The sequence below is a fragment of the Luteibacter rhizovicinus genome (assembly GCF_004342265.1).
Lineage (GTDB): Bacteria > Pseudomonadota > Gammaproteobacteria > Xanthomonadales > Rhodanobacteraceae > Luteibacter > Luteibacter rhizovicinus_B.
Window position 1 is genome coordinate 172,547 of the sequence record NZ_SMCS01000006.1, and the last position, 56,214, is coordinate 228,760.

General features: G+C 64.2%; 57 protein-coding genes (2 of these 57 only partly in view). 32 read left to right on the top strand and 25 right to left on the bottom strand.

What is annotated here, in order from left to right; genetic code table 11:
• Positions 1-794, bottom strand: the 5' portion of a protein-coding gene (locus EC912_RS15110) for a dimethyl sulfoxide reductase anchor subunit (protein WP_207906862.1). The gene continues 142 nt to the left of window position 1, outside the view; the window shows 794 of its 936 coding nt (coding positions 1-794); the start codon lies at positions 792-794; its stop codon lies off the left edge, out of view.
• Positions 795-1,002: 208 nt separating this feature from the next.
• Here EC912_RS15110 and EC912_RS15115 point away from each other — a divergent pair, with 208 nt between their 5' ends.
• Positions 1,003-1,983 (top strand): helix-turn-helix transcriptional regulator, encoded by a 981-nt coding sequence (locus EC912_RS15115; RefSeq protein ID WP_132145522.1) that lies wholly within the window; start codon positions 1,003-1,005, stop codon positions 1,981-1,983.
• Positions 1,984-1,993: 10 nt separating this feature from the next.
• Complete coding sequence (locus tag EC912_RS15120; protein WP_132145524.1) at positions 1,994-2,947, top strand: patatin-like phospholipase family protein; 954 nt, start codon at positions 1,994-1,996, stop codon at positions 2,945-2,947.
• A gap of 55 nt (positions 2,948-3,002) precedes the next feature.
• Here the strand turns inward: EC912_RS15120 and EC912_RS15125 are convergent, their stop codons facing one another.
• The 9 genes from EC912_RS15125 to EC912_RS15165 form a co-directional block, all read right to left on the bottom strand.
• Positions 3,003-3,719 (bottom strand): glycosyltransferase, encoded by a 717-nt coding sequence (locus EC912_RS15125; RefSeq protein ID WP_132145526.1) that lies wholly within the window; start codon positions 3,717-3,719, stop codon positions 3,003-3,005.
• 82 nt (positions 3,720-3,801) lie between these two features.
• Positions 3,802-4,533, bottom strand: coding sequence for a DUF3379 family protein (locus EC912_RS15130; RefSeq protein ID WP_132145528.1), 732 nt, complete (start codon positions 4,531-4,533; stop codon positions 3,802-3,804).
• Positions 4,530-5,063 (bottom strand): sigma-70 family RNA polymerase sigma factor, encoded by a 534-nt coding sequence (locus EC912_RS15135; RefSeq protein WP_132145530.1) that lies wholly within the window; start codon positions 5,061-5,063, stop codon positions 4,530-4,532. Before EC912_RS15135 ends, EC912_RS15130 begins: the two co-directional genes overlap by 4 nt.
• A gap of 29 nt (positions 5,064-5,092) precedes the next feature.
• A complete protein-coding gene (locus EC912_RS15140) occupies positions 5,093-5,956 on the bottom strand; it encodes a ParB/RepB/Spo0J family partition protein (RefSeq protein ID WP_132145532.1) in 864 nt (287 codons plus the stop codon).
• A gap of 8 nt (positions 5,957-5,964) precedes the next feature.
• Positions 5,965-6,804 carry a ParA family protein gene (locus EC912_RS15145; RefSeq protein WP_132145534.1) on the bottom strand — a complete coding sequence of 280 codons (840 nt, stop codon included), beginning with the start codon at positions 6,802-6,804 and terminating at the stop codon, positions 5,965-5,967.
• Positions 6,805-6,874: 70 nt separating this feature from the next.
• Positions 6,875-7,507, bottom strand: coding sequence for a 16S rRNA (guanine(527)-N(7))-methyltransferase RsmG (rsmG, locus tag EC912_RS15150; protein ID WP_132145536.1), 633 nt, complete (start codon positions 7,505-7,507; stop codon positions 6,875-6,877).
• Positions 7,508-7,574: 67 nt separating this feature from the next.
• Entirely contained in the window at positions 7,575-8,009 is a 435-nt protein-coding gene (locus tag EC912_RS15155) for a hypothetical protein (protein ID WP_132145538.1), read from the bottom strand.
• A gap of 453 nt (positions 8,010-8,462) precedes the next feature.
• A complete protein-coding gene (locus EC912_RS15160) occupies positions 8,463-9,395 on the bottom strand; it encodes an ExeA family protein (RefSeq protein ID WP_207906863.1) in 933 nt (310 codons plus the stop codon).
• Positions 9,392-9,751, bottom strand: coding sequence for a hypothetical protein (locus tag EC912_RS15165; protein WP_132145540.1), 360 nt, complete (start codon positions 9,749-9,751; stop codon positions 9,392-9,394). The genes EC912_RS15160 and EC912_RS15165 overlap by 4 nt, the downstream gene beginning before the upstream one ends.
• Positions 9,752-9,992: 241 nt before the next feature.
• Between EC912_RS15165 and EC912_RS15170 the strand changes: the two genes are divergently transcribed.
• Complete coding sequence (locus tag EC912_RS15170; protein WP_132145542.1) at positions 9,993-10,610, top strand: ECF-type sigma factor; 618 nt, start codon at positions 9,993-9,995, stop codon at positions 10,608-10,610.
• Here the strand turns inward: EC912_RS15170 and EC912_RS15175 are convergent.
• Positions 10,597-13,476, bottom strand: a complete 2,880-nt coding sequence (locus tag EC912_RS15175; RefSeq protein WP_132145544.1) for a serine/threonine-protein kinase — start codon at positions 13,474-13,476, stop codon at positions 10,597-10,599. The two genes, EC912_RS15170 and EC912_RS15175, sit on opposite strands and share 14 nt — an antisense overlap.
• Positions 13,477-13,599: 123 nt before the next feature.
• Here EC912_RS15175 and EC912_RS15180 point away from each other — a divergent pair, with 123 nt between their 5' ends.
• The 10 genes from EC912_RS15180 to EC912_RS15225 all read left to right on the top strand — a co-directional run bounded on the left by EC912_RS15180 (position 13,600) and on the right by EC912_RS15225 (position 27,674).
• Positions 13,600-13,875 (top strand): hypothetical protein, encoded by a 276-nt coding sequence (locus EC912_RS15180; protein WP_132145546.1) that lies wholly within the window; start codon positions 13,600-13,602, stop codon positions 13,873-13,875.
• Positions 13,875-14,138, top strand: a complete 264-nt coding sequence (locus tag EC912_RS15185; RefSeq protein ID WP_132145548.1) for a hypothetical protein — start codon at positions 13,875-13,877, stop codon at positions 14,136-14,138. The genes EC912_RS15180 and EC912_RS15185 overlap by 1 nt, the downstream gene beginning before the upstream one ends.
• Positions 14,139-15,731 carry a PepSY-associated TM helix domain-containing protein gene (locus tag EC912_RS15190; RefSeq protein ID WP_132145550.1) on the top strand — a complete coding sequence of 531 codons (1,593 nt, stop codon included), beginning with the start codon at positions 14,139-14,141 and terminating at the stop codon, positions 15,729-15,731.
• Between the two features lie 253 nt (positions 15,732-15,984).
• A complete protein-coding gene (locus EC912_RS15195; RefSeq protein WP_279389039.1) occupies positions 15,985-17,007 on the top strand; it encodes a LacI family DNA-binding transcriptional regulator in 1,023 nt (340 codons plus the stop codon).
• A gap of 236 nt (positions 17,008-17,243) precedes the next feature.
• Complete coding sequence (locus EC912_RS15200; RefSeq protein WP_132145554.1) at positions 17,244-20,285, top strand: TonB-dependent receptor; 3,042 nt, start codon at positions 17,244-17,246, stop codon at positions 20,283-20,285.
• A gap of 197 nt (positions 20,286-20,482) precedes the next feature.
• The gene (locus EC912_RS15205; RefSeq protein WP_132145556.1) at positions 20,483-21,964 is read left to right on the top strand and encodes a glucoamylase family protein; all 1,482 of its coding nucleotides are present in this window, start codon (positions 20,483-20,485) and stop codon (positions 21,962-21,964) included.
• A complete protein-coding gene (locus EC912_RS15210; protein ID WP_132145558.1) occupies positions 21,961-23,253 on the top strand; it encodes a sugar ABC transporter substrate-binding protein in 1,293 nt (430 codons plus the stop codon). Before EC912_RS15205 ends, EC912_RS15210 begins: the two co-directional genes overlap by 4 nt.
• A 53-nt stretch (positions 23,254-23,306) precedes the next feature.
• A complete protein-coding gene (locus tag EC912_RS15215) occupies positions 23,307-24,128 on the top strand; it encodes a carbohydrate ABC transporter permease (protein WP_132145760.1) in 822 nt (273 codons plus the stop codon).
• On the top strand, positions 24,125-24,946 hold the full coding sequence (locus EC912_RS15220; protein ID WP_132145560.1) for a carbohydrate ABC transporter permease: 822 nt from the start codon (positions 24,125-24,127) through the stop codon (positions 24,944-24,946). The genes EC912_RS15215 and EC912_RS15220 overlap by 4 nt, the downstream gene beginning before the upstream one ends.
• 4 nt (positions 24,947-24,950) lie before the next feature.
• Positions 24,951-27,674, top strand: a complete 2,724-nt coding sequence (locus EC912_RS15225) for a discoidin domain-containing protein (RefSeq protein ID WP_132145562.1) — start codon at positions 24,951-24,953, stop codon at positions 27,672-27,674.
• A 68-nt stretch (positions 27,675-27,742) separates the two neighbouring features.
• Here EC912_RS15225 and EC912_RS15230 read toward each other — a convergent pair whose 3' ends face one another.
• The 6 genes from EC912_RS15230 to EC912_RS15255 form a co-directional block, all read right to left on the bottom strand.
• Positions 27,743-28,093 (bottom strand): hypothetical protein, encoded by a 351-nt coding sequence (locus EC912_RS15230; protein WP_132145564.1) that lies wholly within the window; start codon positions 28,091-28,093, stop codon positions 27,743-27,745.
• A gap of 100 nt (positions 28,094-28,193) precedes the next feature.
• Positions 28,194-28,877: an HAD family hydrolase gene (locus EC912_RS15235; RefSeq protein WP_132145566.1), complete on the bottom strand. Its 684-nt coding sequence runs from the start codon at positions 28,875-28,877 to the stop codon at positions 28,194-28,196.
• Positions 28,878-28,912: 35 nt separating this feature from the next.
• Entirely contained in the window at positions 28,913-29,743 is an 831-nt protein-coding gene (locus EC912_RS15240; protein WP_132145568.1) for a pirin family protein, read from the bottom strand.
• A gap of 159 nt (positions 29,744-29,902) precedes the next feature.
• Positions 29,903-30,577 carry a YecA family protein gene (locus tag EC912_RS15245; protein WP_132145570.1) on the bottom strand — a complete coding sequence of 225 codons (675 nt, stop codon included), beginning with the start codon at positions 30,575-30,577 and terminating at the stop codon, positions 29,903-29,905.
• Positions 30,577-31,344: an exodeoxyribonuclease III gene (gene xth, locus EC912_RS15250; RefSeq protein WP_132145572.1), complete on the bottom strand. Its 768-nt coding sequence runs from the start codon at positions 31,342-31,344 to the stop codon at positions 30,577-30,579. The genes EC912_RS15245 and xth overlap by 1 nt, the downstream gene beginning before the upstream one ends.
• 72 nt (positions 31,345-31,416) lie before the next feature.
• The gene (locus tag EC912_RS15255; RefSeq protein WP_132145574.1) at positions 31,417-33,456 is read right to left on the bottom strand and encodes a M3 family metallopeptidase; all 2,040 of its coding nucleotides are present in this window, start codon (positions 33,454-33,456) and stop codon (positions 31,417-31,419) included.
• Positions 33,457-33,563: 107 nt separating this feature from the next.
• Between EC912_RS15255 and EC912_RS15260 the strand changes: the two genes are divergently transcribed.
• A complete protein-coding gene (locus EC912_RS15260) occupies positions 33,564-35,276 on the top strand; it encodes a patatin-like phospholipase family protein (protein WP_132145576.1) in 1,713 nt (570 codons plus the stop codon).
• An 8-nt stretch (positions 35,277-35,284) separates the two neighbouring features.
• Here the strand turns inward: EC912_RS15260 and EC912_RS15265 are convergent, their stop codons facing one another.
• The 4 genes from EC912_RS15265 to EC912_RS15280 all read right to left on the bottom strand — a co-directional run bounded on the left by EC912_RS15265 (position 35,285) and on the right by EC912_RS15280 (position 37,489).
• On the bottom strand, positions 35,285-35,785 hold the full coding sequence (locus EC912_RS15265) for a gamma carbonic anhydrase family protein (protein ID WP_428993107.1): 501 nt from the start codon (positions 35,783-35,785) through the stop codon (positions 35,285-35,287).
• 26 nt (positions 35,786-35,811) lie between these two features.
• Positions 35,812-36,111 carry a hypothetical protein gene (locus EC912_RS15270; protein WP_132145580.1) on the bottom strand — a complete coding sequence of 100 codons (300 nt, stop codon included), beginning with the start codon at positions 36,109-36,111 and terminating at the stop codon, positions 35,812-35,814.
• 94 nt (positions 36,112-36,205) lie between these two features.
• Positions 36,206-36,505, bottom strand: a complete 300-nt coding sequence (locus tag EC912_RS15275) for a hypothetical protein (RefSeq protein WP_132145582.1) — start codon at positions 36,503-36,505, stop codon at positions 36,206-36,208.
• A 45-nt stretch (positions 36,506-36,550) separates the two neighbouring features.
• Positions 36,551-37,489, bottom strand: a complete 939-nt coding sequence (locus tag EC912_RS15280; protein WP_132145584.1) for an energy transducer TonB — start codon at positions 37,487-37,489, stop codon at positions 36,551-36,553.
• 184 nt (positions 37,490-37,673) lie between these two features.
• Here EC912_RS15280 and EC912_RS15285 point away from each other — a divergent pair, with 184 nt between their 5' ends.
• Positions 37,674-38,147, top strand: a complete 474-nt coding sequence (locus EC912_RS15285; RefSeq protein WP_132145586.1) for a DUF1203 domain-containing protein — start codon at positions 37,674-37,676, stop codon at positions 38,145-38,147.
• Between the two features lie 3 nt (positions 38,148-38,150).
• Here EC912_RS15285 and EC912_RS15290 read toward each other — a convergent pair whose 3' ends face one another.
• Positions 38,151-38,408: a YkgJ family cysteine cluster protein gene (locus EC912_RS15290; protein WP_132145588.1), complete on the bottom strand. Its 258-nt coding sequence runs from the start codon at positions 38,406-38,408 to the stop codon at positions 38,151-38,153.
• A gap of 3 nt (positions 38,409-38,411) precedes the next feature.
• Entirely contained in the window at positions 38,412-39,248 is an 837-nt protein-coding gene (aroE, locus tag EC912_RS15295; RefSeq protein ID WP_132145590.1) for a shikimate dehydrogenase, read from the bottom strand.
• A gap of 146 nt (positions 39,249-39,394) precedes the next feature.
• Here aroE and EC912_RS15300 point away from each other — a divergent pair, with 146 nt between their 5' ends.
• The gene (locus tag EC912_RS15300; protein WP_132145593.1) at positions 39,395-39,589 is read left to right on the top strand and encodes a hypothetical protein; all 195 of its coding nucleotides are present in this window, start codon (positions 39,395-39,397) and stop codon (positions 39,587-39,589) included.
• 177 nt (positions 39,590-39,766) lie between these two features.
• Here EC912_RS15300 and EC912_RS15305 read toward each other — a convergent pair whose 3' ends face one another.
• Entirely contained in the window at positions 39,767-41,254 is a 1,488-nt protein-coding gene (locus tag EC912_RS15305; RefSeq protein ID WP_132145595.1) for a RimK family protein, read from the bottom strand.
• A 232-nt stretch (positions 41,255-41,486) separates the two neighbouring features.
• Here EC912_RS15305 and EC912_RS15310 point away from each other — a divergent pair, with 232 nt between their 5' ends.
• The 16 genes from EC912_RS15310 (at position 41,487) to rbsB (ending at position 53,980) form a co-directional block, all read left to right on the top strand.
• Positions 41,487-41,960 carry a GNAT family N-acetyltransferase gene (locus EC912_RS15310; RefSeq protein ID WP_132145597.1) on the top strand — a complete coding sequence of 158 codons (474 nt, stop codon included), beginning with the start codon at positions 41,487-41,489 and terminating at the stop codon, positions 41,958-41,960.
• Between the two features lie 36 nt (positions 41,961-41,996).
• A complete protein-coding gene (gene lptM / locus EC912_RS15315; RefSeq protein WP_132145599.1) occupies positions 41,997-42,197 on the top strand; it encodes an LPS translocon maturation chaperone LptM in 201 nt (66 codons plus the stop codon).
• A 6-nt stretch (positions 42,198-42,203) separates the two neighbouring features.
• The gene (dapF, locus tag EC912_RS15320; protein ID WP_132145601.1) at positions 42,204-43,031 is read left to right on the top strand and encodes a diaminopimelate epimerase; all 828 of its coding nucleotides are present in this window, start codon (positions 42,204-42,206) and stop codon (positions 43,029-43,031) included.
• A 66-nt stretch (positions 43,032-43,097) separates the two neighbouring features.
• The gene (locus EC912_RS15325; RefSeq protein WP_132145603.1) at positions 43,098-43,784 is read left to right on the top strand and encodes a DUF484 family protein; all 687 of its coding nucleotides are present in this window, start codon (positions 43,098-43,100) and stop codon (positions 43,782-43,784) included.
• The gene (locus EC912_RS15330; protein WP_132145605.1) at positions 43,781-44,674 is read left to right on the top strand and encodes a tyrosine recombinase XerC; all 894 of its coding nucleotides are present in this window, start codon (positions 43,781-43,783) and stop codon (positions 44,672-44,674) included. The genes EC912_RS15325 and EC912_RS15330 overlap by 4 nt, the downstream gene beginning before the upstream one ends.
• 85 nt (positions 44,675-44,759) lie before the next feature.
• Positions 44,760-45,788, top strand: coding sequence for a sulfite exporter TauE/SafE family protein (locus tag EC912_RS15335; RefSeq protein ID WP_132145607.1), 1,029 nt, complete (start codon positions 44,760-44,762; stop codon positions 45,786-45,788).
• Between the two features lie 91 nt (positions 45,789-45,879).
• Entirely contained in the window at positions 45,880-46,413 is a 534-nt protein-coding gene (gene hslV, locus EC912_RS15340) for an ATP-dependent protease subunit HslV (RefSeq protein ID WP_132145609.1), read from the top strand.
• Positions 46,414-46,464: 51 nt separating this feature from the next.
• Positions 46,465-47,802 (top strand): ATP-dependent protease ATPase subunit HslU, encoded by a 1,338-nt coding sequence (hslU, locus tag EC912_RS15345; protein ID WP_132145610.1) that lies wholly within the window; start codon positions 46,465-46,467, stop codon positions 47,800-47,802.
• 39 nt (positions 47,803-47,841) lie between these two features.
• Entirely contained in the window at positions 47,842-48,462 is a 621-nt protein-coding gene (locus EC912_RS15350) for a hypothetical protein (protein WP_132145612.1), read from the top strand.
• 100 nt (positions 48,463-48,562) lie between these two features.
• Positions 48,563-48,817: a S8 family serine peptidase gene (locus EC912_RS15355; RefSeq protein ID WP_132145614.1), complete on the top strand. Its 255-nt coding sequence runs from the start codon at positions 48,563-48,565 to the stop codon at positions 48,815-48,817.
• A complete protein-coding gene (locus tag EC912_RS15360) occupies positions 48,814-49,167 on the top strand; it encodes a gamma-butyrobetaine hydroxylase-like domain-containing protein (RefSeq protein ID WP_132145616.1) in 354 nt (117 codons plus the stop codon). Before EC912_RS15355 ends, EC912_RS15360 begins: the two co-directional genes overlap by 4 nt.
• A 123-nt stretch (positions 49,168-49,290) precedes the next feature.
• Entirely contained in the window at positions 49,291-50,184 is an 894-nt protein-coding gene (gene rbsK, locus EC912_RS15365; RefSeq protein WP_132145618.1) for a ribokinase, read from the top strand.
• Complete coding sequence (gene rbsD, locus EC912_RS15370) at positions 50,181-50,579, top strand: D-ribose pyranase (protein ID WP_132145620.1); 399 nt, start codon at positions 50,181-50,183, stop codon at positions 50,577-50,579. The genes rbsK and rbsD overlap by 4 nt, the downstream gene beginning before the upstream one ends.
• The gene (locus EC912_RS15375) at positions 50,579-52,060 is read left to right on the top strand and encodes a sugar ABC transporter ATP-binding protein (protein WP_132145622.1); all 1,482 of its coding nucleotides are present in this window, start codon (positions 50,579-50,581) and stop codon (positions 52,058-52,060) included. The genes rbsD and EC912_RS15375 overlap by 1 nt, the downstream gene beginning before the upstream one ends.
• Position 52,061: 1 nt before the next feature.
• Positions 52,062-53,003, top strand: coding sequence for an ABC transporter permease subunit (locus EC912_RS15380; protein ID WP_132145624.1), 942 nt, complete (start codon positions 52,062-52,064; stop codon positions 53,001-53,003).
• A gap of 29 nt (positions 53,004-53,032) precedes the next feature.
• Positions 53,033-53,980 carry a ribose ABC transporter substrate-binding protein RbsB gene (rbsB, locus tag EC912_RS15385; RefSeq protein WP_132145626.1) on the top strand — a complete coding sequence of 316 codons (948 nt, stop codon included), beginning with the start codon at positions 53,033-53,035 and terminating at the stop codon, positions 53,978-53,980.
• 66 nt (positions 53,981-54,046) lie between these two features.
• Here the strand turns inward: rbsB and EC912_RS19760 are convergent, their stop codons facing one another.
• A protein-coding gene (locus EC912_RS19760; protein ID WP_132145628.1) for an FtsK/SpoIIIE family DNA translocase crosses the window boundary here: on the bottom strand, positions 54,047-56,214 show its 3' portion. The gene runs 313 nt beyond the window's last position; 2,168 of the gene's 2,481 nt are visible here — the last part of the coding sequence; its start codon lies off the right edge, out of view — the gene reads right to left on this strand; its stop codon occupies positions 54,047-54,049.

Genomic DNA, 56,214 nt, shown 5'->3' on the forward strand with positions numbered 1-56,214 from the left:
CAGGGAAGTCCGACCGAAAGCGCCGCGGCCGCGAAACGCCGGCCCAGCAACGATACAGGCGACACCCCGGGCTCCAGCCGGACGATGGCGCCACGTTCTTCGGCGAGGCGCCGCAACGCCTGCCAGCGCGTGCCTTCGACGACACCAAGCACCAGGGCCACCGCCAGCAACGCCAGTCGCCAGGGGCTGACCGGGTCGACCGGCACGTCGGTCTGAAGGTCAACGCACAACCAGAACCACAGGCCCCCGGCGAAAACGGCGGACACCGTGCGACCCAACGGAAGCACGTTGGCCAACGATGCCACGCTTACCGACATCCGCCGCGACACGCCGCGCGCTGTGTAGATCAGGGTCGCCAGACTGCACAGCATCAGCGCCGCGCCCGCCAGACGGGTCGCCCAGAAATCGTTCTCGCCCCGCGCCAGACCCGCCAGCGCCAGCATCGGCAGGTAGTTGGCCATGGCCACCATACCCTCGCGGGTCGGCATCGTGCGCTTCAGGGGATTCCATCCATGCCACTCCGGCGCGAAGCGCAGATGCATGCAGGCGGCGATCAGACCCAGGCTGACCAGCACGAGACCGAGCGCCAGCGGCGCCAGGACTTCGCCCCGTCCGTCGCTGTACAAACCCAGCGCCAGCGCGGTACCCAGGACCATCCACAGGCCGTAACCCGTCGCCGTCGCTACCTGAAGCAGGACGCCGGAGAACGAGAAGAGTGTCTCCATGCGCACAGCGTCGTCCGACCGGCCCGACGTGCCGGCGTCTGCATAAGACGCATCGTTATGTTCCGCCATGGTCGGGGAGACGCCCTTGTGGCGAACCGCAAAGCGTGCATTTTTGCGCCGATCGGCATTCGACGCAACGCCGGGCCTTCCGGCGCTTGCGGTTCGCGAAGGCCAAGGCCATGCTTGGCGCCTCGCAGGGCACGAGACCGTAGATGCACACGTCACGCCCCCGCGGACACACTGCAGGGCCTCTTTCGCGTCACAGCCGGCGACTTCCATGGACCGCTACGAGCGCATTCTTACCCTCCACCGATTGCTGAAGTCCGCGCACTATCCGGTTCCGCTTTCGCGCCTGATGGACGAACTGGAATGCTCGCGCGCCACGCTCTACAGGGACGTGGCCTTCCTGCGCGACGGTCTGGGCGCCCCGGTACAGAGCGTCCCGGGCGAACAGGCGTCCTTCCGGTACGAAGCCGAGCAGGGCGACAGCTTCGAGCTTCCGGGCCTGTGGCTGACCAGCGACGAGCTTGCCGCCCTGATGGCGCTGAACGAGCTGATCGGCCGTTCGGACCCGGGCGTACTCGCGGGCGCGCTCGCGCCATTCAAGGCGCGCATCGAAAAACTGCTGTCGGATCACGGCAGCGGCAAAGCGCTGCCCGTCGATCGCATCCGCGTCATTTCGTGGGGCGCGCGCAAGATGGACCAGCAGGTGTTCCGCATCGTGGCGGGCGCGGTGCTGGAACGGCGTCAGCTACGCTTTCGCTACCGCGCACGCACCACCAATTCGGACAGCGGCCGCACGGTATCGCCGCAACGCCTGACGCATTACCGCGACAACTGGTATCTGGACGTATGGGACCACGACCGCGAAGCGCTGCGCAGTTTTGCCGTCGACCGTATCGTCGATCCACGGCCGCTGGACGCACCGGCACGCGACGTCGAGGACGGCGAACTGAACGATATGCTCGCTTCCAGTTACGGCATTTTCGCCGGCAAACCAAAAGCGTGGGCCACCATCCGTTTTTCCGCGCACGCGGCGCGCTGGGTAGCCGACGAACACTGGCATTCGCAGCAACGCGGCGAATGGATGCCCGACGGCCGCTATGAATTGAAAGTGCCCTACTCCAATTCGCGCGAACTCCTGATGGACGTACTCAAGTACGGGCCGGACGCCGAGATCGTGGCGCCCTTGCCGTTGCGCGAGGAAATGAAAATCCTGCTCCAGCTGGCCCTGACGGGTTACCAGCGCACCCATTGAGTCCGCCTGCATGAGTAATACCGATATCGTCGCATCCGGTGCGGTTCCCGCCGTAAGCGGCGTCTCGCGACGTCCGCGCATCGCCCTGGCGCTTGGCGCGGGCGGAGCGAAGGGGCTTGCCCACATCGGCGCGATAGAAGAGCTGGAAGCGCGCGGTTTCGAGATCGTCGCCATCTCGGGAACGTCGATGGGCGCCCTGATCGGTGGCATCTACGGCATGGGCAAGCTCGATATCTACCGGGACTGGGTCTCGACGCTGGCGCGCTTCGACGTGCTGAAGCTGGTCGACTGGAGTTTCTCCGGCGGCGGCTTCATCAAGGGCGACAGGATCATCGGCGCACTACGCGAGCTGATCGGCGAGGTGAATATCGAGGACCTGTCCATCGGCTATACGGCGGTGGCAACCGATATCGATCGCGAACGCGAGGTCTGGCTGACGCGCGGCCCGCTCTTCGACGCTATTCGCGCATCGATCGCCATTCCCACCATCTTTCGTCCGCACCTTGTCGGCGGACGCCGGTTGGTCGACGGCGCGCTGCTCAATCCGTTACCGGTGATGCCCCTGATGCGCGAGAACGCCGACTACGTGGTCGCCGTCAGTGTCGACGGCGCGGCGGAACTGCAGGCGCCACCGGAACGCAACGCCTCGATCGCTGGCGACCAGAGCAGCTATCGCCACAGGATCGGCGCGTTCCTCGGACGGGTCATTCCCCATGTCGATGCCAGGCCGAAGGACCCCGGCGCCTTCGATCTGATGACGCAGGCCATGGACCTGATGCAGTCGAACCTGTCGCGGATTCGTCTGGCCGCCTACCAGCCCGATCTGCTGATCGAAATTCCGCGCAATGTGTCGACGATGTACGAGTTCTACCGCGCCCGCGAGCTGATCGAGCTGGGGCGCGAACGCACGCGCAAGTCGCTGGATGCGTGGCAGCCGGCGATGGAGCTGGATCAGCGGGCCTGACACGCGCGCTCCCGCAGAGAGCAAATAAGCCAGCAGCAAATCTTGCCGGTCCCGCTCAGAGCTCTTCGGTACGCGTAACCTTGCCCCGGCGCATCAGCCACGCCACGCCGCGCAGATCGGCAAGGCCGACCCACAGACGATCGAGCATGCCGTACTTCGAGGTACCGGCCGTGCGCGGACGATGGCCGACCGGCACGCTGATATTGGCGAAGCCAGCGCGCTTGACCAGCGCCGGCAGGTAGCGGTGCATGTGGTCGAAGTAGGGCAGGCGCAGGAACACTTCGCGCTCGAACAGCTTCAGGCCGCAGCCGGTGTCCGGCGTGTCGTCGCGCAGCATGCGCGAACGGACCGCGTTGGCGACCTTCGACGAGATGCGCTTGTTGAAGCTGTCGCGCCGGGTGACGCGCCAGCCGGCGAACAGACGCACGTCGGGACTGGCGGTTTCGCGAGCCGCGATCAGCTTCGGGATATCCGCCGGATCGTTCTGGCCATCGCCGTCGAGCGTGGCGATCCACGGCGATCGCGCGGCACGGACACCGTTCCATACGGCCGTGCTCTGGCCGCTGCGGGTGATATGGCGGATAACCCGCAGTTCCGGGTAGTCGGCACGCGCGGCTTTGAGCACCTCGACGCTGTCGTCGGTGCTGTCGTCGTCGACGTAGATGATCTCGAAGTCGATCCGCCCGCGCAGGGCCGATGCGATCTCGGCGAGAAGCGGTGGGATGTTGTCGCGCTCGTTGAAGACGGGCACGACCACGGCGAGCTGAGTCATCGCTTGAGGATCCGGGAGGGGTCGGGGCGACATTATCCCTCAAGGGATAGGGGATTGGGGCTCCCATCCCCGAACGGACCCCTCAGATCTGGGTCAATACCGGACCGCCCGCCCCATCGATGGCCATCCGCCAGCCCGCCTCGGCGGCGTCCAGCGCACGCGGGTTCGCGTTCTGCGCCAGCACCACCAGGGTGCCGTTGTTCAGCGGAATCTCGCGTCCCGTCCAGCCGTCGCGACTGAAGTCGTCGGACTTGTCGATCATCTTGCCGGGCATGTACAGCGCTACCACGGGCTGGTCGTCCACCCGCGTCACTACATGCACGGCCTTGTACGGGCCTACCTGGCAGTCGTGCACATAGGTGACTCCCGCCGGCATCGGTCCGCGCATTTGCGTGCCGCGCTCGGCGAAGCCCTCGACGACCATCGTCTCGCCGATGGGTTGGGTCAGGGCAAGCGCCGCACGCTCGATCGGCATATGCGCGACCGCCAGCGCCGGCAACGATCCGGCCTGTGCCTGTTTCCACATGACCGTGCCGCCGCCCACGGCGATCAGCACGCTGGCGGCCAGGGCCATCCAGCCACGGCGGCGGACCACCTGCTGGCGGCGCACGCCGGTCGCCTGGGCGAGCAGGATGCGGTCCGCCAGACCGGCAGGCACCGGCACCGCCATGGCTTCGGCCAGTTCGTCCTCGAAGCGCTGGGCACGCTGCCAGAAGGCCATGCATTGCGCGCATTCGTCGCGGTGAGCCAGCAGTTCCGGATCGTGCGAGTGCGGCTCGGCCGTGATGCGGCGACGGAATTCGAGGCAGTTCATGAAAGGCCTCCTTCGGCCGCGGCCCGTCCGCCGAGCAGCGACTTCAGTCGCTGGCGCGCACGGAACAGCTGGGTCATCACCGCGCCGGGCTGCTGTTCGGTGGCGACCGCGATCTCGTCGCAGCTCATCCCTCCAAGCACCTGCATCGCCAACGGCTCGCGATATTTCTGGGGCAGTTTCATCATCGCGTCGCGCACGCCCGCGGCATCGCCGCTGCGTTCCGGGCTGGCCCACGCCGTGTCTTCGGGTACGGAATCGTCCAGTTCCACGGTATCGAAACGTTTGCGCTCGTACAGACGGGCGTGCTCGCGGCGCAGGATGGTAATGAGCCAGGGCTTGGCCAGTTCCGCGTCGCGCAGCGAATCGAGGTTTTTCCAGGCACGCAGGAAGGTTTCCTGCACGAGATCCTGAGCCAGGGTTTCGTTACGGCACAGCCAGAACGCGAACCGGTAAAGGTCCGCGGACCAGGCCCGCACCATGGCTTCGTATTGTCGCTGCTTCGGATTCACATCCTTATGGACCGGAGCCATGGCTATTTCCTTTCAGCGAAGGGGTGGTTTTACCGAACCTTGCTCAGGATGCCATCGAGTTCGTCGAGGCTGTGGTAGTGGATGACCAGCTTGCCCTTGCCACCACGGCCCTGCGCCACTTCGACGCGGGTAGCGAAACGTTCGGCCAGTTCGCGCTCCAGATTGGCGACGTTCGGGTCCTGCGCGGCCGTCTTCGCCTTGCCCTTCGGCGCCACCTGGGCGCGACGGGCGGCTTCTTCCAGCTCGCGCACCGTCCAGCCGTTGCGCGCGGCTTCCAGAGCCAGCGGTTCGGCGATCGTGGCCGGCAGCGTCAGCAGACAGCGCGCGTGACCCATTTCCAGCTTCGATTCGTCGAGCAACTGCTTGATCGACGCCGGCAGTTCCATCAGGCGCAACATGTTCGACACGGCGGCGCGCGAGCGACCGACGGCATCGGCGGCCTGCTGGTGGGTCAGATCGAATTCGTCGATCAGGCGCTTCAGGGCCTGGGCTTCTTCCAGCGGCGTCAGTTCCTGGCGCTGGATGTTTTCGATCAGCGCCATGGCCAGCACGGACTGCTCGGGCACGTCCTTCACCAGCGCGGGAATCTCGCTCATGGACGCGCGCTGCGCCGCGCGCCAGCGGCGCTCGCCGGCGATCAGCTCGTAGCTGTTCTTGCCGATGGCCCGCACGACGACCGGCTGGATGAGACCCTGGGCCTTGATCGACGCCGCGAGCTCGTCGAGCGCTTCGTCGTTCCAGTGGCGACGCGGCTGGTACTTGCCGGGCTGGATCTGCTGGATAGGCAGCAGACGCAGCTCGCCTTCCTGTTCGACCACGGACGGACCGCTGTCTCCACCGCCAAGCAAGGCGTCCAGACCGCGTCCGAGGCCACGTTTCTTCGCTGCTGCCATGAAAACTCCTAGTGGGTCGTCGGCGCGACGTCGGGCGCCGAACCGGCCGCGGCGTCTTCGGCTTCGCGCGCATCCTCGGCGGCCTGATTGCGTTCGCGACGGATAATTTCGCCGGCGAGGCCGATGTAGGCGATGGCGCCGCGCGAACCGCGGTCGTAAAGATGAATGGGCTGACCGTGGCTGGGCGCCTCGGCGAGGCGCACGTTGCGCGGAATGATCGAGCGCAGCACCTTGTCGCCGAAATGCTGGGTCAACTGGGCGGAAACCTCATTGCCGAGGTTGTTGCGCACGTCGTACATGGTGCGCAACAGGCCTTCGACTTCCAGCGCCGGATTCAGGCGCTGGCGTACGGCCTTGATCGTATCGAGCAGGCTGGACAGTCCTTCCAGCGCGAAATATTCGCACTGCACCGGAATCAGCACGCCGTCGGCGGCCGTGAGCGCGTTGAGCGTCAACAGGTGCAACGACGGCGGGCAGTCGATAAGAATCGTCTGGTAGCGGTCCGCGACCTTGGCCAGCTGTTCCTTCAGGCGATGCTCGCGTGCGAGACCGTCCATCAGCTTCAGCTCGGCAGCCGTCAGATCGCCGTTGCCCGGCATCAGGTCGAAGCCCGCTTCAGTGCGGACCAGCACGTCGTCGATCGAGACTTCGTCCAGCAGCACTTCGCAACCGTTGGGCTTGGCCTGATGCTTGTCGACGCCCGACGCCATGGTGGCGTTGCCCTGGGGGTCCAGGTCGACGAGCAGCACCTTGCGCTTCGCAGCGGCGAGCGCCGCCGCGAGGTTCACGGATGTGGTGGTCTTGCCGACGCCGCCTTTCTGATTGGCGACTGCGATGATGCGGGCCATGAAGTCGTCGATGCCGTGCGCGGAAAGGGCGCTAGCGTAACATCGACCGCCCATCGGACCCTAGGAGCGATCAGCCTTCACGGCGGATCACGACCAGATGCCGCTCGGCATCCAGCCCGGGGACGTTCAGCAGATGGATGCCTTCCACGCGGAAACCGGGCGGCACACCGTCCAGTTCCTCCGCCGGATGGCGGCCCTTCATGGCCAGCCATACGCCATTGCGCGCCAGCAGGTGACCGCCCCAGCCCAGCATGTCGGCGAGGCTGGCAAAAGCGCGGGCGGTGATGCAGTCGAAGCTCCCCTCGACGCCTTCCACACGGCTCTGGACGGCGTGGGCATGGGTGAGCTTCAGCGAACGGATGGCCTCTCGCAGGAAGCGGACCTTCTTGCCGTTGGAATCGACCATCGTCACCTCGCGCTCCGGCGCGGCGATGGAAAGCGGGATGCCCGGCAAACCCGGTCCGGTACCCAGATCCGCCAGCGTTGCGCCTTCCACGAAGGGAATGATCGCCAGCGAGTCGAGCAGATGGCGGGTGACCATCTCGGCGGGATCGCGCACGGCGGTCAGGTTATAGGCCGAATTCCAGCGGTGCAGCAGTTCCTGGTAGTCGAGCAGGCGCGCGACGGCGCCGCCCGGCAAGGACGTACCGAGCGCGGCGATGCCACGTTCGAGCTGGGTTTGCAGAAGATCGCGCCCGGACATGCGGCTACCTGGAGGAACGGCGGGGCGGAAAGTATCGTGGGGTTGGCCGGCGTAAGCCAGCCGGAGATTACGCGGCGGCGTCGAGTTCGACGCGGGTAACCAGCATGCCGCTCTCGCGCAGCGAGCCGTTCATGGTCTGCTTGAGCAGGTTGCCCGCCATGCGGCGGTCGGCGATTTCCATGGCGGCATCGTGCAGGGCATCGACGGCACGCTTGCGGATCATTTCGTCGGCCCGGTCGATGACCGCGTCGGCCCGCTCGGGCTCCAGCACCTGCCAGTACACGGTGCCGCCGTCGAAACGGAGCACCTGGCCGTTGAGGTCGATCTTGTGGGAAACCCGCTCGAACATGGGCATCACGACATGGGTACCGGCCGTCAGAAGAGCGACCTGACCGCCTAGGCGACGCACGCTATAGACCTTGCCTTCCGGGATGCGCTTCACCGACAACGCCGCGAGAGCGACGATGCAAAGGGCGAGGCTGGTAAGGATAGGAAGGTACATAGCGTTATAATTCAGTTGGTTACCAGTTATTCCTGTTCAGATGGTCGTCATATGACGGGCATCTCGATGAATACGGCGTGGTTAATTCTAATTTAACGCGAGTGGTTAACGCTAGCTTTACATACCACCCTATTCAGTTAGCGGTCGGTTTGGTCAAAACTTGAGCAGTTGTCCTGCCGTCGTCCCGGCGCAGGCAGGGACCCAGTGCGGTCAGTGGGGTTTCGCGACTACGCTCGATCAGCTCTTCAGAGCGTTGCGACGTGTGAGGCAGTGAGCGCGCTTGAGCGCGATGTCCTCGAGGTTGCGGGAAGTGCCGAACTACCGTCATCGAGAAAACCCACCGCACCGCACTGGGCTCCTGCATGCGCAGGAGCGGCGGTGAGGGAATAGGCGCGTTGCGCGTCGATTACGTCATCACCTTCGCCGCGGCGCATTTGGCGCGGGCCGCGGCAACTATGTCCGGCCGAAGAGTGCCCACGCCAGAATGACGGCGAGCAACGCCGACATCGTAATGGCGACGAATGGTTCCCACGTTACGTCGATGCCACGCCTGCGCTTCAGCGGAAGCACGCCCGCTTCCGCCGCCGCCGCGCGTAATAGTCGTACGTCGATGCCGCCATTCGTCGCGGCCAGCACACCGTAGAGGCAACGATCCATCACCAGATGGATACGCCTCGGATTGCCGCGGCTGTCTTCGTAGAGTGCTTTATGTGCGGCCGAGTCCAGTGAAATCCGCCCTGCCGCACCCGCCGTGGCGAGGCGGTAGTCCACATAGCGCCGCGTCTGTTCCGCATCGAGCGGCTCGAGTACGACATGCTTCACGATGCGCGTCGCCAGCTGACGGATATCATCCCGCGCCAACAATGTCCGCAACTCCGGCTGGCCGCAAAGCACTACCTGGAGCAGCTTCTCCTGACCGGTTTCCAGATTGGACAGCAGACGCAGCAGCTCAAGGCTTTCCACCGCCAGGTTCTGCGCGTCGTCGATCACCAGCACACAGATCGCCATCTCGTTCCAGCGCCGCACGAGGAAGCGATTCAACGTGTCGATATCCGTGGCCATATCGGTTGCGGACTCCAACCCGAAATCGCGCAGAACGGCGGTAAGCAGGGCACTACCCTGCAGGAAGGTGTTGAACACGAGCGAGACGGTGACGCCGCCCCCTTCCAGCGTGTCGAGCAGATGCCGCACGAACGTGCTCTTGCCCATGCCAACCTCGCCCGTCAGCAGCACGAAACCTTTTCGCTCGCGAAGACAGTGGGTGACTTCCGCCAGTTCGCGTTCCAGCGCGGGCGTGTGGAAATAGCATTGCGCATCTGGCGTCGGCGGAAACGGCGGCCGGGTCAGGCCGAGCTGGGACAGGACGTTTCCTGCAAGCGGGTTCATGGCTGCATGACCTCTACTGTGCGTAGCGTGTTGTCGCCGATGAGCGAAACCGGCAAATTCATGCGTGTGCGGGCGAGCCGCTGGCGCGTACCCGTCGCGTCGCCACCATCGGCGACTCGTGCCTGCGACGCAGGCACCGACAACGGTTGGGTTTCGACAATGGCGATGTCGTTGCGCTGGATGAAGACAGCGCACGAAAAGGCGAACCCGGCCAGCGCAGCCAAGGGCATGCCAAACCACAGTCCATGGCTCGGCCGGACGGCGCGGGTCAGGTCCACGGTGGGCAAGGCCATACCTGGAGTACGCGCGTTCTCCTCCGACTGCATCCGACGCAGTGCGCTGTACATCAGGCTCAATGGATCCTCCGGGTTTACAGGCTCGCGACATGCGGGCTCTATAGAGGTATGCGCAGGCGACGGCCAGAACCCGCCACACCGTCTTCACATTTGATGTACGCTGCGCGGCGGAAGGGGCGGTGACCCGGGACGGAGCGATCGACGCTCGCCCGCGATCGCTGTTCGGGGGGAAAACGCATAGTCACGTCTGGCCAGCCATCTGGCCGCATCCGGCGTGCGCTTGCGTCACCCGGGAGCTTGCATGACAACGGATTCCAACAGTCCAGCCGATATCGCGTCCGACGCCATAGCGCCGGTGAATCGCGACGAGATCACGCAGCTGCTCAACGCCGCGCGCCTGGGGCAGGACGACACCGCGATCGACGAAGTGCTGAAGCGGATGTACAGCAGTCTTCACCGCGTGGCGCAGTCGCAGCTCAAACGCGAGTTCGGCGACTGCACGCTCAGTGCGACGGAACTGGTCAACGAAGCGTTCCTGCGCATTTTCGCCGGTGCCTCGCTGCCACGCATGCAGGATCGCGGCCACCTCATAGGATTGGCCGCGCGCACGATGCGCCGCGTGCTCATCGACGCCGCGCGATATCGTCAGGCACAGAAACGTCCCAACTCCGCCGATCGGGTAGCGCTTACAGAGGTCGCGGGATCGCTCGGGCAAGAAGCGTCTCCGGACGATCTCGACGATGCGCTTCGTCGGCTGGAAGAACTGGACGAACGTCAGGCGCGCATCGTCGAATTGCGTTTTTTCGTCGGTCTTAACGAACGCGACATCGCGACGGCGCTCGACATTTCCGAGCGAACGGTACAGCGCGAGTGGCGCATCGCGCGCGAATGGCTGAAGCGCGAACTCAGCGGGGAATAAGCGTCACGTTGGGCACGCGCAGACGCTGCGCGTGGGCGATGGCATCGACCGCCGCATCGCGGTTCGAGCGCGCGGAAGCATTCAGGTCGACCGGATTCATCGCAATCAGGGGATCGAGATAGGTATCGCGAATATCGCGCGCCGTTTCGTCTTCGCCGATCGCCATCAGTGCCGTGTAGTAACGCCCCGCGCTTTCCAGCGTATGTCCATCCATCGCCCCATACAGACGAACGCGCCCATCCAGTGCTTCGCCGTGGGCGGCACTCGCGTTTTTCCAGTCGCCGCCTGCCTGATAGATGCGGGCGATAAGGTCGAGCGTGGCGTAGGTGATGGGATGGCTCGCGCCGAGTACGCGTCGTTGCCCCGCCAGCACGTCCTGAGCCACGCGCAACGCTTCGGCATGCTGTCCTTCGATATTGAGAAAGGTGGCGAGGCCTCCACGCGCGAACAGCGTGTCGGGATGGTCCGGACCAAGCACTCGCGTTCGGCCTTCGACAATGCTTCGCTGCAGCTTGGCTGCCGCAACCATATCGCCGACCTTCGCCAGTAGCCAAACCAACTGGTTCATCGACCCCAGCGTTTCGGGATTGTCGGCGCCGAGAGAATCGCTACGCGCGGCAATGACGTGCTCGAAGATACGTTTTCCTTCGTCGTATTGACGAAGGCGCATCAGGTTCATCGCAATCATGTTTTCGTCGCGAAGCGTCGCGGGATGGTTGGCGCCGAAACGTCGCGTGCGGATAGCCGCGACCTCGCGGGCCAGCGCAAGCGAACGCTCGTATTCGTTCTGATTATTCAGAAGGTCGGCCAATGTCGACATGGTGTCGAGCGCCGCGGGACTCTCGTTGTCGGTGCTGTTGCGATAGCGGCTGTCCAGGGACTCCAGTATCGCGCGGGCCTCGTCCCGTCGTCCGAGCTTGATGAGGATATCGGCTTCTTCGCGACGGGTTTGCAGCAAGAGCGGATCGTCGTCGGCAAGCCTGGCCGCCAGGAGCGTGGAAAGGCTTTGCTGCACGGCCAGGGCTTCGACCGGATGCCCTTGCTCGTACATCACTCGCGCCAGACCGGCGGTCGTGGCGATACGCAGCGGATCGGTCTCGGGAAGGTTCACGGTCTCCGCGTTGGCGTCGGTAAACACTTTCGCCGCATTGGGTAAATCATGGCGACTCAGCAGCGCCCTGCCGAGATCGACCTGCGCGGACAGCCGGGCTTCCTGGCTCGCTGGCAGCGCCTTGCGAACATCGATGACTTTGTTGAGTTCGCCTATGGCGTGATCGGTACTTCCGATGGTGATGAGCACACGGGCGAGCGACTGGCGGATATTGGCCGCAAGCAACGGATCGTCGATAAAACGCGCGTCCAGCGAATCCAGCGCATGCGTCACGATGTGTTGGTCCAGTGCTTCGCGCGCGATGTCCGATGGCGTCAGTGCATCCAGCGCCCGTTCCATCCGCGGATCCGTCTTACCGTCGAGGATTTTGGCCATCGCACGGCGCAATCCGACCTCGATCGAATGCCCCATCGCATCGATGTCGGCCCCTTCGAGCAGCGATTGCTGGAAGTTCACGGCGCGCCGTAATTCGGCCTGACGTAGTTCGGCGAGCTGTTGCTGCTCCCTAGCGCTGGAGAGCGCCAGCAACGCGGCGATCAGTCCGCTAAAGATCGACGCCGACACCAGGGATGTACCGGCGATCATCCAACGGTTGCGCTGCACGAAACGCCGCGCGCGATAACTCAGGTGCCCACGGTGGGCATACACCGGCCGCAGATCGAGGAACCGGCGCACGTCGGCGACGAATTCCGCCACGGACAGATAGCGATCGGTGGGCTTGCGACGCATCGCCTTGAGGACGATCGCATCGATATCGGTGGGCACCGTGTAAGGCGCCTTCGGCGCGCGGCGGCCTTCTTCGTCCCTGGACTTTCGCATCTGCCGGCTTGGCGCGACGATATCGCCGCCCATGATGGCGCTGTACAAAAGATGCGGCGTGACGATCTGCTGGAACGGACGAGCGCCGGTGACCAGTTGGTAGAGAACGACGCCCAGCGAGTAAACATCCGCGGCGGTCGTGAGCGCTCGTTTCTCGATCTGTTCCGGACTGGCATAGGCCAGCGTCAGCGCTTGCTGCGACGTCGCGGTCAGTTCCATGTCGCCCGTGGGGTCGATGAGGCGCGCGATACCGAAGTCGAGCAACTTCGGCTGACCGTCGATCGTGACCAGGATATTCGCGGGTTTGATGTCGCGATGGATAATCAGGTGGCTGTGCGCGTACTCGACGGCGGCGCAGACCTTCAGGAACAGTTCGAGCCGTTCGCGCAGCGACAGCTTGTGTCGCTCGCACCAACTGTCGATGCGCTCGCCATCCACGTATTCCAGCGCAATGAAGGGACGGCCATCCGCGAAAACGCCGCCATCGAGAAGGCGGGCTATACCCGTGTGTTCCAGCCGCGCCAGCAACTGCCGTTCCTGCGCGAAACGGTCCAGTGCCACCGGCGAGGCTTCCGCGTACGCATGCAGGAATTTCAGCGCGACCTGCTGGACGAATCCGGTATCGGTGCGCTCCGCCAGGTACACCACACCCATGCCGCCTTCGCCCAGGCGCCGCCCGATGCGGTAGTTGCGGGGCGTCGTGTTGGCGGCTTCGAGACCGTCGAGGTCGAGTGCGACGCGTGGGAGCTCGGGCAGATCGGTCGTATGGCTGACCTCGATCGCATCGAGCATCCACTGGACTTCGGCGCGCAGGTCGTCGTCGCCGCCGGTCGCGCACGCAAGGAATGCCGCTCGCTCGTGAACGGGCTGTTCCAGCGCTTCGTGTGCCAGGTCCTTCGCAATACGGTACCGGTCGCCATTACGAGCGTCGTTCATGGCCGGCCCCCCTCCGACGTTGTGACGCGGAGTATAGAGCCGCGTGGTTGCTTCGGTTTGACCCCTGAGTTCTAAATGATAATAATTATCAATTAGGAAACTACTCTTCGACCTCGGGCGCTTATGACCCTCCTCGCGTGCGCCATGGCCTTCGTCGCCGTGACCCTTGTCTATCTGACTCTTCCGAGCCAGCGGCTGCTGAAGCGCGGCCTTGGCCGGGGCATGCGGCTGGTCGGCGTGGCGCTGTCCATCGGAGCCGTTGCCTTGTGGGCGTCGGTCGAGCGCGGCCTGCCGGGCTTCTTCGCGACGCTGACCGCCGCGATGCTCGGCGCTATCGCATTGCCATATCTGGCGTGGTGGCTGCGTCCCGGCGCCGCACGCCAACGGGAGCGCACCTGATGATCGCCCGCTGCTTCGCCGGCATTTTGTTAGGGCTACCGCTATCCATCGCGCTGATTGCCTGCGCGATCTGGGCATGGCCCGGGTCCAGCGAATCGGTGGTCATGCCTTTCCTGATCCTGTTTTTTCCCCTGTGGATCGGCGTGATGGCAGCCTCCTTCCTGTTCCGCAGCGGCGCGCGCGCCTGGGCGTGGCTGGCTGTTGCCGATGTCGGCGCGTTCGCCCTGCTGTGGGCGCTTAAACACACCATGCCCGGTCTCTAGATGAAACCCGCCACGCTCCGTATGTTCACCGCCGTCCACACCTGGACCGGCCTGCTTGCCGGCTTCGCCCTGTTTATCGCGTTCTACGCCGGCGCACTCGCGGTATTCCACGACGAAATCGACACCTGGGCCGTGCCGAAAACGGCTGCGGTCGAAACGGACACCATGGACCGGGCGCAGCGCATGCTGGCCGATATCGTGGCCAGCCATCCGGCGGCGAAGGAACAGATCGGCGTGACCTACCCCGCCAATCATCCGTCGCACGAGGTCGCCGCCTACTGGTTCGACAAGGACGGCTGGAAGACGCAGACGCTTGCCGATAGTGGAGCGCGCGACTCGGAAGATCACGAACACGGCCTGGCCGACTTCGTCTACGAACTGCATTACACGTTGGGCGTTCCCGTCGCCGGCATTTACCTGATGGGCGTCGTCAGCATCATCTACGGCCTGGCGCTCCTGACCGGTCTTCTGATCCATCTGCCCCATCTCGTGCGCGATCTGGCGGCGCTGCGGCCGGGGCATAACCTGAAGCGGCTCTGGCAGGATGCCCACAACGTCATCGGCATACTCAGCCTGCCGTTCCACATCGTCTTCGCCGTGACGGGCGCGTTGCTATGCCTTTCGCTGGTGACGATGATGGCTTTCGACTACGCCGCGTTCGACGGCAAACTGGTACCCGCTTCGGAACGCATGACCAGCGCGATGCCCGCGACGCACGCCACGGGCCGCGAGGCCACGATGCTGTCGCCGCGGGATCTGGGTGGACGTGCGCGCCGTGCTGCCTTGGCAGCGGGCGCGGCCGACTTCGAGCCCGACTACATGCGCTACATGCACTATGGCGATGCGGGCGCGGCCGCGGAGGTCCGCGGCACATCGACGAAGACGCTCGGCGAGTACGGCATGGTGTCGCTGGACGCGGTCGACGGACATGTACTTGCCGTGCAGGTAGCGGGCGCGCGCGATGCAAATCATGCGACGTATTCCGCGATCTTCGGGCTGCATTTCGGCAGCTTCGGCAACCTGTCGGTGCGCTGGCTTTATTTCGTGCTGGGCCTGGCCGGCGCCTTCCTTTTCTATTCGGGCAACCTGCTCTATATCGAGACGCGCCGGAAACGGCGGCAGGCCGATCAGCCGCTGAAAGTGCGGGCCATGGCCACGGCGACCGTCGGTGTCTGCATCGGTTCGTGCCTGGCGATTTCCGCCACGTTCGTCGCCAACGTGCTGGCCCCCGTTTTCGGCGGACGCCCCGAAGCTATCGTCCAGCCGGTCTGCTTCGGCGTATTCGCACTGGCCGTGGCGTGGACCTTATGGCGTCGTCCCGCCCGCGCGGCGGTCGACCTGCTCTGGGCCACGGCAATCGCCAGCCTGTCCATTGCCCTGCTCGATATGGCGATCAACGGCGAACGCCTCGCGCGATCGCTTTCGGAAGGTCGCTGGGCGGTGGCGGGTGTCGATGCGGTGGCCATCGCCATGGGCGTCGGCTTCGGCTGGCTTGCCGTCGCTACCCGCCGACGCGTCGTCGAGGGTGATCAGAACAGTGTCTGGGCAGGCCATCGACGGGCCGGACCGACGCTCGCTCGGGACGTTGCCTGACACGACAGTCTTTCAGATGGTCGAGATTCGCAAGGTTCCGCATGCTGCGTCGCCGCATTTGGGAATCGCGTCGCAAGCTCTTGAGCTGACATGAATTCTTAACTATTCCGACACATTTCCCGCGACCCCCGGGCCAATCCTCCCGCAGTGCAGCAAGCGCTTGATTTAATAGGCTTTACAAGTTCACATGAAAACGTTTACGTTCCGCGCCGACAGCCCATCAAGGGGCAGGGGCAAGGGTAGGCGAGACACTGTGAGCGTCACCATCAAAGACGTCGCAAAAATGGCCAACGTATCGGTGGCCTCGGTTTCGCGTGCCCTGAATGGCCACGGCGGCGTGACTCCGGAGACGCAGAAGCGCATCCGCGAAGTCGCAGCACGCCTGCGTTACGTACCCCATAGCGCCGCCCGCAGTCTGATCACCCGGCGGACGCAGACGATCGGCGCGCTGCTGCCCGACCTGCATGGCGCCTTCTTCTCCGAACTGATTCGCGGCATCGACATCGCCGCCCGCGCACGCGGCCTGTACCTGCTGGTCTCCAGCTCGCACGGCGATGCGGCCGAAGCGGCTGTCGCCCTGCGCGCCATGCAGGGACGTGTCGACGGTCTGCTGGTGATGTCGCCGCATGCCGACCAGGTGTTCCTCGACGACAACCTTCCGGTCCTGCTGCCCACGGTGCTGATGAACAGCCACGTGACGTCGGACCGTCATGCCGTACTGGATGTCGACGACTACGGCGGCGCGCGGACGATGGTCGAGCACTTGCTCGCTAGTGGCCGTCAGCGCATCGCGTTCATCGCCGGCCCCGAGGTCAATCACGACGTACAGGAACGCGCTCGCGGCTATCGCGACGCGCTGGAAGTTGCGGGCAAGGCCGACACGGCCTGCATTCTGCCCGGCGACTTCACCGAGGAATCCGGCTACCGCGCCGGCAAGCAGGTGCTGGAGATGTCGCCCCGTCCGGACGCGATTTTCGCAGCCAACGACATGATGGCCATCGGCTGCCTGTCCGCGCTGGAAGAAGCCGGCGTGTTTGTCCCCGAAGACATCGGCGTCGCCGGTTTCGACGACATCCCCATGGCTCGTTACGTCTCGCCGCCGTTGACCACGGTGCGCGTGCGGATCGCCGAACTCGGCGCCGCGGCGCTCGAACGCCTGGTCGGAATTATCGAAGCACCCGACGACGCACCGCCCCTACCCCGAGAGACCGTGAGCACCGAGCTGGTGATCCGGGCCTCCTGCGGCGGCGGCGAAACCGTACCCCGACGACTCTGATTCGCATGGCCGGGCATAACTTCGCCTCGCCATGGAAACGATTACACAGGACGGCTTCAACACCAAGGACGCGCGACATCCGCTGACCCGGGCACGCGGGAAGGCATGAGACACGGACAACAAGCTCCAGACAAAGGGTGGCTGCGACCGCCCGAAACGACACAACGACGTCGGTATCCGTGCTCATGGCCAGTCGCGTCGAAACACTTAATTCAGCACCTTTTGGGAGGGGAATCATGAGAGCCTCGATGCAGATCAAGAAGAAGTTACTCGCCAGCGTCATCACCGCCAGCGTTGCCGCCGCTGCGGTCTCGCCGATGAGCGCTTATGCCCAGTCGGCCGATGCCAGCCTGCGCGGCAAGGCCACGCCTGCCGCTACCGTCACCGCCAAGAACATCGCCACGGGCACCACCCGTCGGACGACGGTCGGTGCGGACGGTAGCTACGGCCTCATCGGCCTGCCCCCCGGCACCTACAAGGTCGACGCCGGCCCGGGTACCGAGAAGACGGTGACGCTGACCGTGGCTTCGAACGCCACACTGAACCTCTCCGCCGAAGCGGCTGCCGCCGCTACCACCACGGCTAATGCGGCCAACGCCGCGTCGCTCGAAGGTCTGACCGTCCAGGCGACAACGCTGACGGAAGTGAAGACGCCGGAAGTCGGTCAGACGATTTCGCTGCACCAGATCAGCACCATCCCGCAGGTATCGCGCAACTTCCTCGAATTCGCCGATACCGTTCCGGGCATGGTCTTCAGCGTCGACGCGCAGGGTCATACCTCGCTGCGCGGCGGTGCCCAGAACAACAGCTCGACCAACGTCTACATCGACGGCGTGGGCCAGAAGAGCTACGTGAAGGAAGGCGGTATCTCGGGCCAGAACGCCAGCCAGGGCAACCCGTTCCCGCAGCTCGCCATCGGCGAGTACAAGGTCATCACCTCGAACTACAAAGCCGAATACGACCAGGTGTCGAGTGCGGCCGTGACCGCCGAAACGAAGTCCGGCACGAACGAGTTCCACGGTGAGGTGTTCGGCACCTACACCAACGATGCCTTCCGCAACCGCACGGCGGCCGAAGAATATACCGGCAAGAAGTCGACGTCGGACTCGAAGGAATACGGCTTTGCAGTCGGCGGTCCGATCATCAAGGACAAGATGCATTTCTTCATCGCGTATGAAGAAAAGAAATTCAATTCACCGATCTCCGTCGTCCCCGGCACCGTCAACTACTCCAACGTCCAGTCCCTGCTGCCGGCTTCCGCGCAGGCGGAACTCGGGCCGACGAACCTGCCGTTCAACGAGAAGTTGTACTTCGGCAAGATCGACTGGGAACTGACCGACCGCGACCGCATCGAAATCAGCACGCAGGTTCGCCGCGAAACGCAGCTGGACGGCGTGGGCTCGGGTCCGATCGCCGGCTCCGCGGGCTTCAACAACGTCAATCACGATACACGCGCCACCTTCAAGTGGCAGCACAGCGGCGAAAGCTGGTTCAACGAGTTGATGTTCACGTACGAAAACGCGTTCGTGAACCCGACACCAGTGAACGATGCCATCGGTTCGAGCTACACGTTCAAGCCGCAGCAGGATGCACTGATCCTGCAGACCGGTTCGGCCTCGCCGCTGGCCACGCAGAAGAAGAGCCAGGAAGGTCCGTCGATCCAGGACACCTTCACGTTCAACGATCTGCAGTGGAAGGGCGACCACGTCGTCAAGTTCGGCTATAAGTTCAAGTCGGTCGAGCTGAAGGCTCAGGATGCCGCCGCGAACAATCCGCAGTTCTACTACGACGTCGATCCCGTTAACGGCACGGCCGCTACTCCCTGGAAAGCGTTCTTCGCGACGCCGATCCCGGGCCTTTCGGCTGTCTCGCAGACGACGTCGCGCCAGTACGGCATCTTCGCGCAGGACGACTGGGCGGTTAACGATCACCTGACCCTGAACCTCGGCGTGCGCTGGGACTACGAAGTCACGCCGTCGTACACCAACTTCGTGACGCCGCAGAACGTGATCGACGCGCTGAACTCGCAGGACACGAACAAGGGTGCGCCGGTAGGCCAGACGTACGCACAGTCGCTCGCACTCAGCGGTCTCAACATCAACGACTACATCAGCACGGGCAAGAACCGTAAGGCGTACAAGGGCGAATGGCAGCCGCGTCTCGGCTTCTCGTACGACCTGTTCGCCGATGAAGCCCATGTGTTCCATGGCGGTGCCGGTCGTGCCTACGACCGCAACCTGTACGACTACCTGCAGCTCGAGCAGACCAAGTCGTCGCTGCCGCAGACCACGCTGTACTTCAATGGCGCTCCGGGCGGCCGCACCTGCGACCTCGCCGCATCCAACTGCGTGCAGTGGGATCCGCGCTTCCTGCAAGGTCAGGCGGCTCTTGCCGGTGCCGTTGGCGCGACCAACGCGGGTCAGGAAGTCGACATGCTCAACAACAAGCTGAAGGCTCCGTACTCGGACCAGTTCAGCTTCGGCATGTCCAACCGCATCGGTGAATGGCAGACCGACGCGACCGTCACCCGCGTACTGACGCACGACGGCTTCGTGTTCACGCTGGGCAATCGTTACCCGACCCCTGGCTTTTTCCAGGACAAGAGCCAGCCGTGGGGCAACCCGATCCCGGGCTTGGGCGGTCTGATCATCGGTAACAACGGCATCGCTACCCGTACCACACAGGTTCTGTTGTCCGCACAGAAGCCGTATACGGTGGAATCGGGCTGGAGCGCGACCTTCGCGTACACCTTCACGCATGCCAAGCAGAACCGCGCCATCTCCGAGCACTATGCGTTCGACGAGGCGTCCATCAGCGACTATCCGTTCATCACGTCGGATGCCGCCGCGAAGCATCGCTTCGTTGCAACCGGTGCGCTCGATCTGCCCTGGGGCATCACGGGCTCCATCAAGATGACGCTGGCCACCCCGCTGCCGAAGAACGACATCGCCTGCTACGACGCCGTGTTCTCCAATGGCAGCGGTTGCCGCCCGGTCTCGGCCATTCCGCGTGGCTCGAAGTTCCTGGTCGGTGGCGACATCTGGGGCTACCGCGATATCGATCTTCAGCTGACCAAGGACTTCGTGATCAACGCAGACACGAAGGTCTATGCACGCTTCGATATCCTCAACGTCTTCAACTGGAAGAACTACAACGACTACCTGACGAACTGGGGCTCCAATGGCGTGTTCAACGCCAACGGCGCGCAGTACAACCCGAACGGCAACATCACGTTCGTGCCGCGTACGGCCCGCTTCACGGTCGGCCTGAAGTTCTGACGAACTGTGCGACGGGTTCCGGCACGGAACCCGTCGCACATCGTTATGGTATCGGGGCCCTTGGGCCCCTTTATTTGCCCTGACGACGTAAACGTTTACGTGCATGCCACGGCCGGCATGCATACTCTCCCACCTGGAGGCTCCACCGCCGGTTCCGCCCTTAGGAATCCGCCCCGTACCGTTTAAGGATCCACGTCATGCAAGTGAACAAGATCAAGCGTCTTTCCCTCGCCCTCGGCGCGCTGCTAGCATGCGCCGCTCCGTTCGCGGCGACCGCCAAGGCACCGGTGAAGAAAGAGAAAGAAGTCGCAACGGCATCGGCACTGAAACAGGTGCATGCCGTTCCACCGATGATCGCCGATCTTGAGAAGCGGACGTTCCAGTGGTTCTGGGACAGCGCCAATCCGTCCAACGGACTTATTCCCGATCACTATCCGACCGACTCCTTCGCGTCGATCGCGTCGGTGGGTTTCGGGCTGACCGCTTATGGCGTCGGCGTCGAACGCGGATACGTGACCCGTCAGCAGGCCATCGAACGCACGCTGACGACGCTGCGCTTCTTCAACAACTCGGCACAAAACGATTCGGAAGACGGTGCGACCGGCTTCCACGGTTTCTACTACCACTTCCTCGACATGCAGTCCGGCAAGCGCTTTGCGCGCTGGGTCGAAGTGTCGACGGTCGATACCACGCTGCTGCTCGGCGGCGTGCTGTTCGCGCAGAGCTATTACGATCGCGATACGCCCGAAGAGAAAGAAATCCGCCAGCTCGCCGACGACATCTACCGCCGCGTCGAGTGGACCTGGGCGCAGCAGCGCAAGCCGCTGATCAGCATGGGCTGGACGCCGGGCGGCAAGTTCATTCCGCACGACTGGAAAGGTTACGACGAAGGTATGCTCGTCTACATCCTCGCATTGGGTTCGCCGACCCATCCGATCGGCGACGATGCATGGAGCGCGTGGTCGGCGACGTACAACAAGACCTGGGGCGAGTTCTACGGCCAGACGCATCTCGGCTTCGCACCGATGTTCGGTCACCAGTACAGCCACACCTGGGTCGATTTCCGCGGCATCCGCGATGCCTGGAGCCGCGATCACAACCTCGACTACTTCGAGAACAGCCGCCGCGCCACGTATTCGCAGCAGGCGTATGCCGTCGCCAATCCGGGCAAGTGGACGGGATACGGCAAGAACGTCTGGGGTCTCACGGCCAGCAACGGCCCCGGTGGCCTGATCGTCAAGAACGGCGACACCGAGCGCACGTTCCACGGCTATACCGCGCGCGGTGCCGGCATCGACTACATCTCCGACGACGGCACCATCGTGCCGACGGCGGCGGGCGGATCGATCGCGTTCGCGCCGGAGATCGTCATTCCCGCGCTTGAAGAAATGAAGCAGAAGTACGGCCAGTACGCCTATACGAAGTACGGCTTCGTCGATGCATTCAACCTCAGTTTCCACACGCAGACCGATATCCGTACGGGTCGTCTCGTACCGGACGTGGGCTGGTTCGATACCGTGCACCTGGGCATCGACCAGGGTCCGATCGTGCTGATGATCGAAAACCATCGCAGCGATTTCGTCTGGAACGTGATGAAGAAGAACCCGTATATCCGCAAGGGTCTCGAGCGGGCGGGCTTCACTGGCGGCTGGCTCGAGCAGGGCGCCAAAGCCGAATGAGCAAACGCGGCATTCGACGTGGCGGGATCGTGGCGCTGGCCCTCACCGGCGCCATGATCCTTGCCGGTTGTGCGAAAGAAGACGCATCGTCGCGCACGCTCGATTTCTGGACCATCGGCCGCGAGGGACAAGCGGTCGAGAAGTTACTGCCGGAGTTCGAACGCGAACATCCCGGCTTGCACGTCAACGTGCAGCAGTTGCCCCTGACTGCCGCGCACCAGAAACTGTTGACGGCATTCGCGGGCAATTCGACGCCGGATGTCACGCAGCTCGGCAATACCTGGGTGCCCGAAATGGCGGCGCTTGGCGCGCTGGAACCGCTGCAGTCGCGCGTCGACGCATCGAAGATCATCCGGACCGACGATTACTTCCCCAGCATCTGGGCGACCAACGTCATCGACGGCACGCTTTACGGTGTGCCCTGGTACGTGGACACGCGCCTGCTGTTCTATCGCAAGGACCTGCTGGCCAAGGCTGGCTTCGACCATCCGCCTCGCGACTGGGTCGAATGGCGCGAGATGATGGCGAAGCTCAGTCAGCCGGTCGGTACGACGTACGGCATCCTGATGCCGACGAATGAATTCGAGCAGTTGCTGTCGCTTGTGCTGCAGCAGGACGATGCGCCGCTGCGCGATAACAATCGTTACGGCAATTTCCGTAGTGCGGGATTCAAGCGCGCGCTGACGTTCTATGTCGATACGTTCAAGCTGAAGCAGGCGCCGTTGATCACGAACGTCGGCGTCGGCAATCCGTGGGCCGCCTTCGGCCAGGGGTATTACACCTTCTATCTTTCGGGTCCGTGGAATATCGGCGAGTTCCGCAAGCGTCTTCCCGAAGCGCAACAGAAAGACTGGTCGACGGCGCCGCTGCCGGGTCCGACCGGTCCGGGTGCATCGAACGCGGGCGGCTCCAGTCTGGTGATCTTCCGCGCGTCGAAGCATAAGGACGACGCCTGGGCGCTTATCGACTTCCTGTCGCGCCCCGACATACAGGCGCGTTTCTACGAGATTCTGGGCGACATGCCACCGCGTCGTTCGTCATGGGAAATGGACGCGCTGCGTAACGACCCGGAAGCCGCCGCATTCCGCGATCAGCTGGAACGCGTGAAGGCGACGCCGCCCATTCCCGAGTGGGAACGCATCGTGACCGAAATGCAGCTGCTGGCGGCGGAAGCCGCGAGCGGCAAGAGAAGCGTTGACGATGCCGCGGCCGAACTCGACCGGCGCACCGACGCGATCCTGGAAAAGCGGCGCTGGATTCTCGACCACCCCCGGAGTGACGCCAAGTGAATACCTCGCGCGCCGCCTGGCTGTTCCTCGCTCCCGCGCTGATCGTGCTGGGCATGTTCTTCCTGTTGCCCGTGCTCGCGGCGTTGATCCTCAGCCTGACGGACTACGATCTCTACGCGCTGGCGGATATCCGCAACCTGCGCTTCGTCGGGCTGGAAAACTACTGGACACTATTGCATCGTCCGTTGTTCTGGTCGGCGCTTGGACACACGGTGTATTTCGTGGCGGTAGGCGTGCCGCTTTCGCTTATCGCTTCGCTGGGTGCGGCCATGCTGCTGAACTCGCCGCTCGCGCGATGCAAGCCGTTCTTCCGTACCGCGCTGTTCGCGCCGGTCGTGACGACCGTAGTCGCGGTCGCCGTGATCTGGCGTTATCTGTTCAATACGAAGTACGGCCTGGTGAACTCGGTGCTCGATGGCATCGGCGTCGCACCCATCGACTGGCTGGGCGATCCGCACTGGTCGATGCCGACGATCATCCTGTTCGCCGTGTGGAAGAACTTCGGCTACAACATGATTATCTTCATGGCCGGTCTGCAGGCCATTCCCGCCGATCTTTACGAAGCCGCGCGCATCGACGGCGCCTCGGCGCTGCGCCAGTTCCAGCACATCACGCTGCCGATGCTCAAACCCACGATGGTGATGGTGAGCATCCTGACGGTATCCGGTTACTTCCAGCTGTTCGCCGAACCGTATGTGATGACCGAAGGCGGTCCGTTGCAAAGCACGACCAGCGTTCTGTACCTGATGTACGAAGAAGGCTTCAAATGGTGGAACCTCGGTTCCGCGTCGGCCGTTGCGTTCCTGCTCTTCATCATCATGTTCGCCGTCACGGCGGTCATGCTGCGACTGTCGCGCCGCGGAGGTGAAGTATGAATCCGCGTATCGCCAAAGCGATCATCAATGGCTTGCTGATCGCAGGCGCCGTCGTCGCATTGCTGCCGCTGTTGTGGATGGTATCCGTATCGTTCATGACGCAGGGCGAGGCCAGTTCGCTGCCCGCGCCGCTGTTCCCGAAACATGCGACCTGGGCCAACTACCGCGAACTGTTCGCCAACGCGGGCATGGGCCGCTACCTGCTCAACAGCCTGCTCGTTTCCACGGCGATCACCGCCGTCTCGCTCGCGTTCAATCTGATGGCTGGTTACGCGTTCGCCAAGTTGCAGTTCGCCGGTCGCGAACGGCTGTTCCAGGGGTTGCTAGGCGCGCTGGTCATTCCCGCGCAGGTGGCGATGCTGCCGCTGTTCCTGCTGCTGAAGTACCTGGGTCTGGTCAACACGTACGGCGCGGTCATCGTGCCGGCCATGGCCACCATTTTCGGTATCTTCCTCGTGCGTCAGTATGCGCGCGGCATTCCGGACGATCTGATGGAAGCGGCGCGGATCGATGGCGCCGGCGAGATGCGCATCTTCGTCACCATCGTGATGCCGTTGCTGAAGCCGATCATGGTGACGCTGGCGATCTTTACCTTCCTCGCCGCATGGAACGACTTCATGTGGCCGCTGATCGCGCTGACCGGCCAGGAACATTACACGTTGCCGATCGCGCTGGCGTCTCTGTCGCGCGAACACGTGCAGGACAGCGAACTGATGATGGCCGGCTCGGTGGTAACGATTCTCCCCGTGCTGCTGCTCTTTCTCGCACTGCAGCGCTACTACCTCGAAGGTCTGCTGCTGGGCAGCGTCAAGGGATAAACACATGCTTCTTCGTTCGATCCTCGCCACAGCCGCGCTCACCGCCGGCTGTCTGCTGCCTTGCGCGTATGCGCAGACGGACGCCCGCCTTCTCGACGGTTTCGACCGTGCCGCGAACTGGACAGTCGGACATACGGACGACGTCAGTGCGACGCTGCGTCAGGACGGCGGTTCGCTGTGCCTGGATTTCGACTTCAACGGCGTATCCGGTTCCGCGTCGCTGAAGCGCGAGCTGCCCATCGACTATCCCGGCAACTTCGCGCTTTCGTTCGACGTGCGCGGGTCGATGTCGCCGAATACCTTGCAGCTGAAACTGATCGACGACAGTGGCGACAATGTCTGGTGGTATCAACGTCCCGCTTTCGTGCCCACGAAGGATTGGCAGCACATCGAAGTGCGTCGCAAGGATATCGAGTTCGCATGGGGTCCCACGAAGGACCGGGTGCTCACGAAAACCGCCGCCGTCGAATTCATGATTTACGCGGAGAAGGCCGGCAAGGGTCGGGTCTGCTTCGACAACCTCCGCCTTAAACCGTTGCCGCCCGAGCCGGCGAATGCCGCTCCGTCCACGGCAGCCGCCACGCCACCCAAAGTGTACTTCCAGGCGCAGGCGAAGAAAGTACGGCGCGGACTCTATCCGCGCGGATTCTCCGGCGAACAGTCTTACTGGACGCTGGTCGGCGTCGACGGCGGTAGCGCGGAGTCCGCACTGATCTCCGAGGACGGCGCGATCGAAGTGAACAAGGGCGGTTTTTCCATCGAACCCTTCGTGCTGGACAACGGCAAGCTTGTTACCTGGGCGGACGTTCGCGCGTCGCAGTCGCTGCTGGACGGTTATCTCCCGATACCGTCCGTTCAGTGGAAGACCGGCGCGCTGGGGCTCGAGACGACGGTGTTTGCCCAAGGCGAAGCGGGGCGCTCCGAACTGGTTATGCGTTACCGCGTGTCGAACGATGGCGATGCCGCTCGCGATGTCACGCTGGCCTTGATGGCCAGGCCGTTCCAGGTCAATCCACCCACGCAGTTCCTCAATTCACCCGGTGGCACCAGCCCGATCCATGATTTCGCCTGGGATGGAAAGAAGCTCACTGTCAATGGCGTGCACGTCGTCGTTCCACTGCAAAAGACGGATGACTTCGTTGCCAGCAGGAATACCGATGGTTCATTGCCCGAACGCATCGCGGCGGGCCAGCATCCTTCGGTTGCCAAACTGCACGACGACCTCGGCTTCGCCCAGGGTGCGTTTCTCTATCGCTTGCATGTGCCTGCGAAAGGCCACGTCGATCTTGGGCTGGTCGTTCCTTCCATTTCGTCCGCGCATGTCGACGTGCCCGCGAACACGGCAATGTGGCTGGAAAGTCGGCTCGATGCCATCGCGTCCACATGGCGCGAAAAGCTGAACCGCGTCTCGATCGAAGCCCCCACGGCCGCGCAACCCATCGTCGATACGATGCGCAGTGGCGTCGCGCAGATACTGATGTCGCGCAACGGTCCCGCGTTACAGCCGGGCACGCGTTCGTATGGACGTACCTGGGTACGCGACGGCGCGATGATGCTCGAAGGGTTGCTGCGCACCGGTCATGCCGACGTCGCGGGCGAGTTCGTCGACTGGTACGCGCCGCATCAGTTCAGCAACGGCAAGGTGCCATGTTGCGTGGACGCGCGCGGCTCCGATCCGGTACCGGAGAACGACAGCCACGGCGAACTGATCTTCAGCGTCGCCGAGCTTTACCGCTATACGCACAATCGCGAGCAACTGACGGCATTGTGGCCTCACGTCGAACGCGCGGTTGCGTACATGGACAAGCTGCGGTTAAGCGAGCGCACCGACGCGCAACGCAACGGCCCGCTGTATGGACTGATGCCCGCCTCGATAAGTCACGAAGGCTATTCGGCCAAGCCGATGCATTCGTACTGGGACGATTTCTGGGCCATGAAGGGCTATGACGATGCGGTCGATCTGGCCGCGACGCTCGGGAAGACGGGCGATGCGAAACGCATGGGCGAGTCGCGCGATACGTTTCGTACCGATCTGCATGCATCGATCGCCGCCGCGGTGAAAGAGAAGGGCATCGATTTCATTCCCGGTTCGGCGGAACTCGGTGACTTCGATGCGACGTCGACGACGATCGCCATATCCCCCGGTGACGAGCAGACGCGGTTGCCGGCCGACCTGGTGCAAGGCACCTTCGAACGCTACTGGCAGGGTTTCGTCGCGCGACGCGACGGCAAGACCGCGTGGGACGATTACACGCCGTACGAACTGCGTACGGTAGCGACCTTCGTGCGCCTCGGCTGGCGGGATCGCGTGCAGGAGTTGCTTGCCTTCTTCTTTGCCGATCGTCGACCCGCCGCCTGGAACCAGTGGGCTGAAGTCGTGGGCCGCGATCCGCGCAAGCCGCGCTTCGTCGGCGATATGCCGCATGCGTGGATCGCTTCGGACTATGTGCGGTCCGCGCTGGACCTGTTCGCCTATGAACGCGCCAGCGATCACGCGATGGTGCTTGGCGCAGGCGTGCCGATGACGTGGCTGGATGGCAAAGGCATCGCGGTACGCGATATGCGTACGCCATACGGGAAGCTGGGTTACACGCTGCGTCGCGAGGATGGGAAGGTTGTGCTGACGATTACCGGCGATGCGAATCCGCCGGGGGGTTATGTGCTGGCGTTGCCGAAGGGTGAGGTGCGGGTGGCGAAATCCGCGACCCATCTCGACGTTCGGCTGTAGTCGCGCCCTCAGTGGGAGCGCGCCTGCGCGCCCCCACAGTTCCTCGTCCTTCGTAGGTAGCTAAAGGCTCAGTGAGTCGCCACGCGAGTCCGCAGCAGCGCATCCACTGCCTGCTGCCATTCCGTCGATCCCGACTTCTGCTGCGGCGCTTCCTCACCGAGCTTGGTCTGCACCGCCGAGTTCCACTCAGGCGTGCCGGGTGCCGGGCCGTGACCGTCGTCGCTGACGGCAAGGGTCCGATCGACCCAGGCATACCAGTCCGGCGAACCCAACGCGGGATTGGCGGGCGCGGTCTTACCCGGTGCGGGTTCCGTTGCCGGCGCGGAGGCGGAGGCGGAGGCGGTTTCCGGGGAGGAGGGCGAGCACGCCGCGAGGATCGCGGCGAGGGTGAGCGGAGCGATGGTAAACAACAGACGCATAGGCGGGTCCTGCAGGGGAACGGATACCCCAAGCCTAGCCACCCACGCGTCCGAAACGATTAACCCCGCTTAACATCAAGGTCTTACGACCCGCCGCCGTTCAGCTACGGGCAGCAACTTCGTCGATATGAAGCAATAAGTCCGCAGGATCGGCGAAAACGCGGTATGCGCCCGCGCGCTCCAGCTCGTTCTCGCCATAGCCGCCCGACAGGAGGCCAATACCCAGCGCCCGTGCCCGTTGGGCCGCGAGCATGTCCCAGATGCTGTCGCCCAGCACCAGCGCGTCCCGGATGTCCGTGCCGAGGCGCTCCGCCGCGGTAACGAACAGGTCGGGATCGGGCTTGGCGTGACGCACCTGATCGCGCGTGACCACGGGCACCTTGTTCGGATCGACGCCAAGCGCCGCGATATTGTGCGCCGCGGTTTCCATGCGACCGCTGGTCGCTATCGCCCAGGGAATGCCCGCGTCGGTAAGCCAGGCGAGCAGTTCCCGCGCACCGGGCAGCGGACGAACGGCACCCGCTTCCGCCAGTCGTCCGTATGCCTTCGCATGATTGATGCGAAGGCGCTCGATGCGATCCGGGGTGATCTCGGTGCCGGTCTCGCGCAGGAGGATATCGGTGAACAATCCGCCGCTCATGCCGATTTTCCGATGGATGCGCCACACCGAAAGATCGATGCCTTCCATATCCAGCGATTCCTTCCACGCCAGAACATGCTGGTAGACGCTATCGACCAGCGTGCCGTCGAGATCGAAGAGAAAGGCGTGCTTAGCTCTGGACATGGGGGATCACAGGAGTGAGTCGGGGAACGCCGATCTTAGAACTTGCCCGCGCGGAAGTCCGCGATGGCTTCGTGGATCTCGGCCTGCGTGTTCATCACGAACGGACCATAGCGAGCCACCGGCTCTTTCAGCGGACGACCCGCGACGAAGAGCACGCGCGCGGCCTGATCTGCGGCGAACGTGACGCGATCGCCCTTCGAAAGCACCGCCAGTTCGCTACGTTCCAGCGATTCGCCGGCCACCTCGGCCTTCGTTCCTTCGAACACATACGCGAATGCACTGTGGCCTTCGGGCACGCTGAGGTCGAAACGGGCGCCGGCTTCCAGCGCGATATCGAGATAAACCGGCTCCGTGGCAACGGCGTCCACGGGCCCGCGCACGCCGCCGACGTCGCCGGCGACGACACGCACCGTTACGCCCTCGGCCGGATGGGCCACGGGAATGCGCTCCGGAGCGATGTCCTGATAGCGCGGTGCGGTCATCTTGTCGCTGGCGGGCAAGTTCACCCACAGCTGAAAACCCCACATCAGGCCTTCTTCCTGCTGCGGCATTTCCGAGTGGAGGATGCCGCGACCGGCCGTCATCCACTGGACGCTGCCGGCGGTAAGGTCGCCGCGATTGCCGTGGTTATCGCCATGGAGCATGCGGCCGGCGAGCATGTAGGTCACGGTTTCGAACCCGCGATGCGGGTGCTCGGGGAAGCCCGCGATGTAATCGCCGGCCTGGTCGGAGCGGAATTCATCCAGCAGCAGGAACGGGTCGAGCATGTCGAGCGCCGGCTGGCCGATGACGCGCTTGAGCTTCACGCCCGCGCCATCGGATGTGTCCATGCCGCGTACACGGCGGGAAATGCTGCGGTCGGTCATGGGAAGGTCCTCGTGTGAGAGACACCTACAATGCGGCTTACAGGCACACGCGCCAAGCGTGCAACGGCGAACGGATTGTTTCCACGTAGCGGCTTGTCGCTTGCACGTATCCGCTTGCCGCTTGTGCAGGAGCGCGCTCCTACACAAAACCGATGCGGGTCAATGCACCCAGTGGCCGCTGCGCTGGCGCGGCGGGCCGTCTTCGCCTTCTTCGTTACGTGGCTTCAGCATGGCCTGAACTTCGGCTTCGGTCGGCTGGTGCGTATGCCAGTAATCGCCGACCGCACCCAGGACGACCGGGACCTGCGCGAGGCAGTCGTCGTATTCGTCGTCGGTCAGCTTCTCGAATTCGGTATCGGCGGAGAGGATGCCCTCATCGACGGCCAGGGCCATGATCGGGCCCAGTAGTTCCATCAGCGTCGGGTCTTCCGCAAGACGCGTTTCCCAGAGTACCGCGCGCATATCGATGCCGCGACTGAAACCCTCGCACCAGCCGGCGGCCGACAGCATGGGACCGCTCTCCGTGTCGATCTCGCCGAGAATCGGCTCGTAAGCGTCCACTTCGAGCTCGGCGCCGATGGAATCGTTGAGCTTGGCCAGCAGCGCCAGCACACGATTGCCTTCGCCTTCGTCGGTGAAAGCGTCATGCAGCACTTCGGGGAGCCATTCGTCGGGCAGCACTTCCAGCGGACCCACGGCGATGGCCGAGAGCATGCCGTGGACGCCGTCGAGCATCAGATCGCCTTCGCCCGCGTGCGCACGCAGGTAGCGGTCCAGTTCTTCCAGTTCCTTGTCGTCCAGCGAGCTGGGCCAATCGGACTTCGGGGTATTCATTACAGGGCTAGCTCCAGCGCCACCGGGGTGTGATCCGACGGCCGTTCCCAGGTCCTCGGTGTGCGATCGATAACGGACGATGTCGCGAGCGACTTGAGCGCATCGCTGATCAAAATAAGGTCGATCCGGAGACCCATGTTGCGCCGGAAGGCCGCCTGACGGTAGTCCCACCAGCTGAAATGGCCGGCCTCCGCTTCGAAGAGACGGAAGCTGTCAGCAAGGCCCAGCGCGGTGATGGCGGCAAGGCCGGCCCGCTCCGGAGGAGAACACAGGATGTCCTCACCCCAGGCCACGGGATCGTAAACGTCGCGATCGTCCGGACAGATATTGAAATCGCCCAGCACGACCAGTTTCGGGTAGCGGACGATTTCCTCGGCGAGGAAGTCGCGAACGCGGGCGAGCCAGTCGAGCTTGTACGCGTACTTTTCGTCGCCCACGGCTTTGCCGTTGACCACATAGAGATTGACCACGCGAACGCCGCCCACGGTCCCCGCGAGAATCCGTCGCTGGGGATCGTCGAGACCCGGGATGTCGGTAACGACTTCGGTGATCTCGCCGCGAGCGAGGATCGCCACGCCGTTATAGGTCTTCTGCCCGGAATAGACGCTGCGATAGCCAAGTGCCGCGATCTCGTCGACCGGGAACTTGCTGTCTTCGAGCTTGGTTTCCTGCAGGGCCACCACGTCCGGCGCGGCGTCGGCCAGCCACTGCTGCAGATGCGGCAGGCGGACCTTCAGCGAATTGACATTCCACGACGCGATTTTCATGGCGTCATTGTAAGGGAAAGGCGGCGCACCCCGGCTAGGGTGTGCCGCCTTTTCCGCCTCGTCGCCCCGGAATCAGGCCAACCCATAGCTCTTCAGCAGGGCGTCCGGCCGCGGTTCGCGGCCGCGGAACGCCACGAACGATTCCAGCGCGGGACGCGTCGCGCCCACCGCCAACACCTCACGGCGGAAAGCGTCGCCCGTCGCGCGGTCGAGTACCCCGGCGGCCTCGAATGGTTCGAATGCGTCGGCGGACAGGACCTCGGCCCACAGATAGCTGTAATAACCCGCCCCGTAACCGCCGGCGAACACATGCGTGAAGGCATGCGGAAAACGCTGCCACGCCGGCGGATACATGACGGCAACCTCGTGGCGGACTTTCTCCAGTACATCCATGGGACGTGCGCCGCGCGCCGGGTCGTATTCGAGGTGCAGGCGGAAGTCGAACAGCGCGAACTCCAGTTGCCGCACCAGAAACAGGCCGGCATGAAAATGCCGGGCGGCCAGCATGCGTTCGTACAGATCGTCGGGCAGCAGTTCGCCGGTTTTGTAGTGCCGCGCGAACAGCGCCAGCGCCTGTCTGTCCCAGGCGAAGTTCTCCATGAACTGGCTGGGCAGTTCGACCGCGTCCCACTCGACACCGTCGACGCCGCCCACCGAGGGAATATCGACCTCGGTCAGCATATGGTGCAGGCCATGGCCGAATTCGTGGAACAGCGTCAGTACGTCGTCGTGGGTCAGCAAGGCTGGCGCGCCGTCCGTGGGCGGTGCGAAGTTGCAGGTCAGGAAAGCCACGGGCGACTGGACCTGATCCCCGTCCCTGAACCGCGACGCGCATACGTCCATCCACGCGCCGCCACGTTTGCCGGAGCGAGCATACAGATCGATGTAGGCACCGGCGAAGATCCGGCCATCGGCATCCATGACGTCGTAATAGCTTACGTCCGGGTGCCAGGTGTCGACGTCCTCGCGCTTCTTCAGCGTGATGCCGTACAGGCGCTGGATCACGGTGAAAAGACCTTCGACGACCGCGGGAAGCGGGAAGTAGGGCTTCAGCTGCTCTTCGTCCAGTTGGTAGCGTTCCTGACGCAGGCGTTCCGACGCGAAGCCGACGTCCCAGGGCTCGAGGTTGTCCAGCTTTAGCGTGTCGGTGGCGAAACGGCGCAGCTCGTCCAGTTCGCGACGGGCGACGGGACGCGCGCGACCGGCCAGATCGGCAAGGAAATCGAGGACAACCTGCGGCGAGGTCGCCATTTTCGTGGCCAGCGATTCCTCGGCGGCATTGGCGAAACCGAGCAGCTGCGCGGCTTCGTGACGCAACGCCACGATCTTCTCGAGCCGCACGGTATTGTCGAACTTGCCCGCGTTCGGCCCCTGATCCGAGGCACGCGTCTGGTAGGCCCAGTACACACGTTCGCGCAGTTCGCGGTTCTCGGCGTAGGTCAGCACCGCCTGCACGCTTGGCTGTTTCAGCGTCACCAGGTAACCGTCGAGATCCAGGTCCTTCGCGTATTCGCGCAGGACCGCACGACCGGACGGCGGAATGCCGGCGAGATCGCGTTCGTCCGTGACGTGCTGGTGCCAGGCTTCGGTGGCATCGAGTACGGCATTCGAAAACTCGGTGCTCAACTTCGACAGCTCGACGCCAATTTCGCGAAAACGGGTGCGCGCCGGTTCTTCCAGCGCAACACCGGACAGACGGAAGTCGCGAAGCGCATGTTCGACGGACGCTTTCTCCGCGATGGAAAGCGTCGCGAAATCCGGCCGGCCGGCAACCGCCTGGACCGCCGCGTACAGGTCCCGGTTCTGTCCGACTTCGATACCGTGATCGGTGAGCTTTTCTTCCGCCGAACCATGCGCCTTGCGCAACGCCTCGGAATCGACCACCGAATGGAGGTGGCTGACGGGCGACCACGCACGGGAAAGCGTCTGGTCGAGCCGCTCCTGGGCGAGCATGACGTGGGCGAAATCGCGCGGCGCGTCGGGCGTGGCGATGGCGTCGATAGCGGCACGCTGTTCCGCGATCAGGGTGTCGATGGCCGGCTCGACATGCTCGGGCCGAATGGCCGAGAAAGCGGGCAAAGTATTTTCGGCAAGCAGCGGATTGCTATCCATGGTGGGTCTCCTTAGGCCGCAAGCGTGGTGCTAGGACGGTATCAAATCAAGCCGGGTGCGGCGGCCCGCCCCGTATTTGTCATGTTGGTCTGCGAGCCTCGTCCCCCATGCTGCTGCCACACGATGTCGACGCCCTGATCGAACGCTCCGGTACGTTCGGCCACCTGGGCGCGGGCGCACGGTCGGCGCTGGCCCGGCGACTGATCTGGCTGTCGTTACCGGGCGGCGCCACGCTGTTCGTGCAGGGCGAGCCGTCGGACGGCATGTACCTGTTGCGCAGCGGAAGCCTGGCGTCGTTCGCGCCGGACGGTTCGACGGATCATCTGATCGTTGCCGGCGGCATCGTGGGCGACGTCGGCCAGATCACGGGCGACTGTCGTCGACGTACCGTTCGCGCGCTGCGCGATTCGGAACTGTTGTGGCTTCCGTCCGCGGCCTTCGCAGGCCTGGCTGCGGATCATGCGTCGGTGCTGCTGGCCACCGCGAGAACCGCCGTGCGCCGTCTGCGCGACTCGCTGGCGGATCAGCGTGCGGGTTCGCCCCGAACGTTCGCCGTGCTTGCCCACGACCCCGGCGTGCCCGCGCGCGCCTTCGCTACCCGGTTGGTCCAGGCGCTCGCCGAACATGGCCGGTCGGCTTTGATCGGTCCGGAGCACGGGCTAGGGCGCAGCGGTGCCTGGTTCGCGGAACGCGAAGCCGAACTGGACTACACGGTCTACCTCGACACGGAGGGGCAAGGCCTGTGGCGGAATCGATGCCGTCGCCAGGCCGATGCGCTTCTGCTGCCCGTTCTCGCCGCACAGCAGCCGGCGGCATGGCCCGAGGACTGGACCCGGATGGCTCCGGACCATCGGCCCCATCACCTGGTGCTGATTCATCCCGGCCACGACGTGGCGCACGGTGCGGCCGCCCGCTGGGCGGCGACGCTTGCCCCGGCGACGCGCCAGCACCACGTCCGCGCGGGCGCCGACATCGACCGTATCGCCAGACTGGTATCCGGCAATGGGCGCGGGCTGGTCCTTGCGGGCGGCGGCGCCCGCGGCATGGCGCACCTGGGTGCCCTGCGCGCGCTCGGCGAAGCGGGTCACACCTTCGACGCCGTGGGTGGAACCAGTATCGGGGCGATCATCGCCGCCGGCGTGGCCATGGGCTGGCCCGTCGAAAGAATGGCGGAAACCATGCGGGAGGCCTTTGTTTCGGGGCGCCCGCTGTCCGACTGGACGCTGCCGCTGGTCGCGCTTACCCGTGGTCATCGCGCCACGCGCATGCTGCGCCGGACATTCGGCGCGATCGACATCGAAGACTTGCCCATACCTTATTTCTGCGTATCCACCAGCCTTAGCGGCGAGGGTAAGTCGGTGCATCGCGAGGGGCCGCTGTGGCTATGGCTGCGTGCGACCAGCGCCATTCCCGGCGTGCTGCCCCCCGTCACGCACGGCGGAGGCGTGTTCGTCGACGGTGCGCTGGTCGACAATCTGCCGACCGACGTCATGCGCGACGACGGCATCGGTCACATCACGGCCGTGGATATCCGTGCGGGTACCTCGCTGACCGCAAGCATCGACGAGGCCATCAGTCCGAGTCCCTGGCATGTATGGTTCCAACGAAGACGGGGCATCGTGCGGCCGTCGCTGGTATCGACCCTGGTGCGCGCGGCCATGGTGAACGCGGAGGCGGCAAGCGCCGAACGCCGCGCCCTGGCCGACCTGCTGCTGTCGCCGCCGCTGGAGCATATCGGCATGCTGGACTGGGGAAACTGGCGGCGAGCGGTGGATGCGGGGTATGCGTATACCGCAGAAGCACTCAATCAGCCGTTGTAAGAGCGGCGTTACCGCAGATATTCGTCTTTCAGCTTCACGTAATTCGCCGCGGAATAATAAAGCTGCTCCACCTGCTTGTCGGTCAGCACACGCACCAGCCGCGCTGGATTACCCAACCACAACTCTCGCTCGCCCACGACTTTGCCGGGCGATACGACAGCACCCGCGCCAACGAAACCGTTCTTCTTCACGACGGCACCATCGAGCACCGTCGCATGCATGCCGATAAGACACCCATCCTCGATGGTGCACGCATGGATCACCGCACCGTGGCCAATCGTCACATCCTCGCCGATCAGCGTCGGAAAGCCGCCCGGCGAATAGGGACCGTCGTGGGTCACGTGGACGATGGCGCCATCCTGCAGATTGCTGCGCGCGCCGATGCGTATGTAGTGCACGTCGCCACGCGCCACGGCACCCGGCCAGATCGACACGTCGTCCCCCAGGACGACGTCGCCGATAAGCACGGCAGCGGGATCGACGTAGCAGCGCTCGCCAAGCTGCGGCATCACGCCTTTGAAAGGGCGAACGTGGCTCACATGAATTTCCCGCCGACGATGCGGCCATCGGCATCCAGCTGCGCGAAGTACCGGCTGTTGTCGTGACGCATCTCGCGCGTGGCCATCGTGCCGGGCGGCACCAGCGTCACGTCGGGATAGGTCGTCTTGAACTGCTCGACCGTCGGATGCGTCGCGATAAAGGCATCGAACGCCTTCATGTCGGTCACGACACCGGCGACCGGCTTCGGCTGCGCGGCGACATTGCCCGTGTGGCAACCGGTAAGGGAAGCGCCTGCGAGCGCGACGGCGAGGATAGCTGCTGACATACGAAACATAGGAAGACTCCTTTCATCGACGTAACCGAATTATGCAGCGAAGCACTTTTGTAGGAGCGCTCTCGAGCGCTCCTACAAGGGGCAGATGCCGGACTTACTGGAACGAACCACCCGTGATTTTGCCCTGCGCATCCAGCTTCGCCGAGTAGCGGCTGTTGTTCATGCGCATTTCCATCGTCGTGATCATGCCGGGCAGCACCAGCTGCACATCGGGATAGGTGGCGCGGAATTGATCGGGCGTCGGATGCGTGGCGATGAAACCGTCGAAGGCTTTCATGTCGGTGACGAAACCGGAAACCGGCTTGGGCTGCGCGGCGACGTTGCCGGTCTGGCAGCCGGAGATGGCCATGGCCGAACAGGCGACGGCGAAAGCGATTGCGGGCAGGTAACGCATGGGGCACGCCTTTCGTGGAATGTCCCGCCGATTATGGACTCGCAATTACAGCTGGAACTGAATCCGGCGTCGCTGCGTGCTGCGCACCGGCTGACCATCGCGGGTCGCAGGGGTGAATTCCCAGCGTTTCACGGCGCCCAGGGCCGCCAGATCGAACACATTGCGCGGATCGGCATCCGCGACAGCCGCCTGGCTTACCTTCCCGTCGGGCTCGATCGTGAAGCTGACCTCGACCCAGCCCTGCCGCTTCTGGCGGCGTGCATCGGCGGGATAGAACGGCGGGACCTCCCGGCGAAGCACCGGGGCGGTTTCGGTATGCGCGACGGGCACGGGCGCGGCTGCCTGCGGTTCGGCGACATGCGGCGGCGCCGCTGCGGGGACCGTCTTCGCGACGGCGTGTTGCACCGGCGGCGTGGGCATGGGTGCCTCCGGCATTCGCGCCACGCGGGCAGCCGAGGCATCGACATTGCGCATGGCCGCGGCTTTCGCTTCGTCTTCCGCCGTGACGACGCGCTGCTGCGCATCGAGCTTGGCGCCAAGGATCACGAGCGTGTAATTGGTCGGATCGAAGTCGCGAAGCAAGGCGATTTCACGACGCGCTTCGTCGAGTTCGCGCTGGTTGATCTGTCGCTCGACCTCGGTGGAAGCAAAAGGCAGCGTTTCGCGCAACGCATCCAGCGCCACGGGATTCTCCGGCTGCAACTGCACGACGCTGAGGTAGTACTCGTAAGCGTTATTGCCCTGCGGAGCGATCAGCCGGTTTTCCTTCATGGCGTCGCGCGCCAGACCGAGCAGGATGTCGACTTCGCTACCGCCTTCCGCCGGCGCGGCCGCGCTGGCGACCTCGCCCGGTCCGGTGGCCGTCTGGTTGGGGCTATCGTCGCGACCGCGCAAAACGAAGTACGCAGCCGCGCCCACGACGGCGATTACCGCCGTCGCGATAAGCGCGCGCCGCACGAGTGCAGCAGGAATAAGAGAGGACATGACAGGTGACGCCAGGGGGAACCCGCATCCAGAACGTCCCCCTGTCGGACGTCCCCGGCGGGCGCGTCACGGTAACGGGATTGTGTTGCAACGATGTGGCGAGCCTGCCCGGCGCAAGAACCGGATGTTCCGCCAAAAACGGACGCGCGATGCTGGACGCCACCTCCCAACACCGGCCACGTCGATGTCTTTCCTCATTTCCGGTCTCGACCCCACCCCCTTCCTGTCGCTATACGGCTTGTCCGACGACGAGCTGCGCGCGAAAGGCGTGCGCCGCTACGTCGCCGATGCGCCCACGGGATTTCCCGACCGCATCGAGCTACGCGATGTAGACCCCGGCGAAACCCTGCTGCTGCTCAACTACACGCATCAACCGGCCGATACGCCCTACCGTGCCAGCCACGCCATCTTCGTACGAGAAGGCGCGACCGAGGCATATCGCTGCGAAGATGTCGTACCGGCGGTCCTGAAACGTCGCCTGATCTCGCTCCGGGCATTCGACGCCAACCACGATATGGTCGCTGCCGACGTGGTCGATGGAGAGAAGCTCGGGGAAGCTATCGAAGCGTTCTTCAAGCAACCGGATGTCGACTACATGCACGCGCATTACGCAAAGCGCGGTTGTTACGCCGCGCGCGTGGATCGGTCGCACGGATAACGGCTAGACGGTCGCCGCTTCAAGATGCGCGAGGTAGTTCATCGCCGAAACCGTATCGACGCCGCACATGTCCGGCTGCGGCATCAGGCTGGAACACACGGCCGGCCTTTCCGGCCGGCCGAAGATCGCGCAGCGGTTGTCGTCGGTGAGCTGGATGCAGCGGACGCCGGCGGGTTTGCCGTTGGGCATGCCCGGGATGGCCGAGCTGATCGACGGGGCGATGCAGCAGGCACCGCAACCGGCGCGGCAGATCAGGCTCATCGCTTAGCCGTAGCGCTCGCGCAGCACGGCGTAAACCGGATCGGTGTCGGGGCGTCGGCCATGCCAGCGTTCGAAGGCGTCCGCCGCCGTTTCGATCAGCATGCCCAGACCGTCGTGGATGTATTTCGCATGGGCGGCTTTTGCCCAGCCGACGAAACCGGACGCTGCCGCGCCGTAGCAAAGGTCGTAGCAGAGGGCGCGGTTGCCGACGAGGTGGGTCGGCAGGTCGAGCCCGCCACCGACTACGCCGGCCGAGGTGGCGTTGACGATGAGGTCGAAGCTGCCGAGGTTCGCCAGGTCTTCCCAATAGCGGGTATGCGCGCGTTCCGGTTCGCCGATGGCGTCGGCGAGTTCGTCGGCTTTTTCGGGCGAACGGTTGACGATGGTGAGCGTGTCGACGCCGGCATCCATCAGTGCCCACGCCACGCCGCGTGCCGCGCCGCCGGCACCGAGAAGGAGGGCGTTGTGGCCACGCAGGTCGAGGGAATGACGTTCGGTGATGTCGCGGACCATGCCGTCGCCGTCGGTGTTATGTGCCTCGATGCGGCCTCCAACCAGCGGCGTCAGAACGTTGGCCGTGCCACAACGCCCGGCCATGGCGGTGTGTTCGTCGGCCAGCAGGCACGCGGCGCCCTTGTGCGGCAGAGTGACGTTCGCGCCAAGTCCGCCTTCGGCGAAAAAGCGGCGTACGGCCTCGGGGAATTGCTCTGGCGTCGCATCGATGGCTTCGTAGCTCAGGCGAATGCCGCACTGCGCGGCGAACGCCCGATGAATTTCGGGGGACAGCGTGTGCGCGATCGGATGACCGAACACGGCAAAACGGTGCGCGACTGCGCTCATGCTTCTCTCCTGGGACGGAACACCGGCGAAGAGCCAGCTAGCGCCATTGTAACGGGCCGCACCGGTCCGGGAGCAGTCCGGCCCGGGGTCGCGATCCGTGAGACGGGCGCTGCCTAATCTCGGGTCCAGACCTGGGAGGAACCGCCATGATCGACCGTCACGAATCGCTCTCGCCCCGCCGTGTCCGCGCACTGATTGCCCTGGGCTGGCTCGCCGCCGGCACGACGCTGCTGGCGCTGACCCCGTTGCCGATGCATAGCGAAAGCCTGGGCTGGACACCCGCGTTCTGGCTGGTGCTGGCGCCGGCGAGCCTGCTGGTGGCGCTGCGCCGCCGGGGTTGAGTCTCCGCGACACGCTGTTGTAGGAGCGCTCCTGAGCGCGATAGCCCACGGAGCGTAGAAACGGACGCTCACATTCGCCAGCCCCGATCCGCGGGCTGGCGTTGCAACGCATGGCCTCTTCGCTCCGTCGGCTATCGCGCTCAGGAGCGCTCCTACAGAGGGATCGTGGATCTTGCGTTAGCGGGGGAGGCCCAGCCGCTTCAGTTCCAGCCGGCGCATGAACTCCTGCATGATCCGGATGTAGAGATCCTCGCCCAGGTACGCATCCTCGACGCCCGCGTCGATGGACGGGTTGTCGTTGACCTCGATGACCACGGCGCGATCGCCGACCTGCTTCAGGTCGACGCCGTAGATACCGTCGCCGATGGTCTGCGTGGCCTTCAGCGCCAGCTTCACGATTTCGCTGGGCGCTTCGCGCACGGGTACGGTCTTGAAGCCGCCGGATTTGGCGGTGCCTTTGGCGCCGTGGTTATAAATCTGCCAGTGGCCGCGCGACATGTAGTACTGACACGCGTAAAGCGGCTCGTGGTTGAGCACGCCGATGCGCCAGTCGAAGTCCGTAGGAACATATTCCTGCGCAATCACCAGCGCGCTGTGGCTGAAGAGTTCGGCTGCGCCTTTCTCCAGCGCTTCCTGGGTTTCGACCTTGACCACGCCTCGCGAGAACGAGCCGTCGGGAATCTTCAGCACGATCGGCAGGCCCAGTCGCTCGGGCAGGTCGCGCACGCGTTTCGGATCGTCGCGGTAGAGGATCTCCGTCAGCGGCGTGGCAAGCTTGCGCGCCACCATCAGGTCGTTGAGGAAGATTTTGTTCGTGCAGCGCAGGATCGACGTCGGATCGTCCATGACGACCATGCCTTCCTTCTCGGCCCGATGCGCGAAGCGATAGGTATGGTTGTTGCTGGCCGTGGTTTCGCGAATGAACAGACCGTCGTACTCGGCCAGGCGCTGGTAATCGTTCTTGCCGATCGGGTCGACTTCGATACCCAGGTGCTTGCCCGCTTCGATGAACTGCTTCAGTGCCTTGCGGTTCGACGGTGGCATCGACTCATTGGGATCGACGAGCATGGCAATGTCGTAACGGAAGCGCTTGCGCGCGCGCGGCTTGCGCCAGAGCTTCTTGGAGAATTTGTCGAGCGCCTGGGCGAACGCGTCTTCCTGCGCGTCGTCCAACGTGTGCAGTCCGACCGGCTTGATGGCCGCGACCTGCCATACCCGATCGCGCTCGAACTCGATGCGCATCAACGGGCAGGGGAATGTTTCGAACACCTGCCTCGCAAGATCTTGCAGATCGGGATAAGCCGTTTCGCCGAAGTAGACAAGCACGCCGAAGTCGGTCGTGTCCCGCCCACCGGCGGGCAGGAAGTTGGCGAGCTTCTGGTTGAGGTCGTCGATATCCAGGCCGTAGAGGGAGCGGCGGCGCAGATCGTTGACCGAGCGCACGGACGGAATGACCCGATGGCCACGCGCTTCGGCCAGAAGGGACACGTAATAGCCCGTACCCAGGTATTTATAGCTGCGGCAGAGGTTGATGACGTGCGTGCGCTCGTCGTCGTCGCCACCTACCGGCTCTCGCAGGTAATCCATTGCGGTAACGACGTCGACGGAAGGGTAGTACGAGCCCCAGTCGGAGGCTTTTTCCACGACGATGACGAGCCGACTCATGTGACCTCGAGATGTGGGCGAAGCACGCGACAGGCCCCTCATGGGCCCACGGTTCACCACGTGCGCAGTGTGGGGTTGACCATGCAACGGTACAAGGCCGCGCGCTGAAGCTGGCGTAAACGTCCGGCGAAGAAAACGATTGATAGACACCCACGCGAGGACTAGAGTGCCGCGCGTGTCGCTATCCTCCCCCGGCTCGTCGCCGCCCTACACCGCGCCGGAGTCCATCCGCATGCGTCCCCCCCCGGTTACCGTTCCGGTGCGAGTCCGTCGCGCCGAAGTCAGCGATCTCGACGACCTCGTCGCCCTCGAGGAAAGCAGCTTTGCGCACGACCGGCTGAGTCGCGCGCAATACCGTCGACATCTGGATAGCGAATCGGCGCAGGTGCTGGTGGCAAGCGCCAATCATCGACGCTTCCTCGGTACCGCCGTGGTGTTCTTCCGCCGCGGCTCCAAGGTTGCCCGCCTTTATTCCCTGGCGACGAAACCCGAGGCACGGGGCAAGGGCGTGGGCTCGGCATTGATCGAAGCCGCCGAAATCGCTGCCCGCGCGCACCGTTGCCGGTCGCTCCGTCTGGAAGTGCGTACGGACAACGTCGCCGCCATTGGCATCTACGAACGCCTGGGCTACACCCGCATCGGGACCTACCCGAAGTACTACCAGGACGGGGCGGACGCGCTACGCTTCGAAAAGCTCTTCGCCTAGGCCATACTCGGGCGCGTATTTAAGAGGATCCGAGCCATGCGTCGAACGATTCCACTTCTGGTGCTCCTGCTCGCCTGCATGGCGCTGGCGGGCTGCGGCAACAAGGGTCCGCTGGTTCCCGCGCCGCCGAAGCCGAATGCGCCCGCCGTGAAGACGGTCGCGCCGACGTCCATGGCTGCGCCTGCGCCCAGCACGACCGCGCCGCTGACGCCGTTCAGTAACCACATGGTGCAGTAGGCCATCGTGAGCATGCGCTTTACCAAGATGCACGGCATTGGCAACGACTTCGTTGTCGTGGACTGGCGGGACGACGTCAAGTTGCCGCCCGCGGAACGCATTGCCGCGCTCGCCGACCGGCACACCGGTATCGGTTTCGATCAGCTGCTCAGCGTGGAACCGGCGCGCGATCCATCCTGCGACTGGTATTACGGCGTCTGGAATGCCGATGGTTCGCCGTCCGGGCAGTGCGGCAACGGCGTGCGCTGCGTGGCAGCATGGCTTTATCGCGAAGGCGTCATCGCCCGCGATACCGACGTGCGCCTGGAAAGCCCGTCGGGCCCGGTGACCGTCAGGGTGCTGGCGGCGGATCGCGTGACCGTCGATATGGGCGAGCCGGATTTCACACCGTCGCACCTCCCGTTCGATGCGCCGCAGGAAGCCAGCTCGTACATGCTCGATGTCGACGGAACGCCCGTCACGATCGGCGCCGTATCGATGGGCAATCCCCATGCCGTGCTGGAAGTGCCCGACCTCGGCGATCCGCATCTGGAAAACCTCGGTCCGGTCGTCACGGGCCATGCGCGCTTTGCCGATGGCGTAAACACCGGCTTCGCGCTGCGCGTGGACAGAAAGACGATCCGTCTGCGCGTGCACGAACGCGGCAGCGGCTGGACCCGCGCCTGCGGCACCGGCGCATGCGCGGCCGCCGCCGTCCTCCAGCGTCGCGGCCTCGTCGATGCCGTGGTGGACGTCTCCCTGCCGGGCGGCACCCTGACCATCGAATGGCACGGTCCCGGCCATACTCTGTGGATGACCGGCCCCGCTGCCTTCGTATTCGAAGGCGAGATCTGACGCGTCGCTGGCCCGCGACGCGTAAACGCAGCACACTCATCCCCAATGCCGCACCAGGACGTACCCATGACCGACACCGCGCTCGAAGGCGATCTGAAGCCAGCCACCGTGGCGTCGTACCTGCGTCGCCACCCCGAATTCCTTACCGACTACCCCGATCTGGCCACGCAGCTGGTTATGCCGCGGTCGAACGGCCCGGCGGCGTCGCTGTCGCTGTATCAGTTGCAGAACCTGCGGGAAAAGAACGCCGCGCTCGAAGCCCGGCTGGCCGAGCTGACGGACATCGCCGGCGACAACGAAAGCCTGATGCAGCGCGTGCACGCACTGATGCTGGCGCTGCTTCAGGCCGAGAGTGTCGAAGACACCGTACGCCGCGTCGTGACGCGGTTGGCTGACGATTTCCATTCCGAGCGCGTCCGCGTGCTGTTCTACGGCGACCTCAACGGTCTGCCCGACGAAAGCTGGCTGCTGCGCGAACCGCGCGGCGTGGCGGGGCTGCCCGAGTTCGAAAGCTTCCTCGCGCAGGGCGAATCGATGGCCGGCCGACTGGCGCAGCCCAAGCTCCAGCGCCTGTTCGGCGACGATGCCGGCGACGTGCGCTCCGCTGCGCTGATGCGTATCGGCGACGACGCGATGCTGGCCATCGGCAGCGCCGATCCGGACCGTTTTCAGCCGGGCATGGGCACGCTGTTCCTGAAAATGATCTCGACGACGGTCGGTTCGGCCATCGAGCGGGCGCGGAAAGTGGCGTGAGTCCGGCCGAGGCCGTCGACGCCTTCCTCCGGCATTACGCCGCGGAGCGGGCGCCGTCGGCGAACACGCTGGATGCCTACCGGCGCGACCTCGGCAAACTGCTTCGTTTCATGGAGGCCGAGGGCCTGTCCGACTTCGACAGTCTGGCGCCCGAACGGCTGCGCGGGATGATCGCCCGCGAACATCGCGGCGGCCTGGCGCCGAACAGCATCCAGCGACTTCTGTCCGCCTGCCGTACGCTGTTCCGCTATCTCACCCGCGAAGGCCACCTCGCGCACGATCCGGCCGCGGGCGTTCGGGGACCCAAAGTCCGCCGCAAGCTACCCCAGGTGCTGGATGCCGACGAAGCCAAGGAACTGGTGGAAACCGATGTCGGCGGATCGCTGGCGCCGCGCGACCGGGCGATGCTCGAACTCTTTTATTCCAGCGGCCTGCGCCTGTCCGAACTGATCGGCCTGCGCTGGGGCGACCTGGACCTGGACGACGGGCAGGTCAGGGTGCTGGGCAAGGGCAACAAGGCGCGCATCCTGCCGGTGGGCCGTTTCGCCATCGCAGCCTTGCGCGGACTGGCGGCGCTGGGCGGCATTGCGCCGGAAGCGCCCGTCTTCAAAGGACGTGGCGGCGCGCACATCAGCGCGCGGGCGGTGCAGCTACGCATGAAACACCTGGCGCTGGCCCAGGGTCTGGCCAAACGGATACATCCTCACTTGCTGCGGCATACCTTCGCCAGCCACATGCTGGAATCGTCGGGCGACCTGCGTGCGGTGCAGGAACTGCTCGGCCATGCGGATATCGCGACGACGCAGATTTATACCCATCTGGACTTCCAGCACCTGGCCCGCGTCTACGATTCTTCTCATCCCCGGGCGAAGAAGAAAACGGCCCGCTAGCCCCGGAAACGGCGCCACTGCGTACGTTGAGGTTTCAGTAAGGCAGCGCGCGCTAGGTTCGCGCGTTTCGCTTGCGGTAAGTCCGATGGTCTCGTCGTTGTTGCTGGTGTTTGCAGCCGCGGTAGCCGCGTTCGCGGTCAGCGCCATGAGCGGCGGCGGCGCCGGCCTGGTGCTTCTGCCCGTCCTGCGGATGGTGCTGCCCGCCGCGATGGTGCCGGCCGCGCTGTCGATCGGCAGCACGATCAGTTCCGCGTCGCGAATTACCCTGTTCTTCAAACACATCCGTTGGCGGGTCGTGCGCTGGTTCGTCCCTGCCGCGCTGCCGTTCGTCTGGCTGGGCGCGTGGTTGCTGACGTACATCGACCCGGTTTACCTCGAAGCCGTTCTGGGCCTGTTCCTCCTCGCGAACCTTCCCATGCTGTTCCGGCGACAGTCCGAACCGTCCGACGAACGGCCAGGCCCCGTCTGGGCGCTTTGCATCGTGGGCGCCGCGGCAGGCTTTATTTCGGGTCTGACCGGCGCCGTGGGCCTGATCTTCAATCGGTTCTATCTGCGCTATGGCCTGTCCAAGGACGAAATCGTCGCGACGCGCGCGGCCAACGAGATCATCCTGCACCTGATCAAGCTCGTGCTTTACGGGTTGTTCGGGCTGCTTACGGGCGATGTCCTCACCGTGGGCGCGATCGTCGGCGCCGCCGCATTGTCGGCGACGTGGCTGACCCGCCGGGTTTTGCCCTACCTGAGCGAAGCCATGTTCAAGCGCATCGGATACGCGGCCATGGTGCTTTCCGGCGCGATCATGTCGACCAACGCGGGCGGCGCGATCGCCACCCGCCACGGGATCGGCCTCCAGGCAACCGGTACGAAGAACGGTTTCCACGGGTATCTCGACTGGGCGGACAGCCGCGTGACCCTCGAATTCGCCTACGACGAGGGTTTCGAGATCGAAACCGTGATCGACTGGGACGACCTGCCCGACGACCGGAAAGCCGTGGCGGCCGGGCTGATCGAAGCGGCCGACCGGATCATGGTGGAGGAAGTCCGATCCATCGGCCGTCGCAGCTATGAGTTATACGTGTATCGCGGTGGGGTACTGAGCAAACACGAGCTTTGAGCGGGGCTGGGCAAGGCGCTCGCCGACTCTTGGTCTGTCTCGCCCCCACCCCCACATCTCTCGTCTCCCCACCCAACGGACCCCACCCGATATGGAATCGATGCACGCCACGACCATCGTCTGTGTCCGCCTGAACGGCAAGGTCGTTATCGGTAGCGATGGCCAGGTGACGCTCGGCAACACCGTGATGAAGGCCAATGCCCGCAAGGTACGCCGGCTCGGCAAGGGCGATGTCCTCGCCGGATTCGCCGGTGCGACCGCCGACGCCTTCACGCTGTTCGAGCTGTTCGACGAAAAACTGATCAAGCACAGCGGCAACCTCACCCGCGCCGCGGTCGAGATGGCCAAGGAATGGCGTACGGACCGTCGTCTGGGTCGCCTGGAAGCCATGCTGGCCGTTGCCGACAAGGAAGCGTCCCTGCTGATTTCCGGCAATGGCGATGTCCTCGAGCCCGAACATGGCCTGATCGCGATCGGCTCCGGCGGACCGTATGCCCAGTCGGCCGCGCTTGCGCTGATGGAAAACACCGACCTGGATGCGCGCACGATCGTCGAAAAAGCGCTCAAGATCGCCGGCGATATCTGCATTTACACCAATCACAACGTGTCGATCGAAGAGCTCTGAGCGCCACGCGCCGAGCTTCGATCGTCTCCCTAACGAATCCAAGAGCAGACCATGTCCGAACTCACGCCACGCGAGATCGTCAACGAACTCGACCGTTTCATCATCGGCCAGCACGACGCCAAGCGTGCCGTGGCCATCGCCCTGCGCAACCGCTGGCGCCGCATGCAGCTCGATCCGACCATGCGCGACGAGGTCACGCCGAAGAACATCCTCATGATCGGACCGACCGGTGTCGGCAAGACCGAAATCGCGCGCCGTCTCGCCACACTGGCGAACGCGCCCTTCGTGAAGGTCGAAGCGACCAAGTTCACCGAAGTCGGCTACGTGGGCAAGGACGTGGAATCGATCATCCGCGACCTGGTCGACGTGTCCTACAAGCTCGTGCGCGACCAGGCCAAGGGCCGAGTGCAAAGCCAGGCCGAAGACGCGGCGGAAGACCGGCTGCTCGACGCGTTGCTGCCCCGGCGTCAGCCCAGCGGCTGGGACGACTCGGCCGCGACGACGCCTGCGATCGATAGCGATACCCGCCAGAAGCTGCGCAAACAGCTGCGCGAGGGCTCGCTGGACGACCGCGAGATCGAGCTGGATTTCGCCACGAACATCGGCGTGGAAATCATGACCCCGCCGGGCATGGAAGAAATGAGCCAGCAGCTGGGCAAGATGTTCCAGAACCTGGGTGGTACCAAAACCCAGAAGCGCCGCATGACGATCCGCGCCGCCCGGCCACTCCTGGTCGAGGAAGAGGCGGGCAAGCTGGTGAACGACGAAGAGCTGCGCGCCCGGGCCGTGGAAGCGGCCGAGCAGAACGGCATCGTCTTCATCGACGAGATCGACAAAGTGGCCCAGCGTTCGGAATGGGGCGGTGCGGGCGTCAGCCGCGAAGGCGTGCAGCGCGACCTGCTGCCGCTGGTGGAAGGCTCGACGGTGTCCACCAAGTACGGTGCCATCAAGACGGACCACATCCTGTTCATCGCCTCGGGCGCGTTCTCGCTGGCCAAGCCGTCCGACCTGATTCCCGAGCTGCAGGGCCGTCTGCCGATCCGCGTGGAGCTATCGGCGCTGTCCGTGGACGACTTCAAGCGCATCTTGCGCGAACCGAACAATGCACTTACAAAACAATATGTTGCACTTCTCCATACGGAGGGTGTGGCGCTGAACTTCACCGATTCGGGCATCGATCGCCTGGCCGAGGTGGCTTTCCAGGTGAACGAGCGTACCGAGAACATCGGCGCCCGCCGCCTGCATACGGTGATGGAGCGCCTGCTGGAGAAGATCTCCTTCGAAGCTGCGGATAAAAACGGCGAAAAGTACGAGATCGACGCCGATTATGTCGATAAAAGCCTGGCCTCGCTGGTCAAGGACGAAGATCTCAGCCGTTACATCCTCTAAACATGGAAAGGCCCCCCTCCTGCTAAACTATTGACGTATATGGGCAAGATCATTCAACTGAAAACCAACGGACAGCGAGCGAGCCTGCGCGAAGCGCAGGAATCGAAGCAGCTGGTCCGTCTATGGCGCGGCGAACTCGAACACGGCAGCTTTTGTGGCTACGTCGGCGGGGTCGGCCGCGAATTTTTCCTGCTGTGGGTCATCGGCGACGGCATCAGCTATGACGGCATGTACATCATGCGTCATCGCGATATTTCCGAACTCGAGGTCCCGGACAAGCATTCGTCCTTCCTGGAGAAGGCGCTCGCGCTGAAAGGCATCGTGCCGACGCCGCCCGCGGACTTCCCGCTGGACGACATCGCGCAGGTGGTCGGCGCCGCGTCGAAGCATGCGCCGGTGATCGGCGTGCATGTCGACAGCGAGGACGAGGCCGAGGTCTGCTACATCGGGCGCATGGTCAGTGTCGAGGAAGACGGCTTCAACATGCAGGAAATCACCCCCGATGCCGAATGGCTGACCGAGCCGTCGTTCTTCGCGTGGGATGAAGTCTCGACCGTGAGCCTCGAAGACGCGTACGCGCAGTCGCTGCTCGCCGTGGCCGGCGATCCGCCGCCACTGGAACAAGGCGATGCCGGCGGTGGCGTCGGACACGCCCACTAAGTTTGCGTATGACCGGAACCCCCGCCTCATGGTGGGGGTTCTTTTTTTCATCCTGTTCGCAACGATGTGGCCCGTCGCCTCAACGAAGGGAGAAGAGGCTGTGAGAACCCAACGCATCATCGTCGTATACGAGGACGGACCGTCGTCTCCCTCGGCGCTGGCCGCCGAAAACGCGACCGGAGTCGTCCGCGTACGGGACATATCCCAACTCGACGGAGCGCTCGTGGAAATCGTCGGCGACGAACCCATGGAAAGCGTGCTGGCACGACTTCGCGCACAACCGGGCGTGCGCAGCGCACAGCCGGACGCTAGCATGCGCGTCTCCCCGATCCGCGGACCCGCGATCCGACCGTGAAACCCCATCCCATCGATATCGTGTTGCACGCCACGTCGCGCGTGCTCGAAGTGGCGTTCGACAATGGCGAACGCTTCCTGCTTCCCTGCGAATACCTGCGCGTGAATTCGCCCAGCGCCGAAGTGCAGGGGCATGGGCCCAGCCAGAAAGTGACCGTACCCGGCAAACGCAACGTGAATATCGCCGCCATCGAACCGGTCGGCCATTACGGCGTATTGCTGCGCTTCGACGACGGCCACGCCAGCGGCATCTTCGGCTGGGACACGCTTCTGGAACTTGGCCGTAGCTACGACACCGCATGGCCTGCGTACCTGGCGGAACTCGAAGCGAAGGGCTTGTCGCGCGAATGAAGCTACATGACGACAGCACATCCATGAAAGCCGGTCCGCGACGATGGGATTATGCTTGTCGGCGGCCTGACCGGATCGTGTAACAACGGACCGGTGTTCTCAAACGCTTCCGTGGAGCAGTACATGACGCGCATTGTCGTCATCGGCAGTATCAATATGGATCTGGTCACGCTCGCGCCGCGTTTCGTCGCGCCGGGCGAAACCTTGATCGGCGAACGCTTCCTTACTGTACCGGGCGGCAAGGGCGCCAATCAGGCGGTCGCCGCAGCCCGGCTGGGCGCGAAAGTCGCCATGGTCGGCGCGGTAGGCGACGACGCGTTCGGAACGCAGTTGTACGACGGCCTGGTCGCCGAAGGCATCGACGTCGCGCATGTCTCGCGCATGGACGGTATCGGCAGCGGCACGGCGTCGATTACCGTGGCCGGCGGCGAAAACCAGATCGTCGTCGTGCCGGCGGCGAACGCGCGCGTGATGCCGGCGCATGTCGAAGCCGCCTCGCGCGCGATCGAACAAGCCGATGTCGTGCTGGTCCAGATGGAAATTCCGCTGGCTTCCGTGGAAGCCACGCTGCGCATCGGCAAACGCGCCGGCGTGCCCGTCATCCTCAATCCGGCGCCCGCGCAGCATCTGCCGCTGGAGTGGCTGTCGCAGGTGCGGTACCTGACGCCGAACCAGCACGAACTGGCGACCGTACTCAACGCGGATCCCTCGTCGGATTTTCGCGACCTGATGCGTCGCGCACCCTGCCCGGTCGTGCTGACGCGCGGCGAAGAAGGCGCCTGGTATCGCGAAGATGGCGAGCCTGTGCATCAAACCGGATTCAAGGTGGACGCCGTGGACAGCACGGGCGCCGGCGATACCTTCAACGCCGCGCTCGCGGTGTATCTGTCCCAAGGCTTGCCGACCGCCGTACGCATGGCGTGCGCGACCGCGGCGATCGCGGTATCCCGGCTGGGCGCGCAAGGCGGCATGCCGCGCGCCGACGAAGTCGAACGTTTTCTGGAACGACACGCATGAAACGGAACGGTCTGCTGCACGCCGAACTCAATCGCATCATCGCGGCGATGGGCCACACCGATACGCTGGTCATCGGCGACGTCGGGCTACCGGTGCCTCATGGCGTTCCCTGTATCGACCTTGCCGTGCTTCCCGGCACGCCATCGTTCCAGATCGTATTTGACGCCGTGTTCGCGGAACTGGCGGTAGAAAGCGTGACCTTCGCTCGCGAGATCCACGAACGCAATGCCGCGCTCGCGTCTCTCGCGGGCAAACTCAGCAACGAAGGCGTGTCGGTCGACGAAGTGTCCCATGAAGAGTTCAAGCGTTTCTGCGCACGCGCGGTCGCGGTGGTCCGTACCGGCGAAACGTCGCCGTACGCCAACGTCATCCTTCATGCGGGCGTGACCTTCTGATGGACGCCCCGCTGATCCGGATGGAAGGTATCCACAAGGCCTTCGGGCCGGTGAAGGTACTGGAAGGCGTCGACTTCGAACTCCTGTCCGGCGAAGTGCACGCGCTGATGGGCGAGAACGGCGCCGGCAAATCCACGTTGATGAAAATCCTTACCGGCATCTACGCGCCGGACGAAGGCCGCATCCTCGTCGACGGCAAGCCCGTCACCATCACGACACCCGCGGATGCCGAACGCTATGGCATCGCCATCATTCATCAGGAACTCAACCTGATCCCGTCGCTGACCATCGCGGACAATCTATTCCTTGGCCGCGAGTTGCATCGCTTCGGTCTGCTGGATCGTAAAGCCATGCGCGAACGCGCGAAGGAATGGCTGGCGCGCATCGGTATGTCCGCGCTCGATCCGGACACGCGCATCGAAAAGCTTTCCGTCGGTCAGCAACAGATGGTCGAGATCGCACGGGCTATCGGCCAGAACGCGCGGGCCATCATCATGGACGAGCCGACCGCCGCGCTTACCGAACGCGAGACGACGACGTTGTTCGCGCTGATCCGCGACTTGCGCACGCAAGGGGCGGGTATCGTCTACGTCTCGCATCGCATGGAAGAAATCTTCGCGCTGTGCGATCGCATTTCCGTCCTTCGCGACGGCAAGTTCGTCGGCACGCGACCGGTACCCGGCCTCGAGCTGGACGAAGTCGTGCGCATGATGGTCGGACGCACGCTCGAAGCGCGCTTCCCCAAGCGTACGTCCACACCCGGCGAGGTGCTGCTGAAGGTCGAAGGCATCGGCGACGGTGCCGTGCACGACGTCAGCTTCGATCTGCGCGCTGGCGAAGTGCTTGGCGTCGCGGGACTCATGGGCGCCGGACGCACCGAGCTGGCACGTCTGCTGTTCGGCATCGACAAGCCTACGCAGGGCCGCGTTCTGCTCGACGGCAAGCCACTTACCGCACGCTCGCCGAATGAAGCCATCCACGCCGGCTTCGGTTTCGTTACGGAAGACCGCAAGGCACTGGGTCTGGTACTGGACATGAGCCTTCGCGAAAACGTAAGCCTGCCGAAGGTGCCCGCGCATGCGGGTCTCGTGGATCGCGGCAGCGAAAAGAAACAGACCCGCGGACTGATCGACCAGCTGAAGATACGTACGCGGGATATGGAACTGGACGTGCGCGCGCTGTCCGGCGGCAATCAGCAGAAAGTGGTGCTGGCCAAGTGGCTCGCACTGAAACCGCGCGTGCTGATCCTCGACGAACCGACGCGTGGCGTCGACGTCGGCGGCAAGGCCGAGATCTATCACATCATCAATCAACTCGCGGAGCAGGGCGTGGCCATTCTCATGATTTCCTCGGAACTCCCGGAGGTGCTCGCGATGAGCGACCGCATCCTGGTGATGCACGAAGGACACGCCACGGCGCTACTCGATGCGGCGACGGCTACGCAGGAAACCATCATGCGCGCCGCGACGGGAGGCAAGTGATATGACGACGCGCTTTTCGTGGAATGGTTCGCTCGCACTGATACAGCGTCTTGGTTCGGTCATCGGCCTGATGCTGCTGTTCATCGTGTTGTCGATCATGAGTCCGGAATTCCTGACCACCGGCAACCTGCTCACCGTGCTGCGCCAGGTTTCGATCAATGCACTGATCGCTTTCGGCATGACCTTCGTGATTCTTGCCGGCGGCATCGATCTTTCGGTCGGCGCGATCCTCGCGCTGTCCGGCGCCGTCACGGCCGGCCTGATGGCTGCGGGTCACGGTGTGGTTCTGGCCGTTGTCGCCGGTCTTGGTCTGGGTGCTTTGCTCGGCGTCATCAATGGCGCACTGGTGTCGTGGGGGCGCGTGGCGCCGTTCATCGCGACGCTGGGCACGATGACGCTGATTCGCGGTCTGACGCTCTCGTATACCGAAGGACGTCCGATTCCAGTTACCAACAACGGTTTCGCGTTGCTTGGCGGTGGCTATGTCGGGCAGCTGATACCCATTCCCGTCGTGTTGATGTTCGTGGTGTTCGCGGTCTGCGGTTTCCTGCTTCGCGGCACGGTATTCGGCCGGCATGTCGTCGCCATCGGTGGCAATGAAGAAGCGTCGCGGCTTTCCGGCGTTCGCATCAGTCCGATGAAACTCGCGATCTACGGACTCTCGGGTCTGCTGTCCGCATTCGCCGGCGTCGTGCTCACGTCGCGCCTGTATTCGGCGCAGGCGACCGCAGGCGTCGGCTATGAACTTGATGCCATTGCCGCCGTGGTACTTGGCGGCACCAGCCTGTCGGGCGGTCGCGGCTGGCTCTTCGGTACGCTGATCGGCGCGTTGCTGATCGGCTTCCTCAACAACGGTCTGAATCTTCTGGGCGTGTCCTCGTTCTACCAGCAGGTGGTCAAGGGCATCGTCATCCTCATCGCCGTACTGCTCGACCGGCGGTAACGAACCGTCGCACCTCTGGGAGAACGTCCATGCGTAAACTTGCCTACCTCGCCGCAGCTGCGGCCACGCTCCTCGCCGCCTGCAGCCAGCAAGGCCCGGGCGAATCGTCCACCGCGCCGGCATCGACCGCGGGCGCCGCGCCGGCCAGCGGCACGCCGACCATCGGTCTGGCCTTGTCGACCCAGAACAATCCGTTCTTCGTCGAACTGAAGGATGGCGCGCAGAAAGCAGCCAAGGACGCGAATGTCTCGCTCGTCGTCGTCGATGCGCAGGACGATCCCGCGCGTCAGATCTCCAGCGTGGAAGACCTGATCCAGAAGCATGTTTCGGTCATCCTGCTTAACCCAACCGATTCGTCCGCGCTCGCGGGCGCGGTGCAGTCGGCCAATCGCGCGAACATTCCCGTCGTCACGCTCGACCGGGCGGTAGACGGTGCGGCTGTCGCTTCGCATATCGCCTCGGACAACATCGCCGGCGGCAAGATGGCCGCCGATTTCCTGGCAAAGCAGCTGGACGGCAAGGGCAAGATTATCGAGCTGCAAGGTGTTGCCGGCACGTCGGCGGCACGCGATCGCGGCAAGGGTTTCGACGACGAAATCGCGCAGACACCGGGCCTGAAGGTCGTTGCCCAGCAGCCTGCGAATTTCGATCGCGCGCAGGGCATGTCCGTCAGCGAAAATCTGTTGCAGGCCAATAGCGATGTACAGGCCATCTTCGCGCAGAACGACGAAATGGCCCTGGGTGCGGTGCGTGCGCTCGATGGCGCCAAGCGCAACAACGTCGCTGTCGTCGGTTTCGACGGAACGCCCGATGGCAAGCAGGCGGTGAAGGACGGCAAGATGGCCGCGACCGTGGCGCAGCAGCCAGCGGAAATCGGCCGTCTCGGTGTCGAAACCGCGAAGAAGCTCATCGACAAGCAGCCGGTGGAAAAGACGATCGCCGTACCGCTGAAGCTCCTGACAAAAGACACCCCGTAATAGCAGGTCTTATGTAGGAGCGCTCTTGAGCGCTCCTACAGTCGCTTTATCGGAAAGTTTTTTCGGCTAATCCGTCGGCCCCGGCGCGAGCACCTCGCGCTGACCGTTGATACCCATCGACGATACGAGCCCCGCCGCTTCCATCGCTTCGACCAGACGCGCCGCGCGGTTGTAGCCGATACGGAACTGCCTCTGCACGAACGAGATCGACGCGCGACGCGAGCGGAGTACGAACGCCGCCGCTTCGTCATAAAGCGGATCGAGTTCGGCATCCGCATTGTCCTCGCCGAACATATCGCCCGAACCTTCCGCAGGTGGCCCGGCAAGGATCTCGTCCTTGTAATCGGGTTCGCCGAACTGCTTCAGCCACGCGACGACGCGATGCACTTCCTCGTCCGCCACGAACGCACCGTGGATGCGCTGCGGATAGCCCGTCCCCGGCGGAAGGAACAGCATATCGCCCTGGCCGAGCAGGCTTTCGGCACCCATCTGGTCGAGGATGGTTCGCGAATCGATCTTCGACGACACCTGGAACGCGACGCGCGTCGGGATGTTCGCCTTGATAAGACCGGTGATGACGTCGACCGACGGACGCTGCGTGGCAAGAATCAGATGAATGCCGGCCGCGCGCGCCTTCTGGGCGAGTCGCGCGATCAGTTCTTCGATTTTTTTCCCGGCGACCATCATCAGGTCCGCCAACTCGTCGATGATGACGACGATCATCGGTAACGTATCGAGATGCTCGGGTACTTCCGGATGCGCAGGGAAGGGATTGAACAATGGGCGACCCGCGGCGCGCGCCTCGCGAACCTTCTGGTTGTATCCGGCGAGATTGCGTACGCGCAGATCCGACATCACGCGATAGCGATTCTCCATTTCCGCCACGCACCAGTTGAGCGCGTTCGCGGCGAGCTTCATATCGGTGACGACCGGCGCCAGAAGATGCGGAATCCCTTCGTATACCGAAAGCTCCAGCATCTTCGGATCGATCATGATCATGCGCACCTCGTCGGGCGTCGCTTTGTACAGCATCGACAGGATCATCGCGTTCACGGCGACGGACTTGCCGGAACCCGTGGTGCCAGCAACGAGCATATGCGGCGCTTTCGCAAGATCGGCGACGACGGGTTCCCCCGTGATGCCCTTGCCCATGGCCAGCGTCAGCAACGAATCGGAATCGCGGTATTCGCCAGAGTCGAGAATCTCGGAAAGCGCGATCATCTGGCGCTGCTCGTTCGGTAGCTCCAGACCCATGCACGTCTTGCCAGGGATCGTTTCGACCACGCGGATTGACGTCCGTCCGAGACCTCGCGCCAGATCTTTCATCAGCGCGACGATCTGATTGCCGCGTACGCCGACTGCGGGCTCCACTTCGAAGCGCGTGATCACGGGACCGGCCGATGCGCCGACCACGGTGACGGGCACTTTGAACTCGCGCAGACGCTGCTCGATCAGTTCGCCCGTTTCCATGAGCTGGGCTTCGTCGAGCGAAGTAGCAGGCTCATGTGCCGATGCGGACAGAAGGGAAAGCGGCGGCACGCCGACGGGCGAGGGTGTGCGCGAAACGACGGGCGTCGCAGCTGGCGTAACCGTTACGGCGGGAATGTCGGCAATGCTTTCTTCGTTTGCCGCTTTCCATCTCGCCGGTATGGCCGCGACAGGCGCGGCACGTACCAGGCCCGCCGTTGGATCGACTTCTTCGACGCGCGGCACCGGCGCGACGACGATCGGTTCCGGCGCAGGTTCGGGCGCAACGGGTAATACGTTCGATTCGGCTACGGGCATCGTAGCAATCGATTCGTATCGCTCCGGCGCGCGTGGTGCGGGCGTTGGCGCTGCCGCCATGATCGGCATCGATGCAGGCGGTACGCGCGGAAGCTGCTCCGGCGGTGCCGGCGCATTCCTCGGCGCAAGCCAGGGTTCCCGAATCACCGTTTCGCGCATCGGCGTATGTCGACGAGCGGGCGGTGCGGAAACGGGACCGGTACGCGTCGGCACGGTGACCGCTGCTTCCACCGTGGTCTTTTCGCGCCGCACGGCCGGCGACACCGACCGTCTGCGCGCTGCCGGCCGATCGGCACGACGTACCGCGCCACCGGAACGACCGCCGCGGCCCCGCGTAGTCAGGCGAGCGAATGTCTGCCGGGTGCCTTCGATCGCCAACGCGCCGAGCGGCTCGAGCGCCCGCGTCGCACCGTTGAATGCGCCGCCCCACGAGACGCCGAGATACCAGG

Coding starts and splice junctions, on each gene's coding strand:
- EC912_RS15115 (WP_132145522.1), top strand. CDS start 1,003: ATGGACCGCTACGAGCGCATTCTTACCCTCCACCGATTGCTGAAGTCC.
- EC912_RS15120 (WP_132145524.1), top strand. CDS start 1,994: ATGAGTAATACCGATATCGTCGCATCCGGTGCGGTTCCCGCCGTAAGC.
- EC912_RS15125 (WP_132145526.1), bottom strand. CDS start 3,719: ATGACTCAGCTCGCCGTGGTCGTGCCCGTCTTCAACGAGCGCGACAAC.
- EC912_RS15130 (WP_132145528.1), bottom strand. CDS start 4,533: ATGAACTGCCTCGAATTCCGTCGCCGCATCACGGCCGAGCCGCACTCG.
- EC912_RS15135 (WP_132145530.1), bottom strand. CDS start 5,063: ATGGCTCCGGTCCATAAGGATGTGAATCCGAAGCAGCGACAATACGAA.
- EC912_RS15140 (WP_132145532.1), bottom strand. CDS start 5,956: ATGGCAGCAGCGAAGAAACGTGGCCTCGGACGCGGTCTGGACGCCTTG.
- EC912_RS15145 (WP_132145534.1), bottom strand. CDS start 6,804: ATGGCCCGCATCATCGCAGTCGCCAATCAGAAAGGCGGCGTCGGCAAG.
- rsmG (WP_132145536.1), bottom strand. CDS start 7,507: ATGTCCGGGCGCGATCTTCTGCAAACCCAGCTCGAACGTGGCATCGCC.
- EC912_RS15155 (WP_132145538.1), bottom strand. CDS start 8,009: ATGTACCTTCCTATCCTTACCAGCCTCGCCCTTTGCATCGTCGCTCTC.
- EC912_RS15160 (WP_207906863.1), bottom strand. CDS start 9,395: ATGAACCCGCTTGCAGGAAACGTCCTGTCCCAGCTCGGCCTGACCCGG.
- EC912_RS15170 (WP_132145542.1), top strand. CDS start 9,993: ATGACAACGGATTCCAACAGTCCAGCCGATATCGCGTCCGACGCCATA.
- EC912_RS15175 (WP_132145544.1), bottom strand. CDS start 13,476: ATGAACGACGCTCGTAATGGCGACCGGTACCGTATTGCGAAGGACCTG.
- EC912_RS15180 (WP_132145546.1), top strand. CDS start 13,600: ATGACCCTCCTCGCGTGCGCCATGGCCTTCGTCGCCGTGACCCTTGTC.
- EC912_RS15185 (WP_132145548.1), top strand. CDS start 13,875: ATGATCGCCCGCTGCTTCGCCGGCATTTTGTTAGGGCTACCGCTATCC.
- EC912_RS15190 (WP_132145550.1), top strand. CDS start 14,139: ATGAAACCCGCCACGCTCCGTATGTTCACCGCCGTCCACACCTGGACC.
- EC912_RS15200 (WP_132145554.1), top strand. CDS start 17,244: ATGAGAGCCTCGATGCAGATCAAGAAGAAGTTACTCGCCAGCGTCATC.
- EC912_RS15205 (WP_132145556.1), top strand. CDS start 20,483: ATGCAAGTGAACAAGATCAAGCGTCTTTCCCTCGCCCTCGGCGCGCTG.
- EC912_RS15210 (WP_132145558.1), top strand. CDS start 21,961: ATGAGCAAACGCGGCATTCGACGTGGCGGGATCGTGGCGCTGGCCCTC.
- EC912_RS15215 (WP_132145760.1), top strand. CDS start 23,307: ATGTTCTTCCTGTTGCCCGTGCTCGCGGCGTTGATCCTCAGCCTGACG.
- EC912_RS15220 (WP_132145560.1), top strand. CDS start 24,125: ATGAATCCGCGTATCGCCAAAGCGATCATCAATGGCTTGCTGATCGCA.
- EC912_RS15225 (WP_132145562.1), top strand. CDS start 24,951: ATGCTTCTTCGTTCGATCCTCGCCACAGCCGCGCTCACCGCCGGCTGT.
- EC912_RS15230 (WP_132145564.1), bottom strand. CDS start 28,093: ATGCGTCTGTTGTTTACCATCGCTCCGCTCACCCTCGCCGCGATCCTC.
- EC912_RS15235 (WP_132145566.1), bottom strand. CDS start 28,877: ATGTCCAGAGCTAAGCACGCCTTTCTCTTCGATCTCGACGGCACGCTG.
- EC912_RS15240 (WP_132145568.1), bottom strand. CDS start 29,743: ATGACCGACCGCAGCATTTCCCGCCGTGTACGCGGCATGGACACATCC.
- EC912_RS15245 (WP_132145570.1), bottom strand. CDS start 30,577: ATGAATACCCCGAAGTCCGATTGGCCCAGCTCGCTGGACGACAAGGAA.
- xth (WP_132145572.1), bottom strand. CDS start 31,344: ATGAAAATCGCGTCGTGGAATGTCAATTCGCTGAAGGTCCGCCTGCCG.
- EC912_RS15255 (WP_132145574.1), bottom strand. CDS start 33,456: ATGGATAGCAATCCGCTGCTTGCCGAAAATACTTTGCCCGCTTTCTCG.
- EC912_RS15260 (WP_132145576.1), top strand. CDS start 33,564: ATGCTGCTGCCACACGATGTCGACGCCCTGATCGAACGCTCCGGTACG.
- EC912_RS15265 (WP_428993107.1), bottom strand. CDS start 35,785: ATGCCGCAGCTTGGCGAGCGCTGCTACGTCGATCCCGCTGCCGTGCTT.
- EC912_RS15270 (WP_132145580.1), bottom strand. CDS start 36,111: ATGTTTCGTATGTCAGCAGCTATCCTCGCCGTCGCGCTCGCAGGCGCT.
- EC912_RS15275 (WP_132145582.1), bottom strand. CDS start 36,505: ATGCGTTACCTGCCCGCAATCGCTTTCGCCGTCGCCTGTTCGGCCATG.
- EC912_RS15280 (WP_132145584.1), bottom strand. CDS start 37,489: ATGTCCTCTCTTATTCCTGCTGCACTCGTGCGGCGCGCGCTTATCGCG.
- EC912_RS15285 (WP_132145586.1), top strand. CDS start 37,674: ATGTCTTTCCTCATTTCCGGTCTCGACCCCACCCCCTTCCTGTCGCTA.
- EC912_RS15290 (WP_132145588.1), bottom strand. CDS start 38,408: ATGAGCCTGATCTGCCGCGCCGGTTGCGGTGCCTGCTGCATCGCCCCG.
- aroE (WP_132145590.1), bottom strand. CDS start 39,248: ATGAGCGCAGTCGCGCACCGTTTTGCCGTGTTCGGTCATCCGATCGCG.
- EC912_RS15300 (WP_132145593.1), top strand. CDS start 39,395: ATGATCGACCGTCACGAATCGCTCTCGCCCCGCCGTGTCCGCGCACTG.
- EC912_RS15305 (WP_132145595.1), bottom strand. CDS start 41,254: ATGAGTCGGCTCGTCATCGTCGTGGAAAAAGCCTCCGACTGGGGCTCG.
- EC912_RS15310 (WP_132145597.1), top strand. CDS start 41,487: ATGCGTCCCCCCCCGGTTACCGTTCCGGTGCGAGTCCGTCGCGCCGAA.
- lptM (WP_132145599.1), top strand. CDS start 41,997: ATGCGTCGAACGATTCCACTTCTGGTGCTCCTGCTCGCCTGCATGGCG.
- EC912_RS15325 (WP_132145603.1), top strand. CDS start 43,098: ATGACCGACACCGCGCTCGAAGGCGATCTGAAGCCAGCCACCGTGGCG.
- EC912_RS15335 (WP_132145607.1), top strand. CDS start 44,760: ATGGTCTCGTCGTTGTTGCTGGTGTTTGCAGCCGCGGTAGCCGCGTTC.
- hslV (WP_132145609.1), top strand. CDS start 45,880: ATGGAATCGATGCACGCCACGACCATCGTCTGTGTCCGCCTGAACGGC.
- hslU (WP_132145610.1), top strand. CDS start 46,465: ATGTCCGAACTCACGCCACGCGAGATCGTCAACGAACTCGACCGTTTC.
- EC912_RS15350 (WP_132145612.1), top strand. CDS start 47,842: ATGGGCAAGATCATTCAACTGAAAACCAACGGACAGCGAGCGAGCCTG.
- rbsK (WP_132145618.1), top strand. CDS start 49,291: ATGACGCGCATTGTCGTCATCGGCAGTATCAATATGGATCTGGTCACG.
- rbsD (WP_132145620.1), top strand. CDS start 50,181: ATGAAACGGAACGGTCTGCTGCACGCCGAACTCAATCGCATCATCGCG.
- EC912_RS15375 (WP_132145622.1), top strand. CDS start 50,579: ATGGACGCCCCGCTGATCCGGATGGAAGGTATCCACAAGGCCTTCGGG.
- EC912_RS15380 (WP_132145624.1), top strand. CDS start 52,062: ATGACGACGCGCTTTTCGTGGAATGGTTCGCTCGCACTGATACAGCGT.
- rbsB (WP_132145626.1), top strand. CDS start 53,033: ATGCGTAAACTTGCCTACCTCGCCGCAGCTGCGGCCACGCTCCTCGCC.